At 62.2% G+C, this 57671-nt stretch carries 50 protein-coding genes, 1 pseudogene and 1 riboswitch (2 of these 52 only partly in view); of the genes and pseudogenes, 37 read left to right on the forward strand and 14 right to left on the reverse strand.

All coding sequences use genetic code 11. The features are described 5' to 3' along the window. The 3 genes from MF4836_RS05640 to hldE all read left to right on the forward strand — a co-directional run. Window positions 1–375: the 3' portion of a sulfotransferase family 2 domain-containing protein gene (locus tag MF4836_RS05640; RefSeq protein WP_078469525.1), read on the forward strand. Its footprint begins 330 nt before the window's first position; only the last 375 of its 705 coding nucleotides appear in the window; the start codon falls outside the window, past its left edge; the stop codon is at window positions 373–375. Then, window positions 368–979, forward strand: a complete 612-nt coding sequence (cysC, locus tag MF4836_RS05645) for an adenylyl-sulfate kinase (RefSeq protein WP_078469526.1) — start codon at window positions 368–370, stop codon at window positions 977–979. Before MF4836_RS05640 ends, cysC begins: the two co-directional genes overlap by 8 nt. Window positions 980–1081: 102 nt before the next feature. Beyond that, window positions 1082–2503, forward strand: a complete 1422-nt coding sequence (gene hldE / locus MF4836_RS05650) for a bifunctional D-glycero-beta-D-manno-heptose-7-phosphate kinase/D-glycero-beta-D-manno-heptose 1-phosphate adenylyltransferase HldE (RefSeq protein WP_078469527.1) — start codon at window positions 1082–1084, stop codon at window positions 2501–2503. 52 nt (window positions 2504–2555) lie between these two features. On the opposite strand, the gene MF4836_RS05655 is transcribed toward hldE, so the two are convergent. The 4 genes from MF4836_RS05655 to MF4836_RS05670 form a co-directional block, all read right to left on the reverse strand. Next, on the reverse strand, window positions 2556–3527 hold the full coding sequence (locus tag MF4836_RS05655; protein ID WP_020298916.1) for a hypothetical protein: 972 nt from the start codon (window positions 3525–3527) through the stop codon (window positions 2556–2558). Window positions 3528–3568: 41 nt separating this feature from the next. Beyond that, window positions 3569–4381: an aldo/keto reductase gene (locus MF4836_RS05660; RefSeq protein WP_078469528.1), complete on the reverse strand. Its 813-nt coding sequence runs from the start codon at window positions 4379–4381 to the stop codon at window positions 3569–3571. Continuing rightward, window positions 4378–5553, reverse strand: a complete 1176-nt coding sequence (locus MF4836_RS05665; protein WP_078469529.1) for an FAD-dependent oxidoreductase — start codon at window positions 5551–5553, stop codon at window positions 4378–4380. Before MF4836_RS05665 ends, MF4836_RS05660 begins: the two co-directional genes overlap by 4 nt. Window positions 5554–5663: 110 nt before the next feature. Next, window positions 5664–5996 carry a DMT family transporter gene (locus tag MF4836_RS05670; protein ID WP_078469530.1) on the reverse strand — a complete coding sequence of 111 codons (333 nt, stop codon included), beginning with the start codon at window positions 5994–5996 and terminating at the stop codon, window positions 5664–5666. A 103-nt stretch (window positions 5997–6099) separates the two neighbouring features. On the opposite strand from MF4836_RS05670, the gene MF4836_RS05675 reads away from it, so the two are divergent. Both MF4836_RS05675 and waaA read left to right on the forward strand, forming a co-directional pair. After that, window positions 6100–7002, forward strand: coding sequence for a LysR family transcriptional regulator (locus MF4836_RS05675; RefSeq protein ID WP_078469531.1), 903 nt, complete (start codon window positions 6100–6102; stop codon window positions 7000–7002). An 11-nt stretch (window positions 7003–7013) separates the two neighbouring features. Then, entirely contained in the window at window positions 7014–8294 is a 1281-nt protein-coding gene (gene waaA / locus MF4836_RS05680; protein WP_078469532.1) for a lipid IV(A) 3-deoxy-D-manno-octulosonic acid transferase, read from the forward strand. A gap of 180 nt (window positions 8295–8474) precedes the next feature. Here waaA and MF4836_RS05685 read toward each other — a convergent pair whose 3' ends face one another. Then, entirely contained in the window at window positions 8475–9908 is a 1434-nt protein-coding gene (locus tag MF4836_RS05685; protein WP_020299466.1) for a TolC family outer membrane protein, read from the reverse strand. A 197-nt stretch (window positions 9909–10105) separates the two neighbouring features. After that, window positions 10106–10210, forward strand: a riboswitch (TPP riboswitch). A 165-nt stretch (window positions 10211–10375) separates the two neighbouring features. Here MF4836_RS05685 and thiC point away from each other — a divergent pair. Both thiC and cytX read left to right on the forward strand, forming a co-directional pair. Continuing rightward, complete coding sequence (gene thiC / locus MF4836_RS05690) at window positions 10376–12265, forward strand: phosphomethylpyrimidine synthase ThiC (protein ID WP_020299465.1); 1890 nt, start codon at window positions 10376–10378, stop codon at window positions 12263–12265. A gap of 103 nt (window positions 12266–12368) precedes the next feature. After that, complete coding sequence (gene cytX, locus MF4836_RS05695; RefSeq protein ID WP_078469533.1) at window positions 12369–13661, forward strand: putative hydroxymethylpyrimidine transporter CytX; 1293 nt, start codon at window positions 12369–12371, stop codon at window positions 13659–13661. Here the strand turns inward: cytX and MF4836_RS05700 are convergent. Continuing rightward, window positions 13630–14376: an RsiV family protein gene (locus tag MF4836_RS05700; RefSeq protein ID WP_078469534.1), complete on the reverse strand. Its 747-nt coding sequence runs from the start codon at window positions 14374–14376 to the stop codon at window positions 13630–13632. The two genes, cytX and MF4836_RS05700, sit on opposite strands and share 32 nt — an antisense overlap. 223 nt (window positions 14377–14599) lie before the next feature. On the opposite strand from MF4836_RS05700, the gene MF4836_RS05705 reads away from it, so the two are divergent. From MF4836_RS05705 to MF4836_RS05750, 9 genes are all read left to right on the forward strand, one after another. Further along, a complete protein-coding gene (locus MF4836_RS05705; RefSeq protein WP_078469535.1) occupies window positions 14600–15217 on the forward strand; it encodes an NUDIX domain-containing protein in 618 nt (205 codons plus the stop codon). Continuing rightward, window positions 15208–15660: a DUF1249 domain-containing protein gene (locus tag MF4836_RS05710; RefSeq protein WP_020299461.1), complete on the forward strand. Its 453-nt coding sequence runs from the start codon at window positions 15208–15210 to the stop codon at window positions 15658–15660. Before MF4836_RS05705 ends, MF4836_RS05710 begins: the two co-directional genes overlap by 10 nt. 98 nt (window positions 15661–15758) lie before the next feature. After that, window positions 15759–16574 carry a 3',5'-cyclic-AMP phosphodiesterase gene (cpdA, locus tag MF4836_RS05720; RefSeq protein ID WP_078469537.1) on the forward strand — a complete coding sequence of 272 codons (816 nt, stop codon included), beginning with the start codon at window positions 15759–15761 and terminating at the stop codon, window positions 16572–16574. Between the two features lie 109 nt (window positions 16575–16683). Next, window positions 16684–17292: a YqiA/YcfP family alpha/beta fold hydrolase gene (locus MF4836_RS05725; RefSeq protein ID WP_078469538.1), complete on the forward strand. Its 609-nt coding sequence runs from the start codon at window positions 16684–16686 to the stop codon at window positions 17290–17292. A 43-nt stretch (window positions 17293–17335) separates the two neighbouring features. Beyond that, window positions 17336–19240 carry a DNA topoisomerase IV subunit B gene (gene parE, locus MF4836_RS05730; protein WP_020299458.1) on the forward strand — a complete coding sequence of 635 codons (1905 nt, stop codon included), beginning with the start codon at window positions 17336–17338 and terminating at the stop codon, window positions 19238–19240. Continuing rightward, window positions 19240–20223 (forward strand): esterase-like activity of phytase family protein, encoded by a 984-nt coding sequence (locus tag MF4836_RS05735; RefSeq protein ID WP_078469539.1) that lies wholly within the window; start codon window positions 19240–19242, stop codon window positions 20221–20223. Before parE ends, MF4836_RS05735 begins: the two co-directional genes overlap by 1 nt. Then, complete coding sequence (locus MF4836_RS05740; RefSeq protein WP_078469540.1) at window positions 20220–20738, forward strand: retropepsin-like aspartic protease family protein; 519 nt, start codon at window positions 20220–20222, stop codon at window positions 20736–20738. Before MF4836_RS05735 ends, MF4836_RS05740 begins: the two co-directional genes overlap by 4 nt. A 10-nt stretch (window positions 20739–20748) precedes the next feature. Beyond that, on the forward strand, window positions 20749–23013 hold the full coding sequence (parC, locus tag MF4836_RS05745; RefSeq protein WP_078469541.1) for a DNA topoisomerase IV subunit A: 2265 nt from the start codon (window positions 20749–20751) through the stop codon (window positions 23011–23013). 179 nt (window positions 23014–23192) lie between these two features. Continuing rightward, the gene (locus MF4836_RS05750) at window positions 23193–23903 is read left to right on the forward strand and encodes a PqiC family protein (RefSeq protein WP_020299454.1); all 711 of its coding nucleotides are present in this window, start codon (window positions 23193–23195) and stop codon (window positions 23901–23903) included. A gap of 214 nt (window positions 23904–24117) precedes the next feature. Here the strand turns inward: MF4836_RS05750 and MF4836_RS05755 are convergent, their stop codons facing one another. Next, the gene (locus MF4836_RS05755; protein WP_020299453.1) at window positions 24118–25659 is read right to left on the reverse strand and encodes an AhpA/YtjB family protein; all 1542 of its coding nucleotides are present in this window, start codon (window positions 25657–25659) and stop codon (window positions 24118–24120) included. 134 nt (window positions 25660–25793) lie between these two features. Here MF4836_RS05755 and serB point away from each other — a divergent pair, with 134 nt between their 5' ends. Then, window positions 25794–27008: a phosphoserine phosphatase SerB gene (serB, locus tag MF4836_RS05760; RefSeq protein ID WP_020299452.1), complete on the forward strand. Its 1215-nt coding sequence runs from the start codon at window positions 25794–25796 to the stop codon at window positions 27006–27008. An 85-nt stretch (window positions 27009–27093) separates the two neighbouring features. On the opposite strand, the gene asd is transcribed toward serB, so the two are convergent. From asd to MF4836_RS05775, 3 genes are read right to left on the reverse strand one after another with little or no spacing between them, the layout of a single operon-like run. Beyond that, on the reverse strand, window positions 27094–27954 hold the full coding sequence (gene asd, locus MF4836_RS05765; protein ID WP_078469542.1) for an archaetidylserine decarboxylase: 861 nt from the start codon (window positions 27952–27954) through the stop codon (window positions 27094–27096). A gap of 18 nt (window positions 27955–27972) precedes the next feature. Beyond that, entirely contained in the window at window positions 27973–28788 is an 816-nt protein-coding gene (locus tag MF4836_RS05770; RefSeq protein WP_078469543.1) for a rhodanese-like domain-containing protein, read from the reverse strand. Window positions 28789–28831: 43 nt separating this feature from the next. Next, window positions 28832–30370 (reverse strand): HDOD domain-containing protein, encoded by a 1539-nt coding sequence (locus MF4836_RS05775; protein WP_078469544.1) that lies wholly within the window; start codon window positions 30368–30370, stop codon window positions 28832–28834. Between the two features lie 166 nt (window positions 30371–30536). On the opposite strand from MF4836_RS05775, the gene motA reads away from it, so the two are divergent. Further along, window positions 30537–31388: a flagellar motor stator protein MotA gene (motA, locus tag MF4836_RS05780; RefSeq protein ID WP_020299448.1), complete on the forward strand. Its 852-nt coding sequence runs from the start codon at window positions 30537–30539 to the stop codon at window positions 31386–31388. Between the two features lie 3 nt (window positions 31389–31391). Continuing rightward, complete coding sequence (gene motB, locus MF4836_RS05785; RefSeq protein ID WP_078469545.1) at window positions 31392–32492, forward strand: flagellar motor protein MotB; 1101 nt, start codon at window positions 31392–31394, stop codon at window positions 32490–32492. Between the two features lie 56 nt (window positions 32493–32548). On the opposite strand, the gene rsgA is transcribed toward motB, so the two are convergent. Further along, window positions 32549–33580 (reverse strand): small ribosomal subunit biogenesis GTPase RsgA, encoded by a 1032-nt coding sequence (gene rsgA, locus MF4836_RS05790; protein ID WP_020299446.1) that lies wholly within the window; start codon window positions 33578–33580, stop codon window positions 32549–32551. A 108-nt stretch (window positions 33581–33688) separates the two neighbouring features. Here rsgA and orn point away from each other — a divergent pair, with 108 nt between their 5' ends. Both orn and MF4836_RS05800 read left to right on the forward strand, forming a co-directional pair. Continuing rightward, on the forward strand, window positions 33689–34231 hold the full coding sequence (orn, locus tag MF4836_RS05795) for an oligoribonuclease (protein WP_020299445.1): 543 nt from the start codon (window positions 33689–33691) through the stop codon (window positions 34229–34231). Window positions 34232–34335: 104 nt separating this feature from the next. Further along, window positions 34336–34950: a trimeric intracellular cation channel family protein gene (locus MF4836_RS05800; protein ID WP_178102921.1), complete on the forward strand. Its 615-nt coding sequence runs from the start codon at window positions 34336–34338 to the stop codon at window positions 34948–34950. On the opposite strand, the gene queG is transcribed toward MF4836_RS05800, so the two are convergent. Next, window positions 34932–36011, reverse strand: coding sequence for a tRNA epoxyqueuosine(34) reductase QueG (queG, locus tag MF4836_RS05805; protein ID WP_078469547.1), 1080 nt, complete (start codon window positions 36009–36011; stop codon window positions 34932–34934). The two genes, MF4836_RS05800 and queG, sit on opposite strands and share 19 nt — an antisense overlap. 63 nt (window positions 36012–36074) lie before the next feature. Between queG and MF4836_RS05810 the strand changes: the two genes are divergently transcribed. The 13 genes and pseudogenes from MF4836_RS05810 to MF4836_RS36095 all read left to right on the forward strand — a co-directional run bounded on the left by MF4836_RS05810 (window position 36075) and on the right by MF4836_RS36095 (window position 50404). Continuing rightward, the gene (locus tag MF4836_RS05810) at window positions 36075–36935 is read left to right on the forward strand and encodes an NAD(P)H-hydrate dehydratase (RefSeq protein WP_078469548.1); all 861 of its coding nucleotides are present in this window, start codon (window positions 36075–36077) and stop codon (window positions 36933–36935) included. Further along, window positions 36923–37393 (forward strand): tRNA (adenosine(37)-N6)-threonylcarbamoyltransferase complex ATPase subunit type 1 TsaE, encoded by a 471-nt coding sequence (gene tsaE, locus MF4836_RS05815; RefSeq protein ID WP_020299441.1) that lies wholly within the window; start codon window positions 36923–36925, stop codon window positions 37391–37393. Before MF4836_RS05810 ends, tsaE begins: the two co-directional genes overlap by 13 nt. Window positions 37394–37396: 3 nt before the next feature. Further along, window positions 37397–38824 carry an N-acetylmuramoyl-L-alanine amidase gene (locus MF4836_RS05820; protein ID WP_201129193.1) on the forward strand — a complete coding sequence of 476 codons (1428 nt, stop codon included), beginning with the start codon at window positions 37397–37399 and terminating at the stop codon, window positions 38822–38824. Further along, a complete protein-coding gene (mutL, locus tag MF4836_RS05825) occupies window positions 38821–40731 on the forward strand; it encodes a DNA mismatch repair endonuclease MutL (RefSeq protein WP_078469550.1) in 1911 nt (636 codons plus the stop codon). The genes MF4836_RS05820 and mutL overlap by 4 nt, the downstream gene beginning before the upstream one ends. After that, complete coding sequence (miaA, locus tag MF4836_RS05830) at window positions 40731–41702, forward strand: tRNA (adenosine(37)-N6)-dimethylallyltransferase MiaA (protein WP_078469551.1); 972 nt, start codon at window positions 40731–40733, stop codon at window positions 41700–41702. Before mutL ends, miaA begins: the two co-directional genes overlap by 1 nt. A 93-nt stretch (window positions 41703–41795) precedes the next feature. Further along, window positions 41796–42056: an RNA chaperone Hfq gene (gene hfq / locus MF4836_RS05835; protein ID WP_007921378.1), complete on the forward strand. Its 261-nt coding sequence runs from the start codon at window positions 41796–41798 to the stop codon at window positions 42054–42056. Between the two features lie 12 nt (window positions 42057–42068). Next, window positions 42069–43370: a ribosome rescue GTPase HflX gene (hflX, locus tag MF4836_RS05840; RefSeq protein ID WP_020299437.1), complete on the forward strand. Its 1302-nt coding sequence runs from the start codon at window positions 42069–42071 to the stop codon at window positions 43368–43370. A gap of 96 nt (window positions 43371–43466) precedes the next feature. Further along, entirely contained in the window at window positions 43467–44642 is a 1176-nt protein-coding gene (gene hflK, locus MF4836_RS05845; protein WP_078469552.1) for an FtsH protease activity modulator HflK, read from the forward strand. Continuing rightward, entirely contained in the window at window positions 44642–45511 is an 870-nt protein-coding gene (hflC, locus tag MF4836_RS05850; RefSeq protein WP_020299435.1) for a protease modulator HflC, read from the forward strand. Before hflK ends, hflC begins: the two co-directional genes overlap by 1 nt. A gap of 288 nt (window positions 45512–45799) precedes the next feature. After that, the gene (locus tag MF4836_RS05855; RefSeq protein WP_078469553.1) at window positions 45800–46987 is read left to right on the forward strand and encodes an ATP phosphoribosyltransferase regulatory subunit; all 1188 of its coding nucleotides are present in this window, start codon (window positions 45800–45802) and stop codon (window positions 46985–46987) included. 54 nt (window positions 46988–47041) lie between these two features. Next, window positions 47042–48331 carry an adenylosuccinate synthase gene (locus MF4836_RS05860; RefSeq protein ID WP_078469554.1) on the forward strand — a complete coding sequence of 430 codons (1290 nt, stop codon included), beginning with the start codon at window positions 47042–47044 and terminating at the stop codon, window positions 48329–48331. A gap of 954 nt (window positions 48332–49285) precedes the next feature. After that, window positions 49286–49498 (forward strand): annotated as a pseudogene (locus MF4836_RS36090) (methyl-accepting chemotaxis protein); the annotation flags it as partial. Between the two features lie 201 nt (window positions 49499–49699). Then, the gene (locus MF4836_RS36095) at window positions 49700–50404 is read left to right on the forward strand and encodes a methyl-accepting chemotaxis protein (protein WP_443217283.1); all 705 of its coding nucleotides are present in this window, start codon (window positions 49700–49702) and stop codon (window positions 50402–50404) included. Between the two features lie 61 nt (window positions 50405–50465). Here MF4836_RS36095 and MF4836_RS05870 read toward each other — a convergent pair whose 3' ends face one another. Both MF4836_RS05870 and MF4836_RS05875 read right to left on the reverse strand, forming a co-directional pair. Further along, window positions 50466–52031, reverse strand: coding sequence for an ABC transporter permease (locus MF4836_RS05870; protein WP_078469555.1), 1566 nt, complete (start codon window positions 52029–52031; stop codon window positions 50466–50468). Next, the gene (locus MF4836_RS05875; protein WP_078469556.1) at window positions 52031–53044 is read right to left on the reverse strand and encodes an extracellular solute-binding protein; all 1014 of its coding nucleotides are present in this window, start codon (window positions 53042–53044) and stop codon (window positions 52031–52033) included. Before MF4836_RS05875 ends, MF4836_RS05870 begins: the two co-directional genes overlap by 1 nt. A gap of 443 nt (window positions 53045–53487) precedes the next feature. On the opposite strand from MF4836_RS05875, the gene MF4836_RS05880 reads away from it, so the two are divergent. The 3 genes from MF4836_RS05880 to MF4836_RS05890 form a co-directional block, all read left to right on the forward strand. Next, window positions 53488–56571 carry a TonB-dependent receptor domain-containing protein gene (locus MF4836_RS05880; protein WP_238596128.1) on the forward strand — a complete coding sequence of 1028 codons (3084 nt, stop codon included), beginning with the start codon at window positions 53488–53490 and terminating at the stop codon, window positions 56569–56571. A gap of 58 nt (window positions 56572–56629) precedes the next feature. After that, the gene (locus MF4836_RS05885; protein ID WP_078469557.1) at window positions 56630–57466 is read left to right on the forward strand and encodes a Slam-dependent surface lipoprotein; all 837 of its coding nucleotides are present in this window, start codon (window positions 56630–56632) and stop codon (window positions 57464–57466) included. Window positions 57467–57575: 109 nt separating this feature from the next. Further along, on the forward strand, window positions 57576–57671 hold the 5' end (the start) of the coding sequence (locus tag MF4836_RS05890) for a surface lipoprotein assembly modifier (RefSeq protein ID WP_238596129.1). 1359 nt of this gene lie beyond the right edge of the window; only the first 96 of its 1455 coding nucleotides appear in the window; its start codon is at window positions 57576–57578; its stop codon lies beyond the right edge, outside the window.

Below are 57671 nucleotides of genomic sequence, written 5' to 3' on the forward strand. Positions count from 1 at the left end.
CTGCGAAGCAATCGGCTCAACCCCAGGGACCAGCCGGCCCAGGTCCTAGTCAACCAGTATCGGGATTTCGACGACTTCGTGGCGCGCTGGCTGCGACCGGACACCATCTGCAAGCAGATCCATTTCGCCCCGCAGAGTGACTTTCTCACCGATTCCCTGGGGCACATGTCGCTGGACTTCATCGGCTATCAGGAGCATTTGCCCCGTGATTTCGAGCTGGTATGCGAACACTTGGGCATCCACTCGCGACTGCCGCTGCTGAACGCTTCCTGCCAGCCTGCCAATGGCTCTGTGCGGGACCTGTGCTCAGTGCGTACCCGGCGCCTAGTGCGTCGGGTCTATGAGCGCGACTACGAGATGCTGGGTTATGAATAAGCCGATGCTCGCTGCCATGGAACAACCGCAGATCCGCCCTTATGCGCTGTCATTGTCGTGCGCTTCCCGAGCGGCCCTGAAGCAGCAGAAGCCATGCTGCCTCTGGTTGACCGGGCTATCCGGTGCGGGCAAGTCGACCCTGGCCAATCTGCTGGAACTGCGCCTCAACCAACTGGGGCGGCACACCTTTATCCTCGATGGCGACAACGTGCGCCATGGCTTGTGCAGCGATCTGGGGATGAGTGCCGAGGCGCGCAAGGAAAATATCCGGCGCATGGCCGAAGTGGCGCGCTTGATGGTGGATGCCGGCCTGTTGGTCATCGTCTCGGCCATTTCGCCATTTCGCGCCGATCGTGAGACAGCCCGCGCCTTGTTCGCGCCTGGCGAGTTTCTTGAGGTGTACATCAGCACGGCGTTTGCGACCTGTGCAGAGCGTGATCCAAAAGGCCTGTATAAAGCCGCGTTGGCTGGGCAGATCAAGGATTTCACCGGCTTGGACAGCCCCTACGAAGCGCCGCTGCAGGCGGACTGTGAAATTGATACTGCCCGGGTCGGGGTCGATCAGGCCACGGCCCGCCTGTTGCAGCTTCTACTCGAGAAGTAAGCCGCTGAAAAACTTCAAGACCCAGGCTAAAGCCATAGAACTTGACGGCGCCAACCCTGTGTTAATATCGCGCCCCTGTTCATTTTGTATGTGGGTTGCACCATGAAGTTGTCCATGCCGCGATTCGATCAAGCCCCTGTCTTGGTGGTCGGCGATGTCATGCTCGACCGTTACTGGCATGGTGGTACCTCACGGATTTCCCCTGAGGCGCCGGTGCCGGTGGTCAAGGTCGAGCAGATCGAGGACCGCCCGGGCGGTGCCGCCAACGTTGCCCTGAACATTGCCGCCCTGGGCGCGCCGGCTTCCCTGGTCGGTGTGACCGGTGACGATGAAGCCGCCGACAGCCTGGCCAATAGCCTGCGCGGGGCGGGTGTGCGGGCGTTGTTCCAGCGCATTGCGCATCAGCCGACCATCGTCAAGCTACGGGTCATGAGCCGTCACCAGCAGCTGTTGCGCATCGACTTTGAAGAACCCTTCGCCACCGACGCCCTGGCTCTGGGCGCGGAAGTGGACGCGCTGCTCGAAGGCATCAAGGTCCTGGTGTTGTCCGACTACGGTAAAGGCGCCCTGAAGAATCACCAGGCGCTGATCCAGGCCGCCCGTGCCCGCGGCATCCCGGTGCTGGCGGACCCCAAAGGCAAGGACTTCTCGGTCTATCGCGGCGCGAGCCTGATCACGCCGAATCTCAACGAGTTCGAAACCATCGTCGGCGGCTGCGCCGATGAGCACGAGCTGGTCAGCAAGGGCGCGCAGTTGATGCACGACCTGGAACTGGGCGCCTTGCTGGTCACGCGCGGCGAACACGGCATGACCCTGTTGCGTCCCGATCACGCGGCGTTGCATTTGCCAGCGCGGGCGCGTGAGGTGTTTGACGTCACCGGTGCCGGCGACACTGTGATCTCGACCCTGGCGGCGGCGATCGCGGCCGGTGAAGAGCTGCCCCACGCAGTGGCCCTGGCTAACCTGGCGGCGAGCATCGTGGTCGGCAAGTTGGGTACCGCCTCCATCAGCGCGCCGGAACTGCGTCGCGCTATCCAGCGCGAGGAAGGTTCCGAGCGCGGCGTGCTGAGCCTCGACCAACTGCTGCTGGCAATCGACGATGCCCGTGCGCACAAGGAAAAGATCGTCTTCACCAACGGTTGCTTCGACATCCTGCATGCCGGCCACGTGACCTACCTCGAACAGGCTCGGGCCCAGGGCGATCGCTTGATTGTCGCGGTCAACGACGATGCTTCGGTCAGCCGCCTGAAAGGGCCTGGACGGCCGATCAACAGTGTCGACCGGCGCATGGCGGTACTGGCCGGCCTCGGCGCGGTGGACTGGGTGATCAGCTTCCCTGAGGGCACTCCGGAGAACCTGCTGAGCCAGGTGCGGCCGGATGTGCTGGTCAAGGGCGGAGACTACGGTATCGACCAGGTGGTCGGCGCCGATATCGTGGCGGCCTATGGCGGCACGGTGAAGGTGCTGGGGCTGGTGGAGAACAGCTCGACCACCGCGATCGTCGAGAAGATCCGCAAGACCTGAGTGACCGCTGGGCGCCATGCCGACTCCGCTGCCGGAGCGGCGTGGCGGCCCTTCAACGCTGCCGGCTGGCCTTGGCCGGCACGATCTTGCGCAGTATCTGCCGCGCCCTGCCGGTCAGCCGCTTGAGTTTCGAGTCCTTTTCCGGCGCGCTCAGGCCCTGCTGCCGCAGCCAATCCTTCCAGCGAATCCGTTCATCACGCACCAGCCAACCGTCCTGTTGGGCGAAGCTTTCCGCCAGGTATAAACCGCGGGTGCTGGCGGGTTGCAGTTGGTCCTTTTTCAGGGTGTAGAGCTCGGCGCAGGGCTGGCCGTCCTGCAAGGGCATCAGGTACAGGTCCGGGCGCTTGCGGTCCAGGCGTGCGACCAGTTGGTCGCCTTCCAGACGTTCATCGACATGGAACAGGCTCAGGGACTTGGCCTCCTTGGGGATCTCCAGGCGCAGGTCGTAAATCAGTTGCAGCGACGCGGTCGGCAAGTGCACGTAGGCCCGCGGGCGCTCGATCAATTGCAGGTTGGCGCAGCGCACCGGGCGGGCAGCGCCGGACAGCGGTGTCAGGCGAAAGGGCAAGGCCTCGCGATAATGCAGTGCGTTGGCGTAGGGCGCTGGCAGCCAGGTGTCGTTGAAACGGCCGCTGAGCCAGCCCTCCGGGGTTTCCAGCAGGCACTCCTCGGCGATCTCCTGAATCGCGGTGTGCAGCGGCAGGTTCAGCTCCTGGGCGGGCACATAGCCGGATATGAGTTTGAGCACCACGTCGCCACGGTCCTGGCGCCGTTGCCGGACCAGCACCCAGTAATCGCGGTTTTGCCAGTGCAGGGTCAGGCGCACCGAGACCCCGAGGTTGGCCAGCTCCACGGAAAAGCGCTCGGCGTCTTCCACCGTGACCGGACGCCGACGTTGCAGGGTTTGGGAGAAATTGAGCGGCATCCCGACGCTCTGGTAGCTCAGGCCTTCGGGAGTCGCTTCGACGAACAGGGGCAGGGTCTTGAAGTTGCTGGGGTTCTTTCTTATGAGCGTGCGCGGCATGTCGGCTCCTTCTTGCGTCGGGGTCGGCCGCATGGGCGGCATCAGTTTTTGCGCAGGACCTGCGCCACAGTGGCCACATTGTGCGCCAGATGCAGTGGATTGATGGTCCCGACAATAGCACTGGCAACACCGGGCTGGTCAAACAGCAGTTCAAAGCTGGCCCGCACCGGATCGACCCCCGGGCTCAGGCACGCATGGCCGCTGGCCAGGGCTTTTTTTACCAGGATGCCTTTGCCGTGGGCAGCGGCATATTCAATGACCGCCTGCTCGCCGCGTTCGTTCAGATTGTAGGTGACCATTGCGCAGTCACCGTGCTCCAGGGCCTTGAGGCCGCCTTCGACGGTTTTTCCGGAGAAGCCGAAACCGCGGATCTTGCCCTCGCGCTTGAGCTCGGCCAGGGTCTGGTAGACCTCGCACTGTTCGAGAATCATCAGGTCGTTGCCGTCGGAGTGCACCAGCACCAGGTCGATGAAGTCTGTTTCCAGCCGTTGCAGGCTGCGCTCCACCGAGCGTCGTGTGTGCTCGGCGCTGAAGTCGTGCCGGGACTGGCCATCGCTGAATTCCTCACCGACCTTGCTGACGATCACCCAGTCCTGGCGTTGCCCGCGCAGCAACGGGCCCAGGCGCTCTTCGCTGCGGCCATAGGCCGGCGCGGTATCGATCAGGTTGATCCCCAGGTCGCGGCTCATTTTCAGCAGCATGCGCGCTTCGTCGTCATCGGGAATCTGGAAGCCATTGGGGTACTTCACCCCCTGGTCACGACCGAGCTTGACGGTGCCCAGGCCCAGGGGCGAGACCACCAGGCCGGTGTCGCCCAGGGGGCGGTGGAACGGGTGCAGGGTCGCGAGGCTCATGGCAGCAGTTGCTCCCAGGCGGGTTGGGCCAGGGGCGGTTTGGGCAGGTCAGGCAGGTCGGTGGCGGGGCCCGGACGAATGCCATCGCGCTCCAGGGCAGCCAGTACCCGGTCGGCGAAGTCCGGGGCCAGGGCCAGTTTGGTCGGCCAGCCCACCAGCAACCGGCCCTCTTCGGCGAGGAAGGCGTTGTCCGGGCGAGTCAGCCCCGATTGCGCCGGCTCGGCTCGATCGACCCGCAGGGTGGCCCAGCGCGCTTGACTGAGGTCGACCCAGGGCAGCAGGTTGCCCAGCTCTTTTTGCGCCGCCGCGATCTGCGCGGCCGGCTCCCGGGCCACGCCTTCGGCTTCGGCGATATCGCCCCCCAGGTACCACACCCATTGCCCATCGGCGGCCGGGTGGGTAGTGACGGTGATTCGCGGTTTGGGGCCGCCACCGAGGCAGTGGGCGTACAGCGGCTTCAGGCTCGGGCCCTTGACCAGCACCATGTGCAGAGGGCGTTTCTGCATGGCCGGCTGGCTCAGGTCGAGGTTGGCCAACAGCGCGGCGTTGCCGGCACCGGCGCTGAGCACGATGCGTTGCGCGCGAATCTCGCGGTCATCGACCCGCAGGCCGACCAGGGCGTTGTGTTCCACCAGGGGCTCGATTTTCTGCCCAGCCAGCAAACCGTCGCCGGCCAGCGCCGCGAGGCGTTCGATCAGGCTGGGCACGTCCACCACCAGCTCGGCCAGGCGATAGACCTTGCCCTTGAACCGCCGGTCCTGCAGTGCCGGCGGCAACTGCTCGCCTTTGACCTGGTCGACCCGGCCGCGCACCGCCTTGCTGGCGAAGAAGCTGGTGAGGTTGCCGGCCAGGGTGCCGGGGGACCACAGGTAGTGGGCCTCGGACAGCAGGCGTACCCCCGACAGGTCCAGCTCGCCGGTGCCGGCCAGGGCTTCGCGCCAGCGGCGTGGCATATCGGCAATGGCTTCGGAGGCGCCGGTCAGGGCACCGTGCAGGGCGTACTTGGCGCCGCCGTGGATGATGCCCTGGGACTTCACGCTCTGCCCGCCGCCGAGGCTGGCGCTTTCCACCAATACCGTCGAGAAGCCCTGGCGACGCAGGCGCGCGTTGAGCCAGAGGCCGGCGACGCCAGCGCCGACAATCAGCACGTCGGTGGAAATAACGGATGGCATGCGGCGACCTCGGGAAACAAAACGGAGGCGCAAGTTTCAAGCTTCAAGCCGCAAGCTGCAAGCGTGTCGCCTTTCTTGCCGCGCAAAGCCTGTCGCTTGCCGCTGTTTTCCTAGTGCCCGGCGGTTTTCGAAAACAGCTGGATCACCACCACGCCAAGGACGATCAGGCCCATGCCGAGCATGGCCGGCAGGTCGAGTTTCTGGCCATAAATGAACAGCGCCGCGACGCTGACCATGACGATGCCCATGCCGGCCCATACCGCGTAGGCCACGCCCACGGGGACGGTACGCACCACCAGGGTCAGCATCCAGAACGCAATGCCATAGCCGACGATGACCAGCAGCAGTGGCAACGGGGTGCTCAAGCCTTTGACCGCTTTCATCGAAACGGTGGCGATCACTTCGGCGCAGATGGCGATGGCCAGGTAGGTGTAAGCGTTCATGGGGACTTCCTCGTGGTGGTGCGTGCTGGATGAGGTCGGCATTTTAGAGTGCGCCCAGATGCGGTAAAGTCATTACCTATCTGAATTGAAGATAGGTTGCGCCATGAGTGTGCAGTGGAATCTGGAACATCTGCAGTTGTTTATCAGCGTCGCCGAACTGCGCTCCTTTTCCGCTGCGGCGCGGGATCAGCGCAAGGCGCAATCGGCGGTCAGCAGTGCGATTGCGTTGCTTGAGGCGGACCTGGGATTGAGTCTGTTCGAGCGTAGCAGCGGGCGTCAGCCACGCTTGACCGAGGCCGGCGAGGCGTTGCTCGAAGATGCGCGGGAAGTATTGCGCCAGTGCGAGCGCCTCAACGGTCGGGCGCTGGCCATGATGCGCGGCCAGGAGCCACGGCTGCGTGTGGCGCAGGACGAGGCGATGCCCTATCAGGCGGTGGTCGACAGTTTCGAGGCCCTGGCCTTGCAGTTCCCCAGTATCGAAGTGCAATTGACCAGTGCCGCCCAGGGTGACGTGGCGCGCAAATTGGTGGAGCGCCGGGCCGATCTCGGGTTGCTGTTTTATCACGAGCAGATTCCCGAGGCCCTGGAGCGTCGGGTATTGGGCAGTGTGGAAATGGTCACCGTGTGCGGCGTGGCGCACCCACTGGCCCGGCAGGCGCGGGTGGATTGCCAGCAGTTGGCGCAGCATCGCCAGCTGTTGATGTCGACTCAATCCAGCGTCTACCCCGGCAGCGAGGCTGCCAGCCCCCAGGTCTGGCGCGCCGACAGTTTCTATGTAATGGCCGAGTGGCTGGTGCGCGGCCTGGGGTGGGCCTGGTTGCCACGGCATGTGGTGCAGTACCCGGCGTATCAGGACCAGATGGTCGAGCTCAGCAGTGAGTGGACGCCCCCGGCGCTGGTGGTCGAGCTGGTGTGGCGTCGCGATGAGCCGCTGGGACCTGCGGCGCGTTGGCTAGCGGAACGTTTTGCCGTGCACTTGCAGGCTATCGGCGGCAAAAGCCGATAAACTCCGCCGCCATGAATAGAACTCTGTATACCGCGCTGTTTTACCTGGGGCTGCCATTGGTGGCGATTCGGCTATGGCTGCGTGCGCGCAAGGCGCCGGCCTATGCCAAACGCATTGGCGAGCGCTTTTCCTATGGCCTGCCGCCGTTGCAGCCGGGCGGGATCTGGGTGCACGCGGTGTCGGTGGGCGAAAGCATTGCGGCGGCGCCGATGATCCGCGCATTGCTGGCGCGCTACCCGCAACTGCCGATCACCGTGACCTGCATGACCCCGACCGGCTCGGAGCGGATCCAGGCGATGTTCGCCAATGAGCCACGAATCCAGCACTGCTATCTGCCTTATGACCTGCCCTGTGCCGCCGCGCGCTTTCTCGACCGGGCAAAGCCGAGCCTGGCGGTGATCATGGAGACCGAGCTCTGGCCCAATCACATCCACCAATGCGCCAAGCGCGGCATCCCGGTGGCGCTGGCCAATGCGCGCTTGTCCGAGCGTTCGGCCAGGGGCTACGCACGGTTTGCCCGATTGACCCGGCCGATGCTCGAGGAAATGAGCTTGCTGGCGGTGCAGACCGCTGCCGAGGCTGAGCGCTTCCTGAGCCTGGGCGCGCGCCCGGAGGCGGTGCAGGTCACGGGTTCGATCAAGTTCGACCTGACGATCGACCCGCAATTGCTGGTGCGGGCCATTGAGCTGCGCCAGCAGTGGCGAGCGGTGGAGCGTCCGGTATGGATCGCTGCCAGTACCCACGAAGGTGAAGACGAGGTGGTACTCAATGCCCATCGTCAGTTGTTGGCGAGCCATCCGGATGCCTTGCTGATCGTGGTGCCGCGTCATCCGGAGCGCTTCAACTCGGTGTTCGAACTGTGTCGCGAGCAAGGGTTCGAGACTATTCGTCGTTCCACCGGTGAGCCGGTCACCCGCAGCACGTCGGTGCTGCTGGGCGACACCATGGGCGAGTTGCTGTTTCTCTACGCCCTGGCCGACAGCGCCTTTGTCGGAGGCAGCCTGGTCAGCAACGGCGGGCATAACCTGCTGGAGCCGGCGGCGCTGGCCAAGCCGGTACTGAGCGGGCCGCACCTGTTCAACTTCCTGGAAATCGCCGCAATGTTGCGCGAGGCGGGGGCCTTGCAAGAGGTCGACGATGCCGAGGGGCTGGCGGTGGCGGTGCAGCGTTTGTTCGAGCTGCCACGGGATGTGCAGAAAATGGCCGACGCGGGCCTTAAGGTCATGGCGGCCAACCAGGGTGCCCTGCAACGCTTGCTCGACGGCCTCGACCGCCTCCTAAACCCCGGCTGACCTGTAGCCGCTGCCGCAGGCTGCGCCGGCCCGAATCGACGCTGGGGATATTCCTGAGGTACCTCCGGCATGGCCAGCGCAGCCTTGTGCCTCGGCCGCGGCTACAGATGAGCCACTGTAGCCGCAGGCGGCAATAAAAAAGGCCACCCGCTTGGGTGGCCTTTTTTTCTGTCGGTGTGCTCAAGGGCGGGCTTTAAGCTGCTCTTGCGCGGCTTTGGCCAAATCCGGTGGGAGGAAGTCGCGGTCCGGGTTGTAATCGGCCTTGAGGTAGCGCGACAGGTCCTGCAAGTCGCCCGGGCTCAGGGTGCCCGCAGCCTGCTTCAGGCGCAGGTTGTCGAGGATGTAGTCGTAGCGGCTGTTGTTGTAGTTGCGTACCGAGGTGTACAGCTGGCGCTGGGCGTCGAGTACATCGACGATATTGCGCGTGCCCACCTGGTAGCCGATTTCGGTGGCTTCCACCGCGCTCTGGTTGGAGATGATCGACTGGCGCCGGGCTTGTACCTGCTCGACATCGGTATTCACCGCGCGGTGCAGGTTGCGGGTGTTTTCCACCACCTGCCGGCGCAGGCCTTCGCGTTGCTGTTCGGTCTGGCTCAGGCGCGAATAGGACTCGCGCACCTGGGAGCTGGTCAGGCCGCCGCTGAAGATCGGGATATTCAGCTGCAGGCCGACGGTGCGCTGCTCGACGTCGCTGCCATAGCGCTGGCCCAGGGGGTTGGGGTTGCTGAAGCCGAGGGCGTCGTTATCGCCTTTCTTGTACTGCGCTACTGCGTCCAGGGTCGGTGCGTGGCCGGCCTTGCGCTGCTTGAGGGTTTCTTCGGCGGCGCTGACCGCGTAGTTGCTGGCCAGCAGGTTGAGGTTCTGGCGGGCGGCGGTGTCGACCCAGGACTTGGCGTCATTCGGCGTCGGCGCCAATACCGGCAAGGTGTGGACAATGCCCTGGATCGAGTTGTACTCGCGGTTGGTCAGGGTGATCAGTGCTTCGAAGGCATCGTCCACCTGGCGCTGGGCGAGGATCCGGTTGGCCCGCGCCGTGTCGTAGCTGGCCTGGGATTGCAGGACGTCGGTCTTGTCCGAGAGGCCGACATCGAAGCGCTCGTTGGACTGGTCCAGCTGGCGCTTGAAGGCCGATTCTTCGGCCTTGGTCGAGGCCAGGTTGTCCTGGGCACGCAGCACTGCGAAGTAGTTTTCGGCGGACTGCAGGATCAGGTTCTGCTCGGTGGCCGACAGTTGCAGGGCCGCCTGTTCATTGATGTCTTTGGCGGCTTGCAACTGGAACCAGCGGTCGGCGCGGAACAACGGTTGAGCCAGGGTCGCCTGGTACACGGTGCCGCTGCGGGTGGCGGTCATCGAAGGTTCGTCGAACTTGGTTCGGGTGTTGTTCATGTCGGCGCCGGCCGAAAGATTGGGTAGCAGGCCGGCACGAGCCTGGGGCACGACTTCTTTCTGTGCGCCGTATTGGGCGCGGGCGGCGGCCAGGTCGGCGTTGTTGTCCACGGCTTCCTGGTAGACGCTGACCAGATCGGTCTTGGTGGTTAAGGGCGCTTCTGCTGCCCAGGCCAATCCATTGGACGCACAAGACACGGCAAGGGCCAGTGAGAGTTTGCGCAGCATGAGACGATCCCTAGAGTTGATATTACGGCGATAATTCAAGCGCCAAGGCTACGGCGCGGCCCGTGGAGCGTCAAGGCGCTGCACAGCCCCGCGAGTGTAGATGTGCTGACCTGTCGCAACAATCCTGCAATTACGCCATTCATCATGCTGATTGCACGGGCATTGGCATTGGGCGCGGACTTTGGTCTAGACTGCGCGAGTTCTTGTCGGGGTGCCTTGCTATGAGGCTGAGATCGGATAATCCGGATCCCGTTGAACCTGATCAGGTTAGCGCCTGCGTAGGGAACAAGATTTCTCGTCACCCGGCGAGTCCTCTTGTGCTTCGTCCGGGATGTTGTTCGACAATCGAACACCCCTCGAGCACTGAGCACAGCACCCACTGGTTTTTTCAGTGACGCGTGCGTCCATTCGTTACAGGTTCGCTCCGACAAAAATCCACTGCCTGGATGCTGTCTGGAGAGCCCGTGATGACTACAAAACTAAAAAGCGCAACCAACCTGAGTGACTCGGCCAAGGTCGATCAACAATCGGTTCAGCCCTTTACTCGCTCGCAAAAAATCTACGTCCAGGGCTCGCGCCCGGACATCCTCGTGCCAATGCGCGAAATCAGCCTCGATGTGACCCCGACCGACTTTGGCGGCGAGATCAACGCGCCGGTCGTGGTCTACGACACCTCGGGCCCGTACACCGACCCCAACGTCATCATTGACGTGCGCAAAGGCCTGGCCGATGTGCGTTCGCCATGGATCGAAGCCCGTGGCGACACCGAGCGCCTGCCCGGCCTGAGCTCCAACTTCGGCCAGGAGCGCCTGGCCGATGCCGAACTCACCAAGCTGCGCTTCGCCCACGTGAACAACCCGCGCCGGGCCAAGGCCGGGGCCAACGTCAGCCAGATGCACTACGCGCGCCAGGGCATCATCACCGCCGAGATGGAATACGTCGCCATCCGCGAAAACATGAAGCTTGAAGTGGCCCGGGCTGCCGGCCTGCTCGATCAGCAACATGCCGGCCACAGTTTTGGCGCCAGCGTGCCGAAAATCATCACCCCCGAATTTGTCCGTGAAGAAATCGCCCGCGGTCGCGCGATCATTCCAGCCAACATCAACCACACCGAACTGGAACCGATGATCATCGGCCGTAACTTCCTGGTGAAGATCAACGGCAACATCGGCAACAGCGCCCTGGGTTCGTCCATCGAAGAAGAAGTGGCGAAGCTGACCTGGGGTATCCGCTGGGGTTCGGACACGGTCATGGACCTGTCCACCGGCAAGCACATCCACGAAACCCGCGAGTGGATCATCCGCAACTCGCCGGTGCCGATCGGCACCGTACCGATCTACCAGGCCCTGGAAAAAGTCGGCGGTGCCGCCGAAGACCTGACCTGGGAGCTGTTCCGCGACACCCTGATCGAACAGGCCGAGCAGGGCGTGGACTACTTCACCATCCACGCCGGCGTGTTGCTGCGTTATGTGCCGCTGACCGCCAAGCGCGTGACCGGCATCGTCTCCCGGGGCGGCTCGATCATGGCCAAGTGGTGCCTGGCCCACCACAAAGAGAACTTCCTCTACACCCATTTCGAAGACATCTGCGAAATCATGAAGGCCTACGACGTCAGCTTCTCGCTGGGCGATGGCCTGCGTCCGGGCTCGATTGCCGACGCCAACGACGCCGCGCAATTCGGTGAGCTGGAAACTCTCGGCGAACTGACGAAGATCGCCTGGAAGCACGACGTGCAGTGCATGATCGAAGGCCCGGGCCACGTGCCGATGCAGTTGATCAAGGAGAACATGGACAAGCAGCTGGAGTGCTGTGACGAGGCGCCGTTCTACACCCTTGGCCCGCTGACCACCGACATCGCTCCGGGCTACGACCACATCACCTCCGGCATCGGCGCGGCGATGATCGGCTGGTTCGGTTGCGCCATGCTCTGCTACGTCACGCCCAAGGAACACCTGGGCCTGCCGAACAAGGATGACGTGAAGACCGGGATCATCACCTACAAGATCGCCGCCCACGCGGCCGACCTTGCCAAAGGCCATCCCGGCGCGCAGATCCGCGACAACGCCCTGTCCAAGGCGCGCTTCGAGTTCCGCTGGGAAGACCAGTTCAACCTCGGCCTGGACCCGGACACCGCGCGCTCGTATCACGATGAAACCCTGCCGAAGGATTCGGCCAAGGTCGCGCATTTCTGCTCGATGTGCGGGCCGAAGTTCTGCTCGATGAAAATCACCCAGGAAGTCCGTGAGTACGCGGCCAACCAGCGGATCGAAGCCATCGACGTGGACGTCGCCCAAGGCCTGGCGGAACAGGCCGAGCGCTTCAAGCAGGAAGGCAGCCAGCTGTACAAGAAGGTTTAAGCCGCAAGCGGCAGGCTGCACGTTGCAAGCGAGGGCGCCGCGCCTTTTCTTGCAGCTTGAAGCTTGCTGCTGCGTTTCTCTGTCCCTCTCTGAGTCTCTCCCCTTGAGCATTCAACCCAGCACCTATTCCCCGGATATCCCGGTGCCCACCGACAAGCGTGTGTTTGGCGGCCGCGATCTGTTTTCCCTGTGGTTTTCCCTCGGCATCGGCCTGATGGTGTTGCAGACCGGTGCCTTGCTGGCGCCTGGCCTGGGCATGTCCGGCTCGTTGCTGGCGATTTTTTTTGGCACGGCGGTGGGCGTGTTGCTGCTGGCGGCGGTCGGTGTGATCGGCAGTGACACCGGCCTGTCGTCGATGGCGGCGCTCAAGCTCAGCCTCGGCAACCGTGGCGCCAGCCTGCCGGCGTTGCTCAACCTGCTGCAACTGGTGGGTTGGGGATCGTTTGAAATCATCGTCATGCGCGATGCGGCCAGCCTGCTCGGCGCCCGCGCCTTCAGCGAAGGCAGCCTGTGGAGCAACCCCGTGCTCTGGACCCTGTTTTTCGGTGCCCTGGCGACCCTGCTCGCGGTCAGTGGCCCGCTGACCTTTGTCCGCCAGATCCTGCGCAAATGGGGCATCTGGCTGCTGCTGGCGGCCTGCCTGTGGCTGACCTGGAACCTGCTGGCCAAGGTCGATCTGGCGGCCCTGTGGGCTCAGGCCGGTGACGGTTCGATGCAGTTTGCCGTGGGTTTTGACATTGCGATCGCCATGCCGCTGTCCTGGCTGCCGCTGATTGCCGATTACTCACGCTTCGGCAAGCGCGCCAGGACCGTGTTCGGCGGCACCGCGCTGGGCTTCTTTATCGGTAACTTGTGGCTGATGAGCCTGGGCGTGGCCTACACCCTGGCCTTTGCTCCGAGCGGCGAGGTCAATGCGCTGCTGCTGGCGTTGGCGGGGGCCGGCCTGGGGATTCCACTGTTGCTGATTCTGCTGGATGAGTCGGAAAACGCCTTCGCCGACATTCACTCTGCGGCGGTTTCCAGCGGGATTCTATTGCGCCTCAAGGTCGAGCACCTGGCCCTGGCCATCGGCGTGCTCTGCACTGTGATCGCCTGCCTGGCACCGCTGGCGCAGTACCAGAACTTCCTGCTGCTGATCGGCTCGGTATTCGCGCCGCTGTTCGGCGTGGTGCTGGTGGATCACTTCATCCTGCGCAGACGCAGCGCCCAGGTTTCGGCTGCGAGCTTGCGCTGGCCGGCGCTGCTGGCCTGGCTGGGTGGGGTCAGCACCTATCACCTGTTGGCCAACTTCTACCCGGATGTCGGCGCAACCCTGCCGTCGCTGATTCTGGCAGGGCTGCTGCAATGGCTGCTGGGCCGTGCCTTCAGTTACGGGCGGGAAACAGCTCGGGTTTGAGGATGCCGTTCAGGCGGTTGTAGGGGATCTTCAGTTCAACGTGGCCGAGGGCGTAAGGCGCGATCACCGACACGTTGTACTTGAGGATCACGCCGCCGGAGGTCAGCGCCACATTCGGGGTTTTCTGGAAGGGCCAGCTCTTGATGTACTCCGGCTCCTGATCCAGCTTGGTGCTGATCAGCCAGCTGTTGTGCGCCACTTGTGCGGCCTTCCAGAAGTTGTCTTCCTGCCCCGGCAACAGCATGTCGGCGAGGTTCAGCGCCTTGTGCTGCGCCCGTGAATAGTTGATGAAGCCGCGGCCCGGCGTGCCATGGGCGGCGCCGGTATCCAGATAACTGGCCAGCTCGATGATCACCAAGCCGTCATGCTGCTCACGTACCTTGGCTTGCAGGTACATGCTGTTGCGGCTGGGGGCGTCGCGTAAAAACGTCTGCCGATAGGCGCTGAGTGTGGCCGGAACCGAGTCTTGCGGGCTGGTACGCGTCATCTGCAAAAGGCGCTTTTCGATGACGGCGTCCAGTTGCGGCTCGTCCGGGAAATGCACGGTGTCGATATTGACCAGCGGACAATCCGGGGCATTGCACCCGGGCTTGATCTGCTCCAACTTGTCGCTGGTGGTGCTCAGCGGAGTCTTGTAGCTGGGCTGGAACAGGCTTTGGCAGGCGCCCAGGGTCAGGGCGATACAGGCCACGGAGGCAATTTTGGCAAGCGACATGGGCGTCCTTCATAAACCAGGGGGGAGCGAAAGTTACCGGCTTCGACTGTCGGCGAGGCAGTCAGTTCGCCACTAAGCTCAATACAGGCAATTAGATTAGGTTTGCCCCCTCGCCGTCTATCCCGCTGACAGGAAAGGGGCTGCATCCGGGGTCACGGGCGCGTTAGGATGGCGCGAAGTCGAGGGGGATCCTCGCAAGAACAGGCAGTAGACGAGGATTGCTATGACTGACTTTGCCAACGCCACGCCGAGCGCGGTCGATATTGTCCGCCGCGAGAAATGCTACCAGGGCTTCTATCAGCTCGATCGGCTGCACCTGCGCCATGAGCTGTTTGCCGGTGGCATGGGCAACGAGATCAGCCGTGAAGTGTTCGTGCGTCATGATGCCGTGTGCATGCTGCCTTACGACCCGCAGCGCGATGAAGTGGTGCTGATCGAACAATTCCGCGTCGGTGTCGTGGGAAAGACCGGCAACCCATGGCTGATCGAACTGGTGGCTGGCCTGATCGACAAGGACGAACAACCGGAACAGGTTGCTCACCGCGAGGCGCAGGAGGAAGCTGGGCTGGACATCAGTGCGCTGTGGCCGATGACCAAATATTTTCCATCGCCGGGGGGCAGCACTGAATTCGTTCATCTGTTTCTCGGGCGCTGCGACAGCCGTGGCGTCGGCGGCCTGCACGGGCTGGTGGAGGAGGGTGAAGACATACGCGTGTCGGTCTGGGCTTTTGAAGACGCGCTGCAGGCGGTACGGGATGGGCGGATTTCCAACGCGGCGAGCATCATTGCCTTGCAATGGCTGGCTCTGAATCGCGCTGAAGTGAGGGGGCTATGGTCGTAAACAAGCAACGCGACCGCTATCGGGTCGATCTGGTGGGGCTGCAAACCTCCTGCGAGGCCAACTACGCGCGCTTGATGCGCCTCTTGCCCGACATGCGCAACCAGCCGGTCGCCCGGCGCATTGCGGTGACCCAGGGTGACCAGATGCTGGGCGTGCTGGCCCTCGAAGTGCTGCAGGCCTGCCCCTATACCACCACCTTGCAGGTGCGCCAGGAACACAGCCTGCCGTGGCTGCCGGTGCCGCAGCTGGAAGTGCAGGTGTATCACGATGCGCGCATGGCCGAAGTGATCAGCGCCGAACATGCCCGGCGCTTTCGCGGCATTTATCCTTATCCCAATGCACACATGCACCAACCGGACGAGAAGGCCCAGCTCAACGTATTCCTCGGTGAATGGCTGAGCCATTGCCTGGCCTGCGGCCATGAATTCGAAGCAGTGCGGTAGTTGTGAACTGCGTCCGGTTCGCCAGTTTCCTCTTTTGAATTTCCCCCAGCATAATTGCGCCACCTTTTATATCCCGTGACACGCCCTGGGAGACCGCCTTGCCGAGCGTATCCACTCTGACCACCGACGATAGCGTGTTGCTGGTGCAACTCTCCGACAGCCACCTGTTTGCCGAGGCGGACGGCACCCTGCTGGGCATGAATACCTGCGACAGCCTGCAACGGGTGATCGAACTGGTGCTGGCCCAGCAACCGAAGATCGACTTGCTGCTGGCCACCGGTGATCTGTCCCAGGACGGCAGCCTGGAGTCCTACCAGCGTTTTCGCCAGATGAGCGCGTCCATTGCCGCCCCGGCGCGCTGGATCCCGGGCAATCACGATGAGCCCCTGGTCATGGCCCAGGCCGTCACCCAAAGCCCGCTGCTCGAGCCGGTGGTGGACATCGGCAATTGGCGCATCACCCTGCTCGACTCGGCAGTGCCGGGCTCGGTGCCGGGTTATCTGCAGGATGAGCAGCTGCAATTGCTGGTCCGTTCCTTGAGCGAGGCGCCTGATCGCCATCACCTGGTGTGCCTGCACCATCACCCGGTGTCCATTGGCTGTGCGTGGATGGAACCGATCGGCCTGCGCAACCGCGAAGCGCTGTTCGCCGTCCTTGAGCGCTTCCCTCAGGCGCGGGCGGTGCTCTGGGGCCACGTGCACCAGGAGATCGACCGCTTGCACGGCAGCCTGCGGCTGCTGGCATCGCCCTCGACCTGCATTCAGTTCGAGCCCGGCAGTGAAGATTTCAAGGTCGATGAGCGGGCGCCGGGTTATCGCTGGCTGCGGTTGCTGCCCGATGGCGGCCTGGAAACCGGCGTCGAGCGGGTGACCGGCTTTGATTTCGAGGTCGACTACGGCAGCGACGGCTACTGAGCCCGGGGTGCCTGTCGCCACGGCGGGACAAGTCGATACACCTGAAGGCAAGTCAATCCGCCAGACTCCCTGTAAACTGCGCCCTTTGCTTGATGCCTAGGGAGCTCGCATGTCCGGTTCGATCCTGTATATCCACGGTTTCAACAGCGCACCGGCGTCGCAGAAGGCCAGTCAGTTGAGTTCGGTGATGAGCACCCTGGGGCTGTCCGATCAACTGCGGGTTCCGGCCCTGCATCATCACCCGCGCGAGGCGATGGTCCAGCTGGAGCAGGCGATTGCCGAGCTCGGAAGGCCATTGCTGGTCGGCAGCTCGCTCGGCGGCTACTATGCCACTCACCTTGCCGAGCGCCATGGCCTGAAAGCCCTGTTGGTCAACCCCGCTGTCAGTCCGCATCGGATGTTCGACGGCTACCTGGGCACGCAGAAAAACCTGTACACCGATGAAACCTGGGAACTGACCCACGACCATGTAGCGGCCCTGGCCGAACTGGAAGTACCGGCGCCCCAGGATCCCCAGCGCTATCAGGTGTGGTTGCAGACGGGTGACGAGACTCTGGACTATCGCAGCGCTCAGCTGTATTACCGTGCCTGTGCCTTGCGCATTCAAGCCGGCGGCGACCACGGGTTCCAGGGTTTTGCCGGACAATTACCGGCGTTGTTGAGTTTTGCCGGCATTGGCACAGATCAGTACCAGGCGATCGATTTCACTGCACTGTGAAGCCGCGCCTCTATTTTCATTGAACGACTAACGACGAGACCCCATGGCCACTCCCAGCGCTAGCTCTTATAACGCAGACGCCATCGAAGTCCTCTCGGGCCTCGACCCGGTGCGCAAACGCCCGGGCATGTACACCGACACCAGTCGGCCGAACCACCTTGCCCAGGAAGTCATCGACAACAGTGTCGACGAGGCCTTGGCCGGGCATGCGAAGTCGGTGCAGGTCATCCTGCATGCCGATCACTCCCTTGAAGTGTCCGACGATGGTCGCGGCATGCCGGTGGATATCCACCCCGAAGAAGGGGTTCCCGGTGTCGAGCTGATCCTCACCAAGCTGCACGCCGGCGGCAAGTTCTCGAACAAGAACTACCAGTTCTCCGGTGGTTTGCACGGCGTGGGCATCTCGGTGGTCAACGCCCTGTCGACCCTGGTCCGGGTCAAGGTCAAGCGCGACGGCAACGAATACCAGATGACCTTCGCTGACGGCTATAAAGCCACCGACCTGGAAGTGATCGGTACCGTTGGCAAGCGCAACACCGGGACCAGCGTGTATTTCGCACCGGACCCGAAGTATTTCGATTCACCGAAGTTTTCCGTCAGCCGCCTCAAGCACGTGCTCAAGGCCAAGGCCGTACTGTGCCCGGGGCTGCTGGTCAGCTTTGAGGACAAGTCCACCGGCGAGAAGGTCGAGTGGCACTACGAAGATGGCCTGCGCTCCTACCTGGAAGACGCGGTCAGCGAATTCGAACGCCTGCCCAACGAGCCTTTCTGCGGCAGCCTGGCCGGTAACAAGGAGGCGGTGGACTGGGCCCTGCTGTGGCTGCCCGAGGGTGGCGACAGTGTGCAGGAAAGCTACGTCAACCTGATCCCTACGGCGCAGGGCGGGACCCACGTCAACGGCCTGCGCCAGGGCCTGCTGGATGCGATGCGCGAGTTCTGCGAATTCCGCAGCCTGCTGCCGCGTGGGGTCAAGCTGGCTCCGGAGGACGTCTGGGAACGCATCGCTTTCGTGCTGTCGATGAAGATGCAGGAGCCGCAATTCTCCGGCCAGACCAAAGAGCGCCTGTCGTCCCGTGAAGCGGCGGCCTTTGTTTCGGGTGTGGTCAAGGACGCCTTTAGCCTGTGGCTCAACGAGCATCCGGAGCTGGGTCTGCAACTGGCGGAACTGGCGATCAACAACGCCGGCCGTCGCTTGAAGGCCAGTAAAAAGGTCGAGCGCAAGCGCATCACCCAGGGCCCTGCACTGCCGGGCAAGCTGGCCGATTGCGCCGGGCAGGACCCGATGCGTTCCGAGCTGTTCCTGGTGGAAGGTGATTCCGCGGGTGGTTCGGCCAAGCAGGCGCGTGACAAGGAATTCCAGGCGATCCTGCCGCTGCGCGGGAAAATCCTCAACACCTGGGAAGTCGACGGCAGCGAAGTGCTGGCCAGCCAGGAAGTGCACAACATCGCCGTGGCCATCGGTGTCGATCCGGGCGCAGCGGACATGAGCCAGCTGCGTTACGGCAAGATCTGCATCCTCGCCGACGCCGACTCCGACGGCTTGCACATCGCCACCCTGCTTTGTGCGTTGTTCGTCCAGCATTTCCGCCCGCTGGTGGATGCCGGCCACGTCTACGTCGCCATGCCGCCGCTGTACCGCATCGACTTGGGCAAAGAGATCTACTACGCCCTGGACGAGGCCGAACGCGATGGCATTCTCGATCGCCTGGTGGCCGAGAAGAAACGCGGCAAACCTCAGGTCACCCGATTCAAGGGTCTGGGTGAAATGAACCCGCCGCAACTGCGCGAAACCACCATGGACCCCAATACCCGGCGCCTGGTGCAGTTGACCCTCGAAGATTTCGAGGCGACCTCGGAAATGATGGACATGCTGCTGGCGAAAAAACGCGCCGGCGACCGCAAGTCCTGGTTGGAATCCAAAGGCAACCTGGCGGAGGTTCTGGGCTGATGCGCAGAGGCTTTGCCCTGGCCTTGGCGCTGGTGGTGACGTCGGTGCTGGCAGAGCCTGTACCCGAGCTGAAATTGCTTGCCGAACACCCGGTCGAAGGCATGCGCGGCGGCAACCTGTCGGGGTTGGCGCTGTGCGGCAATGAGCTGTGGACGGTCTCCGACCGTGATGATGATCAGATCTATCGTCTCGATACCCGGGACACGGTGTGGCAGGCCGAGACCGTGCACATCGAGGTGCCTGCGGTGCCGGATGCAGGCTTGCCCTGGGGCCTGAAGTCGCGCACTTGGGCGACCTCGCTGGTGCGCGGTGGCGCGCTGGATTTCGAAGGCATCGCCTGCGATGGCGCGGGCAACAAGTACATCGTCAGTGAGTCCGAGGCCACGGTGCTGCAGGTGCCGGTAACGGGGCGGCCGGACTGGCTGAAAATCTCGCCGATCCTGGTGCGTGAGGCCCGGGCCAGTGGCATGTTGCTGCACTTCAATGCCTTGTTCGAAGGGCTGGCGGTCAACCCGGAAGGTAACCGCTTATGGCTGGCGGCCGAGCGCGAGCGCCGTGGGTTGTTGCTGATCAAGCGCGAACAAAGTGTCTGGAACTGTGACGGCGCCTGCGTATTGCTCAGCGAAGCGGGTGTGGAAATGCAGCCGGCGCAGATGCCCAAGGCTCGCGCGGTATCTCGGGACTTTGCCGATCTGGCCTTGTTCGAGGGCAAGTTATTTACCCTGGAGCGCAACGCCTATCGGATCTGCCGCCGGGATGCGCAAACGGCCAAGGTCGAGCGGTGCTGGTCGTTTGCCGCCGAGGCGCTGGTAGAGAATCGCCAGTATCCACAGGCGTACGGCCTGGCCGAAGCATTGCTGGTGGATGCCGATGGCGCCTGGATCGGCCTCGACAACAACAACGGTGCCCGGGTCGATGGCGAGAGCAGGCCGATCGTCTGGCGCTTTGCCGCCCCGCAAGGTGGCTGGAGCGACAAATCATGAGCCGACAGCCGGGCAGTCGTGCAGGGAGGATCATGCTGATCCTGGCTTGGGCCGCCGGTCTGTTTTTGGCCACGCAGTTTTTTTCGCAGTGGGAGCGGCGGCAGGAGAACCCCAACGCTGTCGTCACTTCGCAACAGCACGAGGGTTACATCGAAGTGAAACTGGTCGGAAATGGCCAGGGACATTTCGTCGCCAGCGGCCAGATCAACGGCCAGCCGGTGGATTTCATGCTCGACACCGGGGCCACCGATGTGGCGATTCCCACCCGCCTGGCCGAGCGCCTGGGGCTGGAGAAGGGCTCCCCGGTAACCCTGAGCACTGCCAATGGTCGCAGCGAGGGCTATCGAACCCGCCTCGACCGCGTGCAGTTGGGCGATATTGTTTTACGTGATGTCCGGGCGCTGGTGGCGCCGGGGCTGGGCGGTGAACAAGTGCTGCTGGGCATGAGCGCTTTGAAACAACTTGAATTTACCCAGCGTGGCGGCACTTTGCTGCTGCGCCAGACAACGAACTGATGAGGCCCGCATGAGCGACTCCCTTGATCTCAGCCTGGACGGTGTAGAGCGCCGGTCATTGGCTGACTTCACCGAAAATGCCTACCTCAACTACTCCATGTACGTGATCATGGACCGTGCCCTGCCGCATATCGGCGACGGCCTGAAGCCCGTACAGCGGCGGATCATCTACGCCATGAGTGAGCTGGGGCTGGACGCTGATTCCAAGCACAAGAAGTCCGCGCGTACCGTCGGTGACGTGCTCGGCAAGTTCCACCCCCACGGCGACTCGGCCTGCTATGAAGCCATGGTGCTGATGGCTCAACCCTTCAGCTATCGCTACACGCTGGTGGACGGGCAGGGCAACTGGGGTGCGCCGGATGATCCCAAGTCCTTCGCGGCCATGCGTTATACCGAGGCGCGGTTGTCGCGTTACTCTGAGGTGCTGCTCAGCGAACTGGGCCAGGGCACCGCGGACTGGGGTCCGAACTTCGACGGCACCCTGGACGAACCCCTGGTGTTGCCGGCACGTTTGCCGAATATCCTGCTCAATGGCACCACCGGTATCGCCGTGGGCATGGCCACCGACGTGCCGCCGCACAACCTGCGTGAAGTCGCCACTGCCTGCGTCAGGCTGCTGGATGAACCCAAGGCTACGGTCGAACAGCTGTGCGAGCACATCCAGGGTCCGGACTACCCGACCGAAGCGGAGATCATTACCCCGCGCGCCGATCTGCTGAAAATGTACGAAACCGGCAAGGGCTCGGTGCGCATGCGTGCCGTGTACCACGTCGAAGACGGCGATATCGTGGTCACCGCACTGCCGCACCAGGTTTCCGGGGCCAAGGTCCTGGAACAGATCGCGGCCATGATGCAGGCCAAGCCGTCGAAAGCACCACAGGTTGCGGACCTGCGCGATGAGTCGGACCACGAGAACCCTTGCCGTATCGTGATCATTCCGGTCAATAGCCGGGTCGATCACGAAGCGCTGATGCAGCACCTGTTTGCTACCACCGATCTGGAGTCGAGCTACCGGGTCAACATCAACATCATTGGCCTGGACGGCAAGCCGCAGCTGAAAAACCTGCGCGCGCTGCTGGTGGAATGGCTGGAATTCCGGGTGCAGACCGTGCGTCGCCGCCTGCAATTCCGCCTCGACAAGGTCGAGCGTCGCCTGCACCTGTTGGACGGCTTGTTGATTGCCTACCTCAACCTGGATGAAGTGATTCACATCATCCGCACCGAGGAGCACCCCAAGGCCAGCCTGATCGCGCGTTTTGCCCTGAGTGAAATCCAGGCCGACTACATCCTCGACACCCGCTTGCGTCAATTGGCGCGACTGGAAGAGATGAAGCTGCGTTCCGAGCAGGATGAACTGCTCAAGGAACAGGCCAAGCTGCAAGCCTTGCTCAACAGCGAAGCCAAGCTGAAGAAGCTGGTGCGTACCGAACTGATCAAGGACGCCGAAACCTATGGCGACGATCGCCGCTCGCCGATTGTCGAGCGCGCCGAAGCCAAGGCCATGACCGAGCATGATCTGCTGCCCAACGAGAAAGTGACGGTCGTACTCTCGGAAAAAGGCTGGGTGCGCTCGGCCAAGGGCCATGACATCGACGCCACCGGGCTTTCCTACAAGGCCGGTGACGGCTTCAAGACCTCGGCGCCGGGGCGTTCCAACCAATATGCGGTGTTTATCGATTCCACTGGCCGCAGCTATTCGGTGGCTGCGCACACCCTGCCGTCGGCACGGGGCCAGGGCGAGCCATTGACCGGCCGTCTGACACCGCCACCCGGGGCGAACTTTGAATGTGTACTGCTCCCTGAAGACGATGCTTTGTATGTCATCGCCTCTGACGCCGGTTACGGTTTCGTGGTCAAGGGTGAAGACCTGCAGGCCAAGAACAAGGCGGGCAAGGCGCTGTTGAGCCTGCCCAACAACGCCAAGGTGCTGCCACCACGCCCGGTCGCCGACCGCGAGCAGAACTGGCTGGCTTCGGTCACCACCGAAGGTCGCCTGTTGATCTTCAAGATCAGCGATCTGCCGCAGTTGGGCAAAGGCAAGGGCAATAAGATCATTGGCATTCCCGGCGAGCGCGTAGCCAGCCGTGAGGAATATGTCACTGATATTGCCGTGCTACCCGATGGCGCAACCCTGGTGTTGCAGGCCGGTAAACGTACCTTGTCGCTCAAGGCCGATGACCTGGAGCATTACAAGGGCGAGCGTGGACGCCGTGGTAACAAATTGCCACGTGGATTCCAGCGGGTGGATGCGTTGCTGGTAGAAAATCTCAATTAATGCGGGTTAGAGCGCTCGATCTGCGATTTAACGCGTAGATCGACGCTACAGCGCTGGAGTCAGGACGCATATTCACGGATGATATGCGCTTTCAAGCGCCGGCGTAGCTGAGCGTTGTTTAGAGTTTTTTTGAGTATTTACACTGTGGCTAGCCTTGTGGCCGCCACCTGGATGGGATGATGACTGCTCTGCGCCTTCCTTTGGTTTTTTTGCTCGCTGGCGTTCTTGGCCTGGCGGGTTGCAGCGTACACCAACCGGTGTCGCTGTATCAGCTGGACAGCGGAAGTCCAGCTCAGCCGGCCAATGCCGGCATGTCGGTGGTGCTGGGTCCGGTGTTGATCGCCGATTACCTGCAACGTGAAACCCTGCTGCAACGCCAGGATGATGGCAGTCTGCAAGCTTCGACCGATGGTCGTTGGGCGGGTAGCCTGTCCTCCGATATCGGCCAACTGCTATTGCGCCAGGTGGCAGGTCACCTGGACAGCCAGCGCGTAGTACTGGCGCCGGCGACCAGCGGGTTTACCCCGGATGTGCAGGTGCTGCTGTCGATCACCCGCCTGGATTCCGGTAAATCGCAGCCGGCGGTACTGGATGCGCAATGGCGCCTGATTGACCGTCGTGGCCAGGTGCGTGATAACCGCATCGTGCACTTGCAGGAGCAGCACGCGGGCACTACGGCCTCCCAGGTCCAGGCCCAGGGCGTATTGCTGCAGCGTCTGGCCGAGCAACTGTCGGGCGCTCTGAAGCCGCTGGCCAACCAGCCTGTGGTGGCTGAGGTGCCACGCAAGGCCGCTCCAGCCCCTGCGGCCAAGCCTGTCGAGCAGGAGAAGCAGCCAAAGATCCCGATGGCTACTCCTATCCGTACGGATATGGAAGTGTTCAGGTTCTAGGTTGTTGGCCCCCAAGACAAAGCCCGCTCTGAAGCGGGCTTTGTTGTTTCTGGGGTAAACCTTTGCCCATTGCCGTTGGCTGCGAGCTGGCAGGTTCGGGCGCTTGAAGGCTGCTGCCGCGATAGCGGTGGAAGGCGCCGTTACTCGACAGGCGCGTTGTTCAGCCACAAAAAAGCCCGCTACACAGCGGGCTTTTTTATGGGCGGGGCCAGGCTTAAAGCTTGGCCCGTGTCTCGTGCATGCGTGCCAGCTGGCGCTCCAGCATCGATGGGTAGGGTTCCATCAGGCGTTCGACGCAGCAGGCGCCTTCCGGGCTGGCGATTGGGCGAATGCGTGCGCGTTGGCGGATCAGCGCGTCATCACTGATCTTGCGTTCCACCAGCAGCAGATTGCGGCTGTGCTGGGACAGCGCCAGGGCATCCTGGGCGGTTTCGGTCAGCAGCAGGTCGATCTGGCTCAGGCCAAACAGCTCGTCACCCAGAGTCAGGCCCAGTTGCAATTGCAGGGTGATGCCGCTGTCCGCGACTTCGATCTGCAAGGCATGGCCCAGGGCGCGCAGCAGTTCGCCACAGCAGATGGCGTTGGTCAGGTAGTCGTCACCACTGTCTTCACTGTGGAACAGCATCAGGGTGCTGCCGTCGTTCAGGGTATGCAGCTCGCTCTGGTAGAGCGACGCAGCCTGGTCGAGGCAGTCGCGATAGCGTTCCAGCAGCTCCGTCAGTCGAGCACGGGGCAGGCGACGCAGCTGATCCTGGGCGCCGAGTTGTACCGCCAGCACCGCACTGTGCTGCGGTTGCGCGGGCGTTACCGGCCGTGCCAGCGGCTTGGGTGCGGTGGGTGTGGTGTGATCGCGCAGGTCGGCGAACGGGTCTTCTTCGTCCAGTTCGTCTTCTTCGGCGCTGACCAGCCGCCGCGGCGCAGGCTTGAGGCCGGCGACCGGGGCGCTTTCATCAAAACTAGGGTCGCGCAAGTTACGCATCTCGAAGGCCGGCTCGCGGTCCTGCGGTTCGTCGTAATCCTCGTCGTCGTAATCGGCCTCGGGTTCGGGTGCCGGCTGCGGTTTCTCCGGTGCCAGGCGCGCATGGAGCTGGCGCGCCAGGTCGCCGATTTCATCCTGGCGCTGGGTAGCCGGGGTGTGTTCGTCCATGTCACGCAGCCAGACCCGCAATTGCATCAGGGGGGTCGAGATGTGGCGCCCCAGGCGCAGGCTCAGGGCCAGGGCCAGGGCCAGCAGGATCGCGCTGAGGATGCCCATGCTCTGCAGGCTGATGGTCATCGGCTGCTGGAACTGCGCCATGTCCAGGCTGATCCGCAGGTTGCCGGCGGTCACGTCCTGGAAGGTGATCTTGGTCTGGTAGACGCCTTCGGTCTCGCCCAGCAGGCTGCTTTTCGGGCGTTGGCCGGCTTCGGCGAGGATCCGGTTATCGACGCTGTAGATGGCCGCGTGGGCCACCAGCGGATTTTTGGTCAGGTTGTTGAGCAGCACATTGAGGCTGAGGATGTCGTTGGACACCAGCAGCTCGGTCGCCGAAGTGGCGGTCTGGGTGGTCAGGCTTTGGCCCAGGGCATCGGCTTGTTCATGCATGGCTTGCTTGAATTGCAGGCCCATCACGCAGGCGTAGATCACCAGGGCCAGGGCGACCAGGATCACGTTATGGCTGGCAATGCGCAATGCAATCGGTACACGGCGGTGGCGCAGTGCACGGAAGATCAGCAGAAAGAAATTATCGGTTTTAACAGGCGTGGGCCGGTTCACTGAGCTCGGCTCTTTTGTCCGTGAAGTTGACGCGCAGTATAGCGACAGGCCCTAGGCCGGCAAAGCGCTGGCTGTGCCCGATGGTCACTGAATGTGGGTAGAATGCGGTTTTTTTCCACCTGCGGGGGTGCGCCTTGCGCGAAATCGTCCTGATAAACATCACCGGTGAAGATCGTCCCGGTCTCACTGCAGCCATTACCGGCGTTCTGGCCCAGGGTGGTGTGAATATTCTCGACATCGGTCAGGCGGTGATCCACGACACCTTGTCGTTCGGCATCCTGGTTGAAATCCCGAGTACCGAACAAGCGTCCTCGGTGCTCAAGGACATTCTGTTCACCGCTTACAAGCTGGACCAACAGGTACGTTTCACCCCGGTTTCCGAAGAGGATTACCAGCAGTGGGTCGGCGGTCAGGGCAAGAAACGCCATATTGTGACCCTGCTGACCCGCAAGGTGACGGCCGAGCAGTTGCAGCGAGTCAGTTCGATCACCGCCAAATACGGCCTGAACATCGACCATATCGACCGTCTGTCGGGGCGCATGCCCCTCGACACCCCGGCCGATCAAGGCAAAGGCTGCATCGAGTTCTCGGTGCGCGGTGAAGCCGCCGACCCCCAGGCATTGCGCGCCGAGTTCCTGAGCGTCGCCCAGGAATTGAACGTCGATATCGCCTTCCAGGAAGACTCGCTGTTCCGCCGCAATCGCCGCCTGGCGGTATTCGACATGGACTCGACGCTGATCGAGGCCGAAGTCATCGATGAATTGGCCAAGGCCGCAGGCGTGGGTGACCGTGTTGCCGAAATCACCGAGCGGGCCATGGCCGGCGAACTGGATTTTCGCGCCAGCTTCAAGGAACGCCTGGCGTTGCTCAAGGGGCTGGACGTCGGCGTGCTTGATTCCATAGGTGCATCACTGCGCCTGACCGAAGGCGCCGAGACGCTGTTTGCCGAGCTCAAGCGCCTGGGCTACAAAACCGCGATCCTCTCGGGCGGTTTCACCTATTTCGCCAAGCAACTGCAGGCCAAGCTGGGTATCGACTATGTGTTTGCCAACGAGCTGGAAGTGGTAGATGGCAAGGTGACGGGTGTGGCGGTCGAGCCGATTGTCGATGCCCAGCGCAAGGCTGATCTGCTGCGCGAACTGGCGCACAAGGAAGGCTTGCGCCTGGAGCAGACCATTGCCGTGGGTGACGGCGCCAACGATTTGCCGATGCTGGCGATTGCCGGGTTGGGCGTGGCGTTTCGCGCCAAACCGCTGGTCAAGCAATCGGCCAAGCAGGCGATTTCCACCCTGGGCCTGGACGGTGTGCTGTACCTGCTGGGCTTCCGTGATCGCGACGGCCAGCTCTAAGGGCCAGGTGTGCTGTTTTGCTCAGCTAACCCCCCCATAAAAAACGCCGCTGATCAGCGGCGTTTTTTTGCGTCCGGGAATGGCTTCAGGCTTTTGGCGAGCCCAGGCCCTGGCCCATCTGCACCGGCGAGCCGGCGACCAACTCCTGCGCCCACTGCACCTGATCCGGGCCGAACAGCACGATGGCGGTCGATCCCAGTTTGAAGCGGCCCAGCTCGGCGCCTTTTTCCAGGTGGATCGGCGCACGCGCGGCTTCGTCGTAACGCACGGTTTTCAGCTCGCGCTTGGGTGGCGTTACCAGGCCGGCCCAGACGGTTTCGATCGAAGCGACAATCATCGCCCCCACCAGCACCACGGCCATTGGGCCGCGTTCGGTATCGAACAGGCATACCACGCGTTCGTTGCGGGCAAACAGCTCCGGGACGTTTTCGGCAGTGGTCTGGTTAACCGAGAAAATCCGGCCCGGCACGTAGACCATTTCACGCAGGGTGCCGGCCAGCGGCATGTGCACGCGGTGGTAGTCCTTGGGCGACAGGTAGATGGTGGCGAAGTCGCCGCCCATGAACGGCGCGGCAACGGCAGCATCCCCGCCCAGCAGTTCGAGCACGCTGTAGCTGTGGCCTTTGGCCTGGAACACCCGGCCATGTTCAATCGGGCCGAGCTGGCTGACGGCGCCGTCGGCCGGGCTGAGGATGGCGCCCGGGGTTTGGTCCAGCGGGCGGGCGCCGTCTTTCAGGGCGCGGGTGAAGAAGGCGTTGAAGTGCTCGTAGGCACTCAGGTCTTCCACCAGGGCCTGGGACATGTCCACTTGATAACGCTTGGCGAACCAGGCAGTGAAGGCATTCTTGAACCAGCGCACGCGGCACTCGGCAATGCAGCCGGCCAGGCGCGACAGCAGGTGGTGAGGCAGCAGGTACTGGCTGAGGATAAACAAACGCTTTTTCATTAACTGTCCTTAAAAACCTTAAATCTCTACAGGCGTGTCGGGGTGGTTGCCCCATTCGCCCCAGGAACCGGCATAGCCCTTGACCCGCGGATAACCGAGCGCCTTGGCCACCAGGTAGGTGAAGCCAGAGCGGTGGTGGGTCTGGCAGTGGGTGATGATTTCTTTGTCTTTGCTGATGCCGAGGTTTTCGAGGATCTGCGGCATGTCGGAGCGGATGCGCAGGTTGCGCGTCTGGTCCATGCCGGCGGTCCACTCGAAATTCACAGCGCCGGGGATGTGGCCGCCTTTGGCTGCCAGGACTTTTTCGCCCGAGTACTCCAGCGGTCCACGGGCATCCCAGATCGCCAGGTCGGCAGCGCCGAGGCGGCTTTGCAGGTACTCGCGAGTGGCGGTGGGTTCGTCGTGCAGGGTCAGGGCGACCGGGCCGCCAGCGGCCGCCGGCACAGCAGTGGACACCGGCAGGCCTTGCGCCAGCCAGGACAGCAGGCCGCCATCGAGGTAGTGATACCGGGTGTGGCCGATGACATCGAGCAGCCAGATGAAGCGCCCGGCCCAGCCGCCGCCTTCATCGTCGTAGACCACATAGACCGCGTTGGGGTTGTGCCCCAGTTCGCCGAACAGCGCTTCAAGCGCGCCTTGGGTCGGCAGCAGGCCCGGTGCGGGAGGCTGGCCGAGCTGGGTGCGCTTGGGGTCGACAAAGTGGGCGCCGGGAATATGGCCGGTGGCATAGCGAGCGGCGCTGGTCAGGTCGACCAGGATCAGTTCGCGGGATTCGAGGCGGTCGAGCAAGTCGCTCGGCTCGATAACCAGCGGCAAGCCAGAGAAGTCAGACATGTGAGGTCTCCAGAGCACAAAGGGGAGGATTGTAGCGCAAGCGTCATTGGCTGCGGTTGGTAAAGCTGTGAAGGGCTTTTTCAATACATTGCGCAGTTTTGCCAAAGGCCTGGACGCTGATTTCCGAGAACGGCCCGCCGCCCTGGTCGGCGGCGATCAGCATCACCACGCGGCCGTTGCTCGAGAGTGAGCGCAGCAGCAGGTGCTCGCCACGGAACAGGCCGCGCAACTGCGGCGGCAGCAGGGCCGAGAATTGCGCGTTGTTGTCCGGGTTCAGGCGCACCTGAGCCGATTTGGTCACCAGGCGTTGCAGCACGTTGCTCTGGCTGACGCGCAGGGTCAGGTTCGCCGACTCCGCAGGCAGGCCGGCAATTTGTTGTGCCCGCAGATTGGCCAGGCCGCGATCGACCATCAGCAGCATCACCCGGCGCATGCCACAGGCCACCAGCGCATCGCAGGCGGCGCTGGTGAGGTGCAGCGCATTGCGAAAGGCGCTCGGTTCGACCAACAGTTGTGCACATTGTTCGCGCCAGTGTCCCAGCGCTTCGGCAGTCGGTGCCGGCGCCGGCAGCAAACCCTTGGGCAGGCGCCGTGCATCCCACGGCCAGAGCAAGGCCTCGGCAGGGTGCCAGAGACCGGGCGCCGCGTCGTTGCGCGCGCTGATCACCGCCTGCTGGTGCAGCTGCTGTTGCAGGTTGTCCATGGGCATTTGCAGATAAAGGCTGGTCAGGTGCTGCCAGCGCAGGCAGTGGGTGCTGTCCCAGGCGTATTGCGCCGAAAGTGCCAGGCCGTTGGCCAGCAACACGCTGTTGGCCGGCTGGTTCAGCCAGCGACGCAGGTCGGGGTCGGCATCCAGGCGTTGTTGCTGATGCAGTGGATGTTCGCTGTCGCGGGCAATGTGCAGGACCTTGACCAGCAGCCGGCGCTCGCTGATCAACAGGCGATAGCCCTGTTGGACCCAGATCGGCAGGTGCCAGACCTCCACCAGTGCCTGGCATATCTCCAGCAACCTGACGCCGAACAACTCCAGCTCGACCTTGTGCGCCGATTCATGCTTGTGGATAACTCGCAGTTCCCACTCTTCCAGCAGCTTCGGCTGGGCCAGGGCCAGGGGCCACAGTGGCGATAGAAACAGCAGACTGCCCCAGTGGATGTCCTGCCAGAGGCGGGCCAGGCGGCTGGCGAAAAAACCATTGGCCTGCTGGCTGGCGTGCTGGCTGATCAGTTGCAGTTGGCGCAGGACCGGCGGGATCTGCCCTTCCGGCAGCGCTGGCAGGCGAGCGAGCAGTTCTTCGGTGCGCTTGAGGCCCAGGCGGTTGAGGGCGACCTCAAGGTTTTCCGCAGGCTCGCTCATGCTGCCGTGGGTATGCCGATTGGCCTCGCGGATGATGCTCAAGGCCAGCGCTGGGCTGTTCTGCATCAGGTCGGCGATATCGCGCAACGAACTGCGGCTGTCGGCGATGGCTCGACAGACTTTGTCGTGGCTGACTTGCGGCACCGGCAACGGCACCCCGTCCAGGAGCTTTATCCAGCCGCTGAGGGTCGTCGGTCGGGGAGTTGGGACTGTCGTTTCATTAGACATGGCTGGGCGCAATCATCGTCTGCTGTAAACACGCCCAGAGCGGGCCAAACTGGCTTTTCGCCTTAACTGGCTATAGTCTGGCGCAGTTTTGCCGATAAGTAGAAGAAGAGTTTTAAGAACTTCCGAATATGACCTTGAACCCGACTCAATAAGTACTCTCCTACCTATGGCTAAAATTATCGGCATCATCGTCGTATTCGCGAGCGTGCTCGGCGGATACGTGCTCTCACACGGCAAAATCGCAGCCCTGATCCAGCCTTTCGAAGTGCTGATCATCGGCGGCGCGGCCTTTGGCGCATTCCTGCAGGCCAACCCCGGCTATATGACGATGCACGTCATCAAGAAATCCCTGGGGATGTTCAGTTCGCGCTTCACCCACACGTTCTATCTGGAAGTGCTGGGCCTGGTGTACGAGATCCTCAACAAGAGCCGCCGCGAAGGCATGATGGCGATCGAGGGAGATATCGAGGACGCTGCCGCCAGCCCGATTTTCGCCAAGTACCCGGCGGTGCTCAAAGACGCCCGCATGACCGCTTATATCTGTGACTACCTGCGCATCATGTCCTCCGGCAACATGGCTCCCCACGAGCTTGAAGGCCTGTTCGACATGGAGCTGTTCAGCATGAAGGAAGACCTCGAGCATCCTTCCCATGCGGTGACCGGCATCGCCGACGCCATGCCCGGCTTCGGTATCGTTGCCGCGGTATTGGGGATCGTGGTGACCATGGCTTCCCTGGGTGAGGGCGACCAGAAGTCCATCGGTCTGCACGTAGGTGCGGCGTTGGTGGGTACCTTCTTCGGTATTCTCGCGGCGTACGGCTTCTTCGGCCCGCTGGCCACCTCCCTGGCCCACGATGCCAAGGAAGAACTGAACGTCTACGAAGCCATCAAGGCGGCCCTGGTCGCCTCCGCTTCCGGCATGCCGCCATCGCTGGCTGTGGAGTTCGGGCGCAAGGTGCTGTACCCGGCGCACCGTCCAAGCTTCGCCGAGCTGGAACAAGCGGTTCGCGGTCGCTAAGTCATGGAAAATAACCAGCCGATTATCATCAAGCGCGTCAAGCGCTTCGCTGGCGGACACCACGGGGGCGCCTGGAAAATCGCCTTCGCCGACTTCGCCACGGCGATGATGGCGTTCTTTCTGGTGCTGTGGTTGTTGTCCACCGCCACCCCGGAACAGAAGATCGCCATCGCCGGTTACTTCAAAGACCCGATCGGCTTCTCCGAAAGCGGCACACCCTACATCATCGACTTGGGCGGTTCGCCTGAGCTGGCGCCGGACACCACCCTCAACCCCGAGGTGAAGTCCCAGCCACAGCCGGACAAGGTGACGGTCGATTCCGAACAGGTCGAGGGCATGGCCGAGCAGGTCGAGCGCGAACGTCTCGAGCTGTTGTTGCAGGAGCTGCAGAACAAGGTTGAAGAGAACCCGCAGCTGCAGAAATTCAAGGACCAGATCCTGTTCGAAATCACCCAGGACGGCTTGCGCATCCAGATCATGGACGCCGAGAACCGGCCGATGTTCGACTCGGGTAGCGCGCGTCTGAAACCGTATTTCGAAGACATCCTGCTGGCCATGGCCGACACCATCAAAGCGGTGCCGAACAAGATCAGTATCAGCGGCCACACCGATGCCAAGCCGTACTCGGGCGCCGGTGACTTTGGCAACTGGGAGCTTTCGGCCAACCGTGCCAACGCCGCACGCCGCGCCCTGGTCGCGGGCAGCTATCCCGACTCCCAGGTGGCACGGGTGGTGGGGTATGCCTCGTCGTCGCTGTTCGATCGCAAGGACCCGTTCAACCCGGTCAACCGGCGGATCGATATCGTGGTCCTGACCAAGAAGGCACAGCGTGCCATCGAGGGTGAGCAACTGCCGGCCGATGTGCCGACTCAGGGGCAGGGTGCGCCGGGCGAAGTGCCGGGGGCTGCGGCTGATCCGAATGCCTTGCCGCCAGGCGCCGATCCGCTGCCGGCCCATGAAGTGCGGCAGCGCCTGAATATCTTCGAGGATGGGGTGTTGAAGATGGATGAGCCCGGCAAGTCTGGCCAGCCTTCGACCGCACCGGCACCGGCCACGCCACCTGTGGCGCCACCGCCAGCGTCTGCGCCCGCAGCGCCGAAGTAACCCACAAAAAAGGCCGCGATGATCGCGGCCTTTTTGTCAGTGCGGGGTACGACAGGTCAGTAGCTGGTTTCCGGCAGGCTGGCGATGATCGAGCGGTAGCTGTTCATCCGTTGCTGCTGCACGCGGCCATCTTCAAGGGCCTTGAGCAGGGCGCAACCGGGTTCGCGATCATGTTTGCAATCGCGGAAGCGGCAGGTGCCCAGCAGGTCGTTGAACTCGATAAACCCGGCTTCGACATCGGCGCGGCTGACGTGGCCCAGGCCGAATTCGCGAATGCCCGGGGAGTCGATCAATTCGCCGCCACCCGGGAAGTGGAACAGTCGCGCGGTGGTGGTGGTGTGAGTGCCCTGGCCGGACAGCTCGGACAGCGGGCCGACGCGGGTTTCGACTTCCGGCAGCAAGCTGTTCACCAGCGAGGATTTGCCGACACCGGACTGGCCGACGAACACGCTGATGCGCCCGTCCAGTTGGGCCTGCAATTGCTCCATGCCATCGCCGTGGTGCGCCGAGACTTCCAGCAGCGGGTAACCCAACTGGCGATACACCGCCAGCAGAGCGTTGAGTGCCGGAGCGTTCTGCTCGTCGATCAAGTCGGCCTTGTTCAGCAGCAGCAACGGACGGATGCCGGCGTGTTCGGCGGCGACCAGGTAGCGGTCGATCAGGTTGGCATGGGGTTCGGGCAGCGGGGCGAAGACAATCACGATCATGTCGACGTTGGCTGCCACCGGCTTGAGCTGGCCGCGGCTGTCCGGGCGGCACAGCTCGGTGTTGCGTGGCAATTGGGCGACGATCACGCCGATGCCCTGGTTGCCGGCACGCCACACCACCTGGTCGCCCGTTACCAATGCTGGCAGGTTGGCGCGCAAGTGGCAGCGGAATACCTGGCCGGCCAATTCGCCTTCGCGAGCTTCGACTTCGACCTGAACGCCGAAGTGGGCGATCACCAGGCCGGTCTGCTCGGGGCCCAGGTCGCCTCCCTCAAGCGCTTCCACGGCGGATGATTCCCGCTTGGCGGCGCGGGCGGCGCGTTCGCCTTGAATTTTTTCGATGCGCCAGTTTTGGCGACGGTTGAGCTGGCGTTTGGCCATGGGTGTTCCGTGTTGATAATGCAGCAGGATAGGTAAAACGGCCGCGAGTTTAGCACGCCGAGGAGGCCCTCTAGGCTAAACTGCGCAACTACGCCGAGGAGCCCACCCATGCAAAACCCACAGAATCTGATTTGGATCGATCTGGAAATGACCGGTCTGAACCCTGACACCGACGTCATCATCGAGATGGCCACCATCGTCACCGACAGCAACCTCAATACCTTGGCCGAAGGTCCGGTCATCGCCATCCATCACAGTGACGAAGTCCTGGCCGGCATGGACGAGTGGAACACCCGCACCCACGGTGGCTCGGGCCTGACGCAACGGGTCCGCGAGAGTCGCATCAGCATGGCCGAGGCCGAAGCCGAGACCATCGCCTTCCTGGAGCAGTGGGTGCCTCGGGGCAAGTCGCCGATCTGTGGCAACAGCATCTGCCAGGATCGCCGCTTCCTTTATACCCACATGAAATCCCTGGAAAGCTTCTTCCACTACCGCAACCTTGACGTATCGACCCTCAAGGAACTGGCCGCGCGCTGGGCGCCGGACGTGCGCGACAGCTTCAAGAAAGGCAGCACCCACCTGGCCCTGGACGACATCCGTGAGTCCATCGCCGAGTTGCAGCATTACCGCAAACACTTCATCAAGTTCTGATGTCGGGCAGGCCGGCCTGGTCGTCCAGGGCTATTTCCCGGCCTCGCCCTCTTTTGGTGCTCGTGCCAACTGAGTAGACTGCGCGCCTTCCTGCAAGGACCGCCATCATGCTGCTGATGCTCTACCTGATCGCCATTACCGCTGAAGCCATGACTGGCGCCCTGTCCGCGGGGCGCCGCGGCATGGACTGGTTCGGCGTGGTGCTGATCGCCTGCGTCACGGCCCTGGGTGGCGGTTCGGTGCGTGATGTATTGCTCGGCCACTACCCGCTGACCTGGGTCAAACACCCGGAATACCTGGTGCTGACCTCGGTGGCGGCCCTGGTGACGATCTTTATCGCACCGCTGATGCGCCACCTGCGTTCGCTGTTTCTGGTGCTCGACGCCGTGGGCCTGGTGGCGTTTACCCTGATCGGCTGCATGACCGCCCTGGAAATGGGCCACGGCATGTTGGTGGCCTCGGTCAGCGGGGTGATTACCGGGGTGTTCGGCGGGATTTTGCGGGATATCTTCTGCAACGATATTCCGCTGATCTTCCGCCGCGAGCTGTACGCCAGCGTCTCGTTCGCCGCGGCCTGGTGCTACATGCTGTGTATCTACCTGCAACTGCCCAGCGAGCAGGCGATCCTGGTCACCCTGTTCGGCGGCTTTCTACTGCGCCTGCTGGCGATCCGCTTTCACTGGGAAATGCCCAAGTTCGTCTACAACGACGCCGAGTGACGCTTGGCGTGTTGCGCCAGCGCCCACTCCACGTGTTCCTGCACCAGTTCTGATGGATAGTCCCGGCGCGCCTTGAGCGCTTCCAGCACCGGAATGCTCGAGGGCGCATTGCCCAGGCCGACCGCCAGGTTGCGCAGCCAGCGCTCATACCCGGCGCGCCGCAGGGGCGAGCCCTCGGTGCTGCTGAGGAAACGCTCCTCATCCCACATGAACAGCTCGGCCAGTTCGGCGTTATCCAGGTTGTGCCGCGGCTTGAAGTCGTTTTCTCCCGACGGGCGAGCGAAGCGGTTCCAGGGGCAGACGATCTGGCAGTCATCGCAGCCGAACACCCGATTGCCGATCAGCGCGCGCAACTCTTCGGGGATGGCGCTTTTGAGTTCGATGGTCAGGTAGGAAATGCAACGCCGCGCATCCAGCACGTAGGGGCCGACAAATGCCTGGGTCGGACAGATATCGAGGCAGGCGGTGCAGCGTCCGCAGTGCTCGCTGGCGTGGGGCTGGTCCACGGGCAGCGGCAGGTCGACGAACAGTTCGCTGAGGAAGAAATAGCTGCCGGCCTTGCGGTTGAGGACCAGGGTGTTCTTGCCGATCCAGCCCAGGCCGGCCTGTTCGGCGATGGCTTTTTCCAGCACCGGGGCGCTGTCGACAAAGGCGCGATAGCCAAAGGGGCCGATGGCTTGCTGGATGCGCTCGGCCAGTTGCTGCACGCGTTTACGAATCAATTTGTGGTAATCGCGGCCCAGGGCATAGCGTGAAACGTAGGCTTTGGCAGGCTGCGCCAGGCGCTGGGCCATTTGCGTATCGCCTGGCAGGTAGTCCATGCGCAGCGAAACCACGCGCAAGGTGCCGGGCACCAGCTCCTCGGGGTGGGAGCGTTTGCTGCCGTGGGCGCCCATGTAGTCCATCTCGCCGTGGTAGCCAGCCTCGAGCCAGCGTTGCAGGTGCTGCTCGTGCTCGGCCAGGTCCAGGCCGCTGATGCCGACTTGTTGAAAGCCCAACTCGCGGCCCCAGTCTTTGATCGATTGGGCCAGAGCGGGCAGATCGGTGGTAATAGCAGGCATGAGGCGAGAGAAACCGGGGCTGAGGTGCGTATAATTCTGCCAGACATCGGAGCCTGAAGACGCATGCCGCAGACAAAACACGATTTACCCGACGCGCAGTTACTGATGCCCGGCCATTTGCCGAGGCTGGCTGCCCGTTCGCCGGACGCCCACAAGGGCCAGTTTGGCCATGTCCTGCTGATTGGCGGCGATCGCGGCTTTGGCGGCGCGGTGTTGCTGAGCGCGCAAAGTGCCCTGCGCAGCGGCGCTGGCCTGGTGTCCCTGGCGACGCGCAGCGAGCACGTGCCGGCCGCCCTGGCTCGTTTGCCGGAGGTGATGAGCCAGGGCGTGCATTCGGCCAATCAACTGATGGGGCTGCTCGCCCAGGCATCGGTGCTGGTGGTCGGCCCCGGCCTGGGCCAGGCGGCATGGGGGCGCAGCCTGTTGTCGGCGGCGGCAAATGCCTCGCAACCGCAGGTCTGGGATGCCGATGCGCTGAATCTGCTGTCCAAGGGCGGGCTGAGCTTGCCCGAGGGCAGCGTCATTACCCCGCATCCGGGAGAAGCGGCGCGTTTGCTCGGGTTGTCGACGGCCGACGTGCAGGCCGACCGTCCGGCGGCGGCGCGAGCCTTGAGTAAAAAGTATGCAGTGGTGGCCGTCCTCAAGGGGGCGGGTACCCTGATCGCCAGCCCCGACGGCCAACTGGCACGTTGTGATCAAGGCCATCCGGCCATGGCCAGCGCCGGGTTGGGCGATGTGTTGGCGGGCGTGATCGGCGCCTTGCTGGCCCAGGGCATGAGCGCATTTGATGGCGCTTGCCTGGCCGTCTGGTTGCATGCGACGGCGGGTGAGCAGCAAGGCAAGTTGGGCCGGGGGCTGGCGGCCAGTGATCTGATACCGGCCATTTGTCAGTTGTTGGAGGAGCAAGCACCGTGTCTGAACTAACCCTTTATCTGGCCGATGAGCAGGCCATGGTCGAATTGGGTGCGCGAATCGCTCAGGTCACCCGAGGGGTTGGCGTGATCTTCCTGGAGGGCGACCTGGGGGCGGGTAAAACCACCCTGTCACGGGGCATCATTCGTGGTTTGGGGCATGTGGGGGCGGTCAAGAGCCCGACCTTTACCCTGGTCGAGCCCTATGAGATCGGTGAGATTCGAGCGTTTCACTTTGACCTGTATCGCTTGGTCGATCCGGAAGAGCTGGAGTTTCTAGGTATCCGCGATTACTTCGACGGCGATGCCTTGTGCCTGCTTGAGTGGCCCCAACGTGGTGCAGGCTTTTTGCCAAAGCCGGACCTGACCATTACCATTACCCCGCATAACAACGGGCGTTCTCTGCATTTGTTGTCGCAAGGCTCGCGTGGCGAGTCCTGGTGTGCCGCTTTGGCGTTGGAATTCAAATAAATTATGGGGTTAGGTATGCGCATTCGCGCGTTGGTTGCTGTCGTAGGACTGTTGCTTACGGCATTGGCCGTCGAGGCTGTAGCCGCGACACAGGTGCGCAGCGTGCGCCTGTGGCGAGCACCGGATAACACTCGTTTGGTGTTCGATCTGTCCGGCCCGGTTCAGCACAGCGTGTTTACCCTGAGCGCCCCCGACCGGCTGGTGATCGATATCAATGGCGCGACCCTCGGCGGTCCGCTGAACATTGCCACGGCCAACACCCCCATCACGGCCATGCGCTCCGCGCAGCGCACGCCGACCGATCTGCGGGTGGTCATCGACCTGAAAAAAGCCGTCACCCCCAAGAGCTTCACCCTGGCGCCGAACGCGCAATACGGCAACCGCCTGGTGGTCGACCTGTTTGACAACCCGGCTGACGCTGCTCCGCCGCCCACCCCTGCGCCCAGTGTCGCCACGGTCCCGGCGGTGCCGGTCACTCCGGTCGAGCCGGCGATCAAGCTGCCACCGGCGCCTGCCGGCAAGCGCGACATCATTGTGGTGATCGATGCCGGTCATGGCGGTGAAGACCCGGGTGCCTCCGGCTCCCGCGGCCAGCATGAAAAAGACGTGGTATTGGCCATCGCCCGCGAGTTGCAGCGCCAGGTCAATGGCCTGAAAGGCTTTCGCGCCGAGCTGACCCGTACCGGCGATTACTTCATTCCGTTGCGTGGCCGTACCGAAATCGCCCGCAAGAAGGGCGCCGATCTGTTCGTGTCGATCCACGCCGATGCCGCGCCGTCGGCCGCCGCCTTCGGGGCCTCGGTGTTTGCCCTGTCGGACCGTGGCGCCACTTCGGAAACAGCCCGTTGGCTGGCGGACAGTGAAAACCGTTCCGACTTGATCGGCGGGGCCGGCAACGTCAGCCTGGACGACAAGGACCGCATGCTCGCCGGGGTATTGCTCGACCTGTCGATGACCGCCTCGCTCACTTCCAGCCTGAATGTCGGGCAGAAGGTCCTGAGCAACATCGGCCGGGTCACGCCGTTGCACAAGCAGCGGGTGGAGCAGGCCGGGTTCATGGTGCTGAAGTCGCCGGATATTCCGTCGATCCTGGTGGAAACCGGCTTTATCTCCAACGCCAACGAGGCCTCCAAGCTGGCCGCCGCCAGTCACCAGCAGGCCCTGGCGCGTTCTATCAGCAGCGGTATTCGTCAGTTCTTCCAACAGAATCCGCCGCCGGGCACCTACATTGCCTGGTTGCGCGACTCCGGGAAAATCGCCCAGGGCCCGCGTGATCACCGGGTCAGCCCGGGGGAAACCCTGGCCATGCTCGCGGTGCGTTACCAAGTGTCGGCGGCCACCCTGCGCACGGCCAATAACCTGAAGACTGATGAACTCAAGGTCGGGCAGACCCTGACCATCCCAGGCACTGAACTGGCGTCCAAGCAATGAGTGATACGGTCCTGAACAACGCGCGCATCGAGCTGCTCAGCCCGCGCCTGGCGAACCAGATTGCCGCAGGTGAGGTGGTCGAGCGTCCGGCTTCGGTGATCAAGGAGCTGCTGGAAAACAGTCTCGACTCGGGTGCCAAGCGCATCGACGTGGATGTGGAGCAGGCCGGCGTCAAGCTGCTGCGAGTGCGTGACGATGGTCGCGGGATTTCCGCTGATGATCTGCCGCTGGCGTTGGCGCGACACGCCACCAGTAAAATCCGCGATCTCGAAGACCTAGAGCGGGTGATGAGCCTGGGGTTTCGTGGCGAGGCCCTGGCGTCCATCAGCTCCGTGGCACGCCTGACCCTGACCTCGCGCACCCGCGACGCCGAGCAGGCCTGGCAGGTGGAAACCGAAGGCCGGGACATGGCGCCTCGGGTCCAGCCCGCAGCACACCCGGCCGGGACCTCGGTTGAAGTCCGCGACCTGTTCTTCAATACCCCGGCGCGGCGCAAGTTTCTCAAGGCTGAAAAAACCGAATTCGATCATCTGCAGGAAGTGATCAAGCGCTTGGCGCTGGCCCGTTTCGATGTGGCCTTCCACCTGCGACACAACGGCAAAAGCATCCTCAGCCTGCACGAAGCCAATGATGACGCGGCCCGCGCCCGGCGCGTGGCGGCGGTCTGCGGCGCGGGCTTCCTCGAGCAGGCATTGCCGATCGAGGTCGAGCGCAATGGCCTGCACCTGTGGGGCTGGGTCGGGTTGCCGACCTTCTCCCGTAGCCAGGCGGACCTGCAGTACTTCTATGTGAATGGCCGCGCGGTGCGCGACAAACTGGTGGCCCACGCGGTGCGCCAGGCTTACCGCGACGTGCTGTTCAATGGTCGGCATCCGACCTTTGTGCTGTTTTTCGAGGTCGACCCGTCGGTGGTCGACGTCAATGTGCACCCGACCAAACACGAAGTGCGCTTCCGTGACGGGCGCATGGTTCACGACTTTCTCTATGGCACCCTGCACCGCGCCCTGGGCGATGTGCGCCCCGAAGACCACCTGGCTGCGCCGGCCGCAGTCGCGGGCATGGTCCGGCCAACAGGCATCGACGCCGGTGAATTCGGCCCCCAGGGTGAAATGCGCCTGGCGGCCCATATGGCGCTGGAGCAACCGCAAACCCAGCCGGGCTTGAGTGCGCCGGGCACTGGGGCGGGGGCCGGTTATCAGTATCAGTACACGCCGCGTCCACAGGCGGTCCTGCCGGCGGCAGAGGCGCAGAGTGCCTATCGCGAGTTTTACGCGCCCTTGCCCGACGCCGGCGGCGTTTCGCTGCCCGAAGGGCAAGGGGATATTCCGCCCCTGGGTTATGCCTTGGCGCAGCTCAAGGGGATCTACATCCTCGCGGAAAACGCCCAGGGCCTGGTGCTGGTGGATATGCACGCGGCCCACGAACGGATCATGTACGAGCGCCTGAAGGTGGCCATGGCCAGCGAGGGCTTGAGTGGCCAGCCGCTGCTGGTGCCGGAGTCGATCGCCGTCAGCCAGCGCGAAGCCGACTGCGCCGAAGAGCACGTCAGTTGGTTCCAGCGCCTGGGCTTCGAGCTGCAGCGCCTGGGGCCCGAGTCGTTGGCGATCCGGCAGATTCCGGCGTTGTTGAAGCAGGCTGAAGCCAATCGCCTGGTACACGACGTACTCGCTGACCTGATGGAGTACGGGACCAGCGACCGGATCCAGGCCCACCTCAACGAATTGCTCGGCACCATGGCCTGCCACGGCGCGATCCGCGCCAATCGGCGCCTGGCCCTGCCGGAAATGAACGGTTTGCTGCGCGACATGGAAAACACCGAGCGCAGCGGCCAATGCAACCATGGCCGACCGACCTGGACCCAATTGGGCCTGGACGATCTGGACAAACTATTCTTGCGCGGTCGTTGATGAGCCAGCTTCCTCCAGCGATCTTCCTGATGGGCCCGACTGCTGCTGGCAAGACCGACCTGGCCATCGAACTCACCAAAGTCCTGCCTTGCGAGCTGATCAGTGTCGATTCGGCGCTGGTCTATCGTGGCATGGACATCGGTACGGCAAAGCCTTCCCGGGAACTGCTGGACGAGTTTCCACACCGTTTGATCGATATTCTCGACCCGGCCGAGAGTTATTCCGCCGCCGATTTTCGTAAAGACGCCCTGGCGGCCATGGCCGAGATCACCGCGCGCGGCAACATTCCGCTGCTGGTGGGCGGCACCATGCTTTATTACAAAGCGTTGGTCGAAGGGTTGGCGGATATGCCCGCGGCTGATCCGCAGGTCCGTGCCGAGCTTGAGGAAGAGGCCGCACGCCTTGGCTGGCAGGCCCTGCACGATCAGTTGGCGGCAATTGATCCGGAGTCGGCGGCAAGAATTCACCCCAATGACCCTCAACGCCTGACGCGGGCGCTGGAAGTCTATCGGGTCAGTGGCCTGAGCATGACCGCTCACCGCCAGCGACAATCTGCGCAAAGTACTGAAGCAGCCGCTTCGGGACAGGGACAATTGCCCTATACTGTCGCGAACTTGGCCATCGCTCCGGCGAATCGCCAGGTACTGCATCAGCGGATTGCACAAAGATTCACACAAATGTTGGAACAGGGATTCATCGACGAGGTCGTAGCTCTGCGTTCAAGAAGTGACCTGCATGCCGGGTTGCCGTCTATACGTGCGGTGGGCTATCGCCAAGTCTGGGATCATCTGGATGGCAAGCTGACGTCAGCCGAGATGCAGGAGCGGGGCATCATTGCCACGCGCCAATTGGCGAAGCGCCAGTTCACCTGGTTACGCAGTTGGGCTGATTTACACTGGCTGGACAGTCTGGATTGCGACAATCTGCCACGCGCCTTGAAATACTTGGGAACGGTCTCCATATTGAGCTGAGTCCTTGCAATTGCCGTCTATCCTTGGGGGTGTGGCGGCATAAGCCATCTGTTTTCTAATTTTTTATTATTGATCCTTAAAGGAGTGCGGCACATGTCAAAAGGGCATTCGCTACAAGACCCTTACTTGAATACTTTACGTAAAGAGAAAGTTGGGGTTTCCATCTATCTGGTTAACGGGATCAAGCTGCAAGGTACGATCGAGTCCTTCGACCAGTTCGTCATCCTGCTGAAAAACACCGTCAGCCAAATGGTTTACAAACACGCTATCTCGACAGTGGTGCCAGTTCGTCCAATTCGCCTGCCTAGCGCATCCGAATCCGAACAGGGCGACGCTGAGCCAGGTAACGCCTGATAGGAGTCTCCTTTGTTCTTTGAGCGCCACGGTGGTGGTGAGCGAGTGATCCTCGTTCACTTGGATGGACAGGACCCTGAGGCGCGCGAAGATCCGCAGGAGTTTCAGGAGTTGGCAAATTCGGCCGGCGCCGAGACCGTCGCGTTTTTTAACGTGCCGCGTCATCGGCCAACCGCCAAATTCCTGATTGGCAGTGGCAAGGTCGAGGAATTACGCGACCTGGTCCATGCCGAAAAGGCCGATCTGGTGATTTTCAATCACATCCTCACGCCCAGTCAGGAACGTAACCTCGAACGTGTATTCGAGTGTCGCGTGATCGATCGCACGGGTCTGATTCTCGATATTTTCGCCCAACGCGCCCGTACCCATGAAGGCAAGCTCCAGGTTGAACTGGCCCAGCTTGACCACATGAGCACCCGTCTGGTTCGTGGCTGGACTCACCTTGAGCGTCAGGGCGGCGGTATCGGCATGCGTGGCCCGGGTGAGACTCAGTTGGAAACCGACCGACGCCTGCTGCGGGTCCGCCTGCGACAGATCAAGGGTCGGCTGGAGAAGGTGCGCAGCCAGCGTGAGCAATCGCGGCGTGGTCGGATGCGTGCGGATATTCCTACCGTTTCCCTGGTGGGCTATACCAACGCCGGTAAATCAACACTCTTCAACAACGTGACGAAATCGGACGTGTACGCGGCCGACCAACTGTTTGCCACGCTCGACCCGACCTTGCGCCGTCTGGATCTGGACGACCTGGGGCCGATTGTCCTGGCCGATACCGTGGGTTTCATTCGTCACTTGCCCCATAAGCTGGTCGAGGCATTTCGGTCTACGCTCGAAGAGTCGAGCAACTCCGACCTGCTGTTGCACGTGATTGACGCGGCCGAGCCGGATCGCATGTTGCAGATTGAACAGGTCATGGTGGTGCTGGGCGAGATTGGTGCCCAGGACTTGCCGATCCTCGAGGTCTATAACAAACTCGATTTGCTTGAAGGCGTTGAGCCACAGATCCAGCGCGACGAAAACGGCAAGCCCCAGCGGGTATGGCTTTCGGCGCGTGATGGCAGTGGCCTGGAATTGCTTGAGCAAGCCATTGCCGAGTTGTTGGGCAGCGATTTGTTCGTCGGCACCTTGCGCTTGCCTCAACGTTTTGCTCGGTTGCGTGCTCAGTTCTTCGAACTGGGCGCGGTACAGAAAGAAGAACACGACGAAGAAGGTGTCAGCTTGCTGGCCGTTCGATTGCCACGCTCGGAGCTGAATCGGCTGGTCAGCCGTGAAGGCGTTGTGCCGATGGAGTTCATCGAGCAACACACTTTGCAATAAAAGCCTGGGAAAGCGGTTGTGCCGCTGTGACAGGCATTCTGTAGCATTGGTCGGCGCGCCGTGGGTGCGTCTTTGCTTTATCAGATGGAGAGCGCTATGGCTTGGAATGAGCCGGGTGGCAACTCGAATAATCAGGATCCTTGGGGTGGTAAGCGCCGCAATAACGGCGACCGCAAGGGGCCACCGGATCTCGACGAGGCCTTCCGAAAGCTGCAGGAAAGCCTGAATGGGTTGTTCGGTGGTGGTAAGAAACGTGGTGGTGACGAGGGCGGCAGATCGGGTAAAGGCGGTGGTTTCGGCTTGCTCGGTATCGGCCTTGTCGTACTGGCGGCCGTTTGGCTGTACAGCGCGGTTTACGTGGTGGATGAGCAGGAGCAAGCCGTGGTGCTGCGCTTCGGCAAGTACTACGAAACCGTAGGCCCGGGCCTGAACATCTACTTCCCGCCGATCGATCGCAAGTACATGGAGAACGTCACGCGCGAGCGTGCCTATACCAAGCAGGGCCAGATGCTGACTGAAGACGAAAACATCGTCGAAGTGCCGCTGACCGTGCAGTACAAGATCAGCAACCTGCAGGACTTCGTGCTGAACGTCGATCAGCCGGAAATCAGCCTGCAGCACGCGACCGACAGTGCCCTGCGCCACGTTGTGGGTTCCACCGCGATGGACCAGGTGCTGACCGAAGGTCGTGAATTGATGGCCAGCGAGATCAAGGAGCGTCTGCAACGCTTCCTCGATACCTATCGCACCGGTATCACTGTCACTCAGGTCAACGTACAGAGCGCAGCGGCACCGCGTGAAGTGCAGGAGGCCTTCGATGACGTGATCCGTGCTCGTGAAGATGAGCAGCGTTCGCGCAACCAGGCTGAAACCTACGCCAATGGCGTGGTGCCGGAAGCCCGTGGTCAGGCCCAGCGTATCCTCGAGGATGCCAACGGTTACCGCGATGAAGTGGTTTCCCGCGCCAAGGGTGAGGCTGATCGCTTCACCAAGCTGGTCGCCGAATACCGCAAGGCTCCTGAAGTCACACGTGAGCGTCTTTACCTGGACACCATGCAGGAAGTCTTCAGTAACACCAGCAAAGTGCTGGTGACCGGTGGCAAGGGGGGGCAGAACAACCTGCTTTACCTGCCGCTGGACAAGATGATCGACAGCGGTCGTAGCAACAACGCTCCGGCAACGGGTGCGGCGTCTGCGGCTGGCAATGAAGTGAATGCACGTGCGGCGGCTGACTTGCAGCAACAGCAGACGCGTTCTAGGGAGAGTCGCTGATGAGCAATAAATCGCTGATCGCCCTGATTGTGGGTGTTGTCGTGGCGGTAGTTGCCTGGAACAGCTTCTACATCGTGGCTCAGACCGAGCGCGCGGTGTTGCTGCAGTTCGGTCGCGTGGTTCAGGCCGATGTCCAGCCTGGCCTGCATGTGAAAGTGCCCTACGTCAACCAGGTGCGTAAGTTCGATGCGCGCCTGATGACCCTGGATGCACCGACGCAGCGCTTCCTGACCCTGGAAAAGAAAGCGGTCATGGTCGACGCCTTCGCCAAGTGGCGGGTCAAGGACGCCGAGCGTTTCTACACCGCGACTTCCGGTCTCAAGCAGATTGCCGACGAGCGTCTGTCTCGTCGTCTGGAGTCGGGCCTGCGTGACCAGTTCGGCAAGCGCACCTTGCATGAAGTGGTTTCCGGTGAGCGCGACGCCTTGATGGCTGACATCACCGCTTCGTTGAACAAGATGGCCGAGAAAGAACTGGGCATCGAAGTTGTCGACGTACGGGTCAAGGCCATCGACCTGCCCAAGGAAGTGAACCGCAGCGTGTTCGAGCGTATGAGCACCGAGCGTGAGCGTGAAGCTCGCGAGCACCGCGCCAAGGGTAACGAGCTGGCCGAAGGCATCCGTGCAGACGCCGATCGTCAGCGCCGTGTGCTGCTGGCAGAAGCCTATCGCGAGTCTGAAGAAGCGCGCGGTGATGGTGATGCCCAGGCAGCGGCGATCTACGCCAAGGCCTACGGCCAGGACCAGGAGTTCTACGCGTTCTATCGCAGCCTGCGTGCCTACCGTGAAAGCTTCGCGAACAAAAGTGACGTGATGGTTCTGGATCCGGGCAGTGACTTCTTCCGTTACCTGGAAAAAGCCAAGCCTTGATCTCACACTGACCCAGATCACCCCGCCGGGCGGCTAACGCACTTGGCGGGGTGATCCTTTGGGAAAACGTGTGTATCATGCGGCAGCCGGGAAATTCCCGGCTTTTTTGCGTCTGCACGTTTGATTGGTCGATTCGTTCAAGAGCTCGACAAGATTTTTCGAGGAAAGTGGTCTGTACAGCTGATTCCTGGCTGCCTGTCCGGCTGAGTTCGCGTCGGATGCGATCGCTTTCTGCTTCACTCAAGGCTGGCCGAAGGCTTGCCGCCCGGATCATAGGGGAAAGGCGTAATGGCAACGGTAGACCGCTGGCTGCTGCCAGATGGCATCGAAGAAGTATTGCCGCCGGAAGCGGCGCGCATCGAAGTAGCGCGTCGTCAGGTGTTGGATCTGTTCCAGAGCTGGGGTTACGAGTTCGTCGTGACCCCGCATATCGAATACCTGGAATCCCTGCTGACAGGTGCCGGCCAGGATCTGGATCTGCGCACCTTCAAGGTCATCGACCCGCAATCGGGTCGGCAGATGGGCTTTCGGGCCGACATCACGCCGCAAGTGGCGCGCATCGATGCGCACACCTTGCGTCGCGAAGGTCCGAGCCGCCTGTGCTACGCCGGCAGCGTGCTGCATGCCCAGCCGCGAGCCCTGTCGTCTTCGCGCAGCCCGATCCAGTTGGGCGCCGAGTTGTATGGCGATGCCAGCCCGAGCAGCGACGTCGAAGTCATCAGCCTGATGCTGGCGATGCTGCAACTGGCTGATGTACCGGATGTCCACATGGACCTGGGTCACGTCGGTATCTACCGCGGCCTGGCCCGTGCTGCCGGCTTGTCCGGTGAAGTCGAGCAACAGCTGTTCGATGCCCTGCAACGCAAGGCGATCGACGAGGTCATTACCTTGACCGAAGGCCTGCCTGCCGACCTGTCGGGCATGCTGCGTGCCCTGGTCGACTTGTGTGGCGGCCGTGAGGTATTGACTGCCGCCCGTGACCGCCTGGCCCACGCGCCGGCGCCGGTACTGGCGGCACTGGATGATTTGCTGGCGATCGCCGAGCGTTTATCGGCGCGTTTCCCGGAGTTGCCGCTGTATTTCGACCTAGGTGAACTGCGCGGTTACCACTACCACACCGGTGTGGTGTTCGCGGTGTTCGTTCCTGGCGTGGGTCAATCCATCGCCCAGGGTGGGCGTTATGACGATATTGGCGCCGATTTTGGCCGTGCGCGGCCGGCGACCGGTTTTTCCACCGATTTGAAAACCCTGGTGACCCTGGGGCGTGCTGAAGTCGAGCTACCGTCTGGCGGTATCTGGATGCCTGACAGCACTGATGCGGCACTCTGGCAGCAAGTCTGTCAGTTGCGCGGTGAGGGTCAGCGTGTCGTCCAGGCGTTGCCTGGGCAACCTTTGGCCGCTGCCCGTGAAGCGGATTGCGACCGACAATTGATTCAGCAGAATGGGCTTTGGCAGGTACTGCCGCTGTCTTCTTGAGTTTTCCCGCCGGCGGCTGCCGGCACCAAGTTTGCGCGAATGAGGACAAGTGTTATGGGTAAGAATGTCGTAGTCCTGGGCACCCAGTGGGGTGATGAGGGCAAAGGCAAGATCGTTGATCTGCTGACCGAACATGCTGCCGCCGTAGTGCGCTACCAAGGTGGCCACAACGCGGGTCACACCCTGGTGATCGATGGCGAAAAAACCGTCTTGCACCTGATCCCGTCGGGTGTACTGCGCGAAGGCGTGCAGTGCCTGATCGGCAACGGCGTGGTGGTTGCACCTGACGCCCTGCTGCGCGAGATCACCAAGCTGGAAGAGAAAGGCGTGCCAGTGCGCGAGCGCCTGCGTATCAGCCCTTCCTGCCCTCTGATCCTGTCCTTCCACGTTGCGCTGGACCAGGCCCGTGAAAAGGCCCGTGGCGAGCTGAAGATCGGTACTACCGGTCGCGGCATCGGCCCGGCCTACGAAGACAAGGTTGCACGTCGTGGCCTGCGTGTGGGCGACCTGCTCAACATGCCGCGCTTTGAAGACAAGCTGCGTGAACTGGTGGATTACCACAACTTCATGCTGGTGGGTTACTACAAAGAGCCGGCCATCGAGTTTGAAAAGACCCTGGCCGAGTGCAAGGAATACGCTGAGCTGCTCAAGCCGCTGATGCTGGACGTGACTGCCGAGCTGCACGACCTGCGTCGCGCCGGCAAAGACATCATGTTCGAAGGCGCCCAGGGCTCGTTGCTGGACATCGACCACGGCACCTACCCGTACGTGACCAGCTCCAACACCACCGCTGGCGGCGTTGCGACTGGTTCTGGCGTTGGCCCGATGTTCCTGGACTACATCCTCGGCATCACCAAGGCGTACACCACGCGTGTAGGTTCGGGCCCGTTCCCGACTGAGCTGTTCGACGATGTCGGTGCGCACCTGGCCAAACAAGGTCACGAATTCGGTGCTACCACCGGCCGTGCCCGTCGTTGCGGCTGGTTCGATGCCGTTATCCTGCGTCGCGCTATCGATGTGAACAGCATCTCGGGCATCTGCCTGACCAAGCTGGACGTACTCGACGGCCTGGAAACCATCAACATCTGCATCGGCTACAAGGATGCGCAAGGCAAGGACGTTGCCCCGACTGACGCGGACAGCTACGTAGGCCTGCAGCCTGTGTACGAAGAAGTGCCGGGCTGGACTGAATCGACCGTGGGCGCCAAGACCCTGGAAGAGCTGCCAGCCAACGCCCGCGCTTACATCAAACGCGTCGAAGAGCTGATCGGTGCGCCGATTGACATTATTTCGACAGGTCCGGACCGCAACGAAACCATCGTTCTGCGTCATCCGTTCGCGTAATAAGTCGTTGATGTAAATCACAAAGGGCCCTGAATTGGGCCCTTTGTCGTATCTGGTGCTTGAACGGCACGACCCTTGCTGTTAACTCTGATTCTAGAGTGCCATCAATTTTATGGCGTCAAAGCAGAGGGATTTCCTGTGTCGGCCGTTCTCTCACTGTTACAAAGCCGTTTGCTGCGGCCAGTGTTCGTTACCCTAGGTATCGCCCTTTTGGTGCAGGTACTGGTGGCGGTTGCCCTGACCCGGAGCACGGTGACTGCGCTCGAGGCTGATCTTGCCGCCCGTCTGGGCGTTGATAGCCAGAAGCTGTCTGCGGAACTGGAGCAGGCCGGGCGTGAAGTCACATCCAGCCTGGAGAGCCTCTCCAGCAGTACCCGTCAGCGCCTGACCGCGGGCCTGTCCTCGCGCCTGCAGGAAGAGCAGGCGCAATTGCGCGCCACCCTGGAAAAAGACCTGAAGGATTCAGCCAATGACATGGCCCAATTGCTGGCGTCGGTAGCGCCGCGAGCAATGTGGGACAGCGACGTGCCGACTCTTTCCGAATTTGCCCGGCGTGCGCAACGCAATCCCAACGTGTTGTTCGTGGTTTACGACGACGCTGCGGGCGAGCACTTGACCCGTTACCTGAACCGGGAAAACCCGATCAACAAGGCACTGCTGGAGAAGGGCAAGGGCGACCGAGCCCTGGACAAGGTGCTGGATGCGGCCAAGAACGACCCCTCGGTGTACTACCTCGAAGCGTCGATCAACCCCAATGGCGTGGAAATCGGCAAGGTGTTGATGGGTGTGTCCACTGCCTCGGTCGAGGCGGATGTGGCGGCGCTGGACAAGCGTTTTGCGGCGCTGATTGCCAGCAGCGATCAATTGGTGGGCGACAGCGTGAAAGGCGCCTCGGCAGAGAGCTCGGCGGCCATGCGCTCGCGCCTGCAATCGGCCCAGGGTACGGCCACGCAAATGCAGGCCAACACTGCTAGCACCGTGCAGGACGCGGCGCAGACCCTGCGCTGGCGGATCGGCCTGGGCCTGGCGCTGGTGGGCTGCGGTGTCTTGTTGTTGCTGGCGGTGGTGCTGGGGCGGCGTGTGGTCAACAAGCTGCACCTGCTGATCGCCGCGCTGAATGATCTGGCGGCGGGCGAGGGGGATCTGACCAAACGTGTGCAGCTCAACAGCAATGATGAAATCGGCGACATGGCCTCGGCGGTCAATCGGTTTGTCGACAAGTTGCAGCCCATCGTGCGCGAGGCGGGGGATGTGGCGCAGCGCACCGGGGTTGAGATCGGTGCCATGAGCCTGCGCAACGCCGGCGCCGATGCGGCGGCCGAAGCCCAGCGCGATGAAGTGGCCGAGAGTCTGCGGGCACTGTCGCAAATGGCCGATGAGGCCCAGGCCGAAAGCCAGGCGATGCAGGCAGCGTTGCAGCAAGTGGTGGAGATTCGCCAGGCCACCGACGAGAACACCCGGACTTCGGCCCAGGTCGGCGGCCTGATCGAGGCGCTGGCGGGGCAGGTCGATACCGGGGCCAAGGTCATCGAGCGCCTGGCCCAGCAGAGTGAACAGATCGAGGTGGTGCTGACGGTGATCCACGGTATCGCCGAGCAGACCAACCTGCTGGCGCTGAACGCGGCCATCGAAGCAGCGCGCGCGGGCGAAACCGGCCGCGGCTTCGCGGTGGTGGCCGATGAGGTCAGGGCCCTGGCCAGCAAGACCCAGAGTTCCACCGGCGATATCCAGGCCCATATCGGCGCCCTGCAGCAAGGCGCGCGCGAGGCCGTGGCGGCCATCGGCCAAGCCGGACGCCAGGCCAGCGAGGGGTTGTTGGTGCTGCGCGACAGTGCACGGCTGCAACAGTCAGTGCAGTCTTCGGTGGAGCAGGTGCACGCCGCCATCGGACTGGCGACCAAGGCTGCGGCTCATCAGGCGCAAGGTGCGCAGGCGGTGCGCGGGCGGGTTGAGACCATTCATGCCCAGGCCGAACGCGCGGCTCAGGCGGTGGTGGAGACCACGGCCAGTGGCAAGGTCCTCGACAGTCTGGCCGCGCAGCTCAAGGCCAGCCTGGGGCAATTCCGGGCCTGACCGTCCGGCCAACCGACTCCTGCAGGGGTGTGGATAACTGCAGGAGCGGTTGCGCGCACGCTCAGCGACTCAGGTACATCCGCGTGGTCAGCAGATACACCGGCAAGCCCGAGACCAGAATCAGCAGCGCCGCATAGGGCGCGGCCGCCGCAAACTCGACATTCGCCGTATGTGCCCAGACTTCAGTCGCCAGGGTGTTGAGCCCGGTCGGGCTGAGCAGCAGGGTGGCGGTGAGTTCTTTCATCGCATCCAGGAACACCAGGGCAAACGCGGCGCCAAGGGCTGGAAAGATGATCGGCAGCGTCACCCGGCAGAATGCGCTGAACGAGGAAGCGCCGAGGGTGCGCGCGGCTTCTTCGAGTTGTGGCGCGGCCTTGTTCAATGCGGTGCGGATGGGGGCCTGGGCCAGCGGCAGAAACAGCAGTGCGTAGGCGATCAGCAGCAACGCCGAGGTCTGATACAGCGCCGGCACATAGTGCAGGGCGAAGAACACCAGCGTCAGGGCGATTACCAGGCCCGGCAAGGCATGCAGCAGATACGGCAGGCGCTCGGCCCATAGCGCCAGGCGGCCCTTGTAGCGCACCACCAGCAGCCCGACCGGCACCGCCAGCAGCAGGCACAGTGCAGCGCCGCCCAGGGACAGGGCCAGGGACGAGAGCAGGGCCTCGCTGATGGCCGCCACCGGAAAGGCCGCCGAAGAGCCCACAGCCAACCAGTAGGCAAGCATGCCCAGGGGGATGCCGCTGCCGATCACCGCCAGCAACAGGCAATAGACTTGCCCGCCCCAGGCCCAGTACCCCAGTCGAACCTGTTCGGCGTGACGCGCCGCACCCTGGCCGGTGCGCACATGGCGGCCCTTGCCGCGAACCCGCAACTCCAGCCACAGCAGCATCAGGCACATCGCCAGCAGCACGGCGGAAAGCATGGCTGCGTTGGCGTTGCTGAACTCCAGCTCGAACTGTTGATAGATCGCAGTGGTGAAGGTTTGCAGGCCGATGATCGACAGCGCGCCGAACTCCACCAGCATATGCAGGGCGATCAACAACGAGCCGGCCAGCAGTGACGGCCAGAGCAGAGGCAAAGTGATTCTGAAGAACACTCCCAGGCGGTTTTGCCCCAGGGTGCGCGCGGACTCTTCCAGGGAAGGGTCGAGATTGCGCAGGGTCGCCGCCACCGGCAGGAACACCAGCGGGTACTTGGACAGCGTCATCACCAGGATCGCCCCGCCCAGCCCTTCGAAATGAGCGCTGAGGGAGACCCAGGTAAAGCTGCTGACAAAGGCCGGCACCGCAAAGGGCAGGCACAGCACCACGCCCCATAGCCGCCGCCCTGGCAAGTCACTGCGCTCCAGCAGCCAGGCCAGCGACAAGCCGATGACCGCACAGGCCAGCGTAACGCCGACCATCAGCAGCAGGGTGTTGCGCAGCAGCCCGAACACGTAGGGGCGCCACAGCAGGTGCAGGGCTTCAGCCCAGCCGGCCTGCCAGGCCTTGAGCCCGACATAGAGCAGCGGCAACAGGCTCAGGCCGACCAGCAGCAGCACCGGCAGCAGCAGCCAGATCGACGGCCGCTTGCGCCGCGGGACATAACCGACGCGGGCAGTGCCGGCGGGCAGCGACAGGCTCATCAGTTCAGGCCAACTTCACGTTCCAGTTCCAGGGCTTCCTCGGCGTTGCCCAGGTCGGCCGGGGTGACTTTCGGTGCCTGCAGCTCGCTGAATGGCTTGAGCCCGCGATCCGACTCCAACCCCTTGCGTAGCGGGTATTCGGCGGTGGTCTGGGTGATGACCCGCTGGCCTTCTTCGCTGGCCATGTAGGCCAGGAACTGCTGGGCTTCCTTCGGATGTTTGCTCGACTTGAGCACCGCCGCGCTGGAGACCGTGATCAGGCCGCCGACGTCGCCGCCGGTGAAGTAGTGCAGTTTCGAATCCAGTTGGCCTTTCTCGCGTTGCAGGGCGAACCAGTAGTAGTTGTTCACCAGCACGGTGGCGACTTCGCCGTTTTCCACCGCTTTGAGCGCAACCATGTTGTTGCTGTAAGTCTTGCCGAAAGCGCGCAGGCCGGTCAGCCATTCTTCCGCGGCGTCCATCCCGTGCAGCTTGATGATGGCCACGGCTTGTTCCTGGAACGCGCCGCTGGTGGGCACGAACCCGACTTTGCCTTGCCATTGCGGCTGGGCGAAATCGAGCACCGACTTGGGCAGGTCTTTTTCGTCGATCAGTTTCGGGTTGAATGCCACTACGCGCACCCGAGCGGTGATGCCGATCCAGGTGCCATTGGTGGCGACGTAGTCCTTGGGCAGGACCTCCAGGGTCGCGGCATCGGTCTTGGCCAGCAGGCCTTGCTCACCCAGCTTGTTCAGCGGTGGCGACTCTTCGGTGTAGATCACGTCGGCCGGGGAGCGATCGCCTTCCTCGACGACCTGGCTGGCCAGTTGATTGCTGCTGCCCTTGCGCACATTGACGTGGATGCCGGTCTTGGCTTCAAACGCCTTGGCGATGGCGTCGCCGACCTCCTTGTGCTGACCGTTGTAGAGGGTCAGGGAAACCGGGTCGGCGGCCATGGCCTGTGATGCCCCCAGAATCAGGCCCAGCATCGAAACGGCCAGGCCGCGCAGCATCGGGTTATTGCGAATCGTCATGCGGGTACTTCCTCGCTTGCGGCTACATATCTTGAAATAATGATAAACGATATTGTTTCTCAAGTGCCTTTTTGCGGGAAATTGATAAGCAGGCTATCGGTCTTCGCCGCTGCCTTTTGCGTCACGCCCCTCCATTTTACGGCCCCTGCCCAGGCCCATTCCTCCCTAGGCAATCCCCTTCTGGCCGCAGCTTTTACTCCCGCGGGCGGCCATTCAAGGGCGAATCAGCCGTTATGCAACCGGGAAAAGTTCCCGCGGCACCATCGCGCATAGGAATTACTTCGATGTGCATACAAAGCGAAGTGAGATTCATTTGCATTGGTGAGTAGTATCACTGCGTCGCCCGAGAGGGCCCGGAAACATCGTTTCGCAGTGCATGAAAACTACAGGTCCTCGCTATGTCCTTGCTTAGCCCGTCGCCTTCGCTGAACAGATTGAAGCCCATGGCCTGTTCGATTCTGTTGGCGCTTGCCACTTTGTCTACCCAGGCCCAGGAAGCGCTTGAAAGCCCCGCCCCGCAGGCGCCGCTGAAGATGGGGGCGGTCGAGATCGAACTGCCCGCGGGGGTCGAGGAAGAAAAGCACCAGGGCACCTCGCAGAAAGGACTGGAGGTGCTGCAGGCGATCGAGGTCAAGGGCGAGTGGGAGACCAAGGACGAGATCGGCCAGAACAACGTGTTCGCCAAGGATGTATCCAACGTCTACGCCGGCAAGGATGACCTGGAGCGCTATAAGGGCGCGAGCGTGTCCGATCTGTTCAAGGGCTTGAACGGCGTGTACAGCGGCGATGCGCGCAACAGTGGCTCGCTGGACCCGAATATCCGGGGCATCCAGGGCGAAGGGCGGATCCCGGTGACCGTGGATGGCACTGAGCAGGCCACGTCGGTGTGGATGGGCTCGGCGGGCGTCGCCAACCGCAATTATGTCGACCCGAACATGATCGGCAGCATCGCGGTGGAGAAGGGCCCGTCGATGAGTTCCGGGATCAAGAGCGGCATCGGCGGCTCGGTAGAGATCAAGACCCTGGACGTCGACGACATCGTCAGGCCTGGCGAAAGCTTTGGCCTGGAGATCAAGACCGAAACCGCGACCAATTCCATCAAGCCCAATGAAAGCGGAATGAAGTCTTTCGGCCGCGACTATCGGGATATCGATGGGGCCTACGCCGGGTACGACGGCAACCTGACCTTCAGCAAGGGCGGCGGCACCGAGTTCAGTCCGCGCGGCGGCTCCCATTCCGGGAACTTCGACTTCAACGACAACGCGTTTCGCATCGCCACCGCTACGCGCCAGGACAACTTCGACCTGTTCGCGGCCTACAGCTACCGCAACAAGGGCAACTACTTCAGCGGCAAGGGCGGTAGCCAGCGCTACCAGACCAGCGACTGGCTGGCCGATGCGAAGGCCGACGCGGGAGCCAAGGACGCCCCCGGCGACGCGAACGTGCAGTCCTACGTGGCTAACCTGTTCCTGCCCGGACACGAAGTGGCCAACACCTCCAGCGAGATGCGCACCACCTTGCTCAAGGGCACCCTGTACCTGCCCGATGAGCAGAGCCTGAAGCTGTCCTATATGCACAACGAGTTGGAGTACGGGGAGAGTTCGCCGTACCTGGTCTCTTACTACGTGGGTCTGGACAAGGCGGGGGGCAACAATATCGGGTTGCAGTTCCCCTACAGCCAGGTCAAGCAAGACACCTACAACCTGAACTACAGCTGGAACCCGGACAACCCGCTGATCGACCTCAAGACCGGTCTGTGGATGACCCGCAGTGACAGCGAGCGGCATCAGAATGGCGACGACGTCTATGGCATAACCGCGGCCGATGTCCGTGGCCAGGATGTGGCCTGGGACAACTATGTGCGCTGCCAGGCAGGCGCCAACCCCAGCAGTTGCGGGACGGCCCCGGAGAAGCTGCCCAATATCAACGATCGATACACCATCTACGCCAAGGCCCTGCAACTCTCGAAGCATGACCGTTGGGGGGTGAATGTCAGCAACAAACTGCAATTGACCGATGATCTGGCGGTAACCCTGGCCAGTGATTTCAGCCATGAAAAACTCGAGCAAAAAGACGCCTCGCAAGATCGCGCCGCGACCACCGCGACCTGGGGCAACCGGCATATGGGGCCGCGCAGTGGCAACCGCCAGCAATACAACTTCTCCTTCACCGGGGACTGGTCGCCCACCTCCTGGCTGGTCTTGAGCGCGGGCGCCCGCTACAGCGATTACAACTCGTTTGATGAGGGGTTGAAGCGTCACCGCGAAAACCAGGACGCCAACTGGCAGGTCAACGCGCCTACCGACCGCAAGGGGTTTGAGTATCGAAGGGTGATGAGCGATGCGGAAAACCAGCAGTTCGTGGATGCCGTCAATGAAGAGTTTGTGAACGGCAATTTAACCGCGGAAGACCTTCCGTTCGTGCTCGACAAAGACAAGGTCAACGGCGTTCGTTATACGACCGAATCGGTGGATATTCCCTTTAACGGGTTCACTCTGGATCGCTCGCAGAACCCTTTTCTCAATGGCGGGATCAACCTTCAGGAAACGGTCAACAACCCCCAGGGCGTTTCCGGGGACTATGCCCGCTACCTTGTTAACCGCAGTTACACCGGTGTTGCCAAGTCGGGTACCGAACCCGCCGATAAATGGGCGTTGCCGAAAAAACGCAAGGACAGTGCGTGGGCACCCATGGCGGGGGCGACTGTCTTTCTGACGGAGCATGCACGGGTCTACCTGCGCTACACCGAGTTCGTCCGCTTCCCCTCCATTTATGAAGATACCCAGGCCGCTTCGGGGTTTGGCGGCACCGGTGTGTCAAACAATGCGATGCGCCCCGAGCACTCGTATAACTGGGAAGTGGGGTATGCCCACGACTTGAGAAGTTATTTTGAAGAGTGGCGGCATGCGGACTTCAAGATCAACTACTACAACAACACCATTCGCGATTATGTTGATCGCGATTACAACTTCAATATCGTTCAGTATGACAAGAAAGTGTATTCGGGTATTGAGCTGCAAACCCGGTTCGATACGGGTAAGTACTTCACCAACTTCTCCGCGAGTTATCGCCTGCAACAAAAGCTCTGCGACAAGGATTATGCCGCCACCCTGGATCCTTATTACAACAACGCGATCTCTACCTGCGTCACGGCCGGGTTCCCTACTACCTTTGCCCGCAGCAGCCTGCAGCCCGACTATTCGCTGAACCTGGACAGCGGCCTGCGCCTGTTCAATGAGAGCCTGGAGTTGGGCGGGCGCATGATTTACCACAGCAGTGCAGTCAATAAGGATGAAGAAGACTGGATTCGTAATGGCGTGATGTATGTCGACGGGTTCAATCGACCTCTTAATTGGCACCCGATCTGGGTCTTCGATACTTACGCCAGTTATCACGTGAATAAAAATGTCGATGTCGATTTTGGCATTAATAACCTGACCAATCGTTATTACCTCGACCCTTTGGCTCGAGTCATGATGCCGGCGCCGGGGCGCACCATGAAACTTGGTTTGACCGCCCGTTTCTGATTTTTTGCTGTTTTTAGTTAAAAACAGTGGTTTTTATCATTTTAACTTGGAGGTTGTTATGAAAAAACTGTTTGTGTTTAGCGCGCTGGCATTGGTGACGTCGGGTAGTTTTGCTGCCCCTGTCACGGGTGGCTCTTCGAGCGCTTATGTACAGGTCGGACAATCTAACTTGCAAGGCATTGGGGAAGTTGGGATTGCCATGCCGACTGCCGTCGGCGGGACTGCCGATACCAGCAAGATTGTCAGCTTCAAAAGCGGCCCTATTGCCCAGACCAATGCCTTGATCGCAACACCAGGCACGGCATCTGCGCATATCGTGATGAATGGCAACAAGATCTCGGAAACCTGGAAGTCTTCGGTTGCCTATGGCACTCAAGTCTATTCCTATCGGCAGATCTCCGACCCATTGCCAAACTTCCCGCAGTTTGGCGGTGAAGTGATCGCCAAGGTCTCCGGTGCCGAAGTGTATTTCGGCGAATGGGCTCCGCGTAAAACCGGTGTGCAGCCGGATAACAGTACGGATCTCAATTTGACTCACGCCAACCGTACGGTGTTCTTCGCTGGCGAAAACCCAACGACCAGCATGCCGACGCTGGTCAATGCCAAGTACGACGTTGTCGGGATCAAGAAGTTTGATCCGGGGGCGCCGAATGTTTCGACGGGCACTCTGACTGCCAACTACGGAGGTGGCAGCGGCACCTTGGCCGGTTCTATTGCCGGTGGTGCGGGCACGGTTAACTTCGCGGGCACCAACATTGCCTCCAATGGCTCGTTCCAGAACACCAGCGGCCTTATCAAGGGCCAGTTCTATGGTGCAGGTGCTGAGGCATTGGCGGGTATCTACAACAACGGCATCTCATCCAGCAGCGTTGCCTTTGGTGGCAAAAAACAATAACTGAGCCTGGCATCAGAAAAGGGAGAGTCGATCTCTCCCTTTTTTAATCATTGTCTATTCGCTGGATCTGACCCACATGTCGATGTGCTTGCCTGTGCGGCTTGTCTTAATGCTTGCATTCACTCTATTGGCCGGTGCCGCAGGGGCCGATGAAGACGATACCCGGCGACTGTTGAACAAGATTGACCGAACGGTGAACGAGCGT

This window comes from Pseudomonas sp. MF4836, from assembly GCF_002018875.1.
GTDB lineage: Bacteria > Pseudomonadota > Gammaproteobacteria > Pseudomonadales > Pseudomonadaceae > Aquipseudomonas.

Coding starts and splice junctions, on each gene's coding strand:
- MF4836_RS05665 (WP_078469529.1), bottom strand. CDS start 5,553: ATGCCATCCGTTATTTCCACCGACGTGCTGATTGTCGGCGCTGGCGTC.
- asd (WP_078469542.1), bottom strand. CDS start 27,954: ATGAAAAAGCGTTTGTTTATCCTCAGCCAGTACCTGCTGCCTCACCAC.
- MF4836_RS05860 (WP_078469554.1), top strand. CDS start 47,042: ATGGGTAAGAATGTCGTAGTCCTGGGCACCCAGTGGGGTGATGAGGGC.
- MF4836_RS05820 (WP_201129193.1), top strand. CDS start 37,397: ATGGGGTTAGGTATGCGCATTCGCGCGTTGGTTGCTGTCGTAGGACTG.
- hfq (WP_007921378.1), top strand. CDS start 41,796: ATGTCAAAAGGGCATTCGCTACAAGACCCTTACTTGAATACTTTACGT.
- MF4836_RS05700 (WP_078469534.1), bottom strand. CDS start 14,376: ATGTCGCTTGCCAAAATTGCCTCCGTGGCCTGTATCGCCCTGACCCTG.
- mutL (WP_078469550.1), top strand. CDS start 38,821: ATGAGTGATACGGTCCTGAACAACGCGCGCATCGAGCTGCTCAGCCCG.
- MF4836_RS05655 (WP_020298916.1), bottom strand. CDS start 3,527: ATGCCGCGCACGCTCATAAGAAAGAACCCCAGCAACTTCAAGACCCTG.
- MF4836_RS05705 (WP_078469535.1), top strand. CDS start 14,600: ATGACTGACTTTGCCAACGCCACGCCGAGCGCGGTCGATATTGTCCGC.
- MF4836_RS05775 (WP_078469544.1), bottom strand. CDS start 30,370: ATGTCTAATGAAACGACAGTCCCAACTCCCCGACCGACGACCCTCAGC.
- MF4836_RS05855 (WP_078469553.1), top strand. CDS start 45,800: ATGGCAACGGTAGACCGCTGGCTGCTGCCAGATGGCATCGAAGAAGTA.
- MF4836_RS05740 (WP_078469540.1), top strand. CDS start 20,220: ATGAGCCGACAGCCGGGCAGTCGTGCAGGGAGGATCATGCTGATCCTG.
- MF4836_RS05870 (WP_078469555.1), bottom strand. CDS start 52,031: ATGAGCCTGTCGCTGCCCGCCGGCACTGCCCGCGTCGGTTATGTCCCG.
- MF4836_RS05725 (WP_078469538.1), top strand. CDS start 16,684: ATGTCCGGTTCGATCCTGTATATCCACGGTTTCAACAGCGCACCGGCG.
- MF4836_RS05875 (WP_078469556.1), bottom strand. CDS start 53,044: ATGACGATTCGCAATAACCCGATGCTGCGCGGCCTGGCCGTTTCGATG.
- MF4836_RS05660 (WP_078469528.1), bottom strand. CDS start 4,381: ATGAGCCTCGCGACCCTGCACCCGTTCCACCGCCCCCTGGGCGACACC.
- queG (WP_078469547.1), bottom strand. CDS start 36,011: ATGCCTGCTATTACCACCGATCTGCCCGCTCTGGCCCAATCGATCAAA.
- motB (WP_078469545.1), top strand. CDS start 31,392: ATGGAAAATAACCAGCCGATTATCATCAAGCGCGTCAAGCGCTTCGCT.
- parE (WP_020299458.1), top strand. CDS start 17,336: ATGGCCACTCCCAGCGCTAGCTCTTATAACGCAGACGCCATCGAAGTC.
- orn (WP_020299445.1), top strand. CDS start 33,689: ATGCAAAACCCACAGAATCTGATTTGGATCGATCTGGAAATGACCGGT.
- rsgA (WP_020299446.1), bottom strand. CDS start 33,580: ATGGCCAAACGCCAGCTCAACCGTCGCCAAAACTGGCGCATCGAAAAA.
- miaA (WP_078469551.1), top strand. CDS start 40,731: ATGAGCCAGCTTCCTCCAGCGATCTTCCTGATGGGCCCGACTGCTGCT.
- hldE (WP_078469527.1), top strand. CDS start 1,082: ATGAAGTTGTCCATGCCGCGATTCGATCAAGCCCCTGTCTTGGTGGTC.
- hflK (WP_078469552.1), top strand. CDS start 43,467: ATGGCTTGGAATGAGCCGGGTGGCAACTCGAATAATCAGGATCCTTGG.
- MF4836_RS05735 (WP_078469539.1), top strand. CDS start 19,240: ATGCGCAGAGGCTTTGCCCTGGCCTTGGCGCTGGTGGTGACGTCGGTG.
- motA (WP_020299448.1), top strand. CDS start 30,537: ATGGCTAAAATTATCGGCATCATCGTCGTATTCGCGAGCGTGCTCGGC.
- hflC (WP_020299435.1), top strand. CDS start 44,642: ATGAGCAATAAATCGCTGATCGCCCTGATTGTGGGTGTTGTCGTGGCG.
- MF4836_RS05880 (WP_238596128.1), top strand. CDS start 53,488: ATGGCCTGTTCGATTCTGTTGGCGCTTGCCACTTTGTCTACCCAGGCC.
- waaA (WP_078469532.1), top strand. CDS start 7,014: ATGAATAGAACTCTGTATACCGCGCTGTTTTACCTGGGGCTGCCATTG.
- thiC (WP_020299465.1), top strand. CDS start 10,376: ATGACTACAAAACTAAAAAGCGCAACCAACCTGAGTGACTCGGCCAAG.
- parC (WP_078469541.1), top strand. CDS start 20,749: ATGAGCGACTCCCTTGATCTCAGCCTGGACGGTGTAGAGCGCCGGTCA.
- MF4836_RS05685 (WP_020299466.1), bottom strand. CDS start 9,908: ATGCTGCGCAAACTCTCACTGGCCCTTGCCGTGTCTTGTGCGTCCAAT.
- MF4836_RS05710 (WP_020299461.1), top strand. CDS start 15,208: ATGGTCGTAAACAAGCAACGCGACCGCTATCGGGTCGATCTGGTGGGG.
- cysC (WP_078469526.1), top strand. CDS start 368: ATGAATAAGCCGATGCTCGCTGCCATGGAACAACCGCAGATCCGCCCT.
- MF4836_RS05810 (WP_078469548.1), top strand. CDS start 36,075: ATGCCGCAGACAAAACACGATTTACCCGACGCGCAGTTACTGATGCCC.
- MF4836_RS05675 (WP_078469531.1), top strand. CDS start 6,100: ATGAGTGTGCAGTGGAATCTGGAACATCTGCAGTTGTTTATCAGCGTC.
- MF4836_RS05750 (WP_020299454.1), top strand. CDS start 23,193: ATGACTGCTCTGCGCCTTCCTTTGGTTTTTTTGCTCGCTGGCGTTCTT.
- MF4836_RS05670 (WP_078469530.1), bottom strand. CDS start 5,996: ATGAACGCTTACACCTACCTGGCCATCGCCATCTGCGCCGAAGTGATC.
- MF4836_RS05770 (WP_078469543.1), bottom strand. CDS start 28,788: ATGTCTGACTTCTCTGGCTTGCCGCTGGTTATCGAGCCGAGCGACTTG.
- MF4836_RS36095 (WP_443217283.1), top strand. CDS start 49,700: ATGGCCGATGAGGCCCAGGCCGAAAGCCAGGCGATGCAGGCAGCGTTG.
- MF4836_RS05885 (WP_078469557.1), top strand. CDS start 56,630: ATGAAAAAACTGTTTGTGTTTAGCGCGCTGGCATTGGTGACGTCGGGT.